Below are 54,814 nucleotides of genomic sequence, written 5' to 3'. Positions count from 1 at the left end.
GTTCAACGCCAACACCGCCGAGTTCGAGACTGCGATCGGCACGGTGATCGATGCCGTCGGTGCCGCCTCCAGCAACATGGGCGAGACCGCGACCAGCCTCAACCGCGGTGTGATCGCGACCCGCGATCGCACCCTGGCGGTGTCGGCAGCCAGCGAGCAGGCCTCGACCAACATGGAGACGGTGGCGGCGGCGACCGCCGAATTGACCGCCTCGGCCAATGAGATTCTCAGCAGCGTCAACCGCTCGGCCTCGATCGCTCAGGCTGCGGTGGCGGCCTCCGATCATGCCCGCGACACCGTCGGCAGCCTGTCGACCGCCACCGAACGGATCGGCGCGATCGTGCAGCTGATCGAAGAGATCGCATCCCAGACCAATCTGTTGGCGCTCAATGCCACGATCGAGGCCGCACGCGCCGGTGACGCCGGCCGCGGCTTCTCGGTGGTGGCGCAGGAGGTGAAGTCGCTCGCCGAGCAGACCGCGAATGCCACGCGCGATATCTCGCGCAGCATCGCCGAAGTGCAGGACACCACCCGCGCCGCCGTCGATGCGATCTCCGGCATCGGCCGTTCGATCGGCGAGGTCGACGACATCACCCATCAGGTCGCGCTCGCGGTCGAAGCGCAGACCGCCGCGACCGGCGAGGTCGCGCGCAATATCGAAGAGGCGTTCGCCGGCATCCGCGACATCTCGGGCAATATCCAGGGCGTCGGTAGCAACATCACAGAGACCGAGCAGCATGCCGAAGTGACGCTGTCGGCGTCGGGCACGCTGGCGCAGCAGGCCCACTCGCTCGGCGACGCGGTGCGTGATTTCCTGCGGACGCTTCATCGCGATGGTGCGGAGCCGCGCAAGGCTGCTTGAGCGAAGGTTGCCTTGAGGAGCGCGCAGCGCCATCAAGCGCTGCGTCGAACCAATTGTGCCGCACAGGTTAACACGAGTTCATCTAGATGAACTCGCTCGTCAGCGCCCGTTCAGCTGCAACTTCATAAGCTCGAGACAGTTCTGATGGTTCTCGATCGTAAGGAGGTTGTCCGATGAATTTGAAACTCGCCGTTGCTGCCGCAGCCGCTTTGAGCGCGGTCGCGCTCGCGCCGGGCATCGCGTCTGCGGCGATGCCGAACGGTCTTCCCGGCGCCGCGCAGGCTGCCGGCAGCCCATCCGCCCAGGTCGATCAGGTGCGTTATGTCTGTAACGCCTGGGGCCGCTGTTGGTGGCGCCCGAACTACTACGGCGCTTACGGCTACTACGGTCCGCGGTTCTACGGCCCGCGCTATTATGGCCCGCCGCGTCCGTACTGGCGCCACTACGGCTGGCGCCGTTGGTGATCGCCGCGCTCAGGCGCCGAGTCTTATGACTGATGCAAGCATTGACGGGGCCCGCGGGCCCCGTTGTCGTGTTCACGGCTGCGCCGGCTCGCTGCGGTCCTCGCAGACATCGACCCATTCGGCGCCGACCAGCTCGGCCATTCGCTGCGGGGCGATCCGCACCGCGCTGTGAGTCGATCCCGCCGCCGGCACGACCACATCGAACGCCTTCAGCGACACGTCACAATAGATCGGCAGCGGCGCCTTCAGGCCAAACGGACAGACGCCGCCGACCTCGTGGCCGGTGAGATCGGCGACCTCGTGAACGCCGAGCATCTTCGGCTTGCCGCCGAGCAGCGCCTTCGCCTTCTTATTGTCGAGCCGCATCGTCCCGCTGGTGACGATCAGCACCACACGCTCGCCGACGCGCAATGACAGTGTCTTGGCAATCTGCGCCGGTGGCACGCCATGGGCTTCGGCCGCGAGCGGCACGGTGGCCGAGCTCATCGTCGATTCTTCCACGGCGATATCGGGGGCGTGTTGGGCGAACCAGGCGCGGACGGATTCCAGACTCATGCGGCTCCTCGAGGCCGGCGCTTCGTGCCGGCAACTGAGCAGCCGATATGCCGCAAAGCCTGCGATGGCGCAAACTCAGCGGCCGGCCACGATCTCCGCCAGCGCCGTCAGCGATCCGATGCGATGGTCGGGCTCGAAGCCGAGCACGTCCATCTGGGTGCGCAGCGCCTTGAACAGCGTCTGCGGCGAGAGCGGCCCAGGCCGTCGCAGTTCGCGCGCCATCGCCTCGCGGCTGATGCGCTCGATCCAGGCGACGTTGAAGCCGAATGCCTTCGCGCCCGCCACGTCCCAGGGATTGGAAGACACGAACAACATCTCGCGCGGCGTCACGCCGAGCCGCGCTTCGGCCAGCGCGTAAGCGCGCGGATGCGGCTTGAACACCTTGGCGGCATCGACGCTGATCACGTCGTCGAGCACGCGGTGGAGGCCGGTGTTGCGGGTGAGGGCGCCAAGCATATCGGGGCTGCCGTTGGACAGGATCGCACGCTTGCAGGGTGCAAGCACCTCCAGTGCCGACAGGGCTTCGGGATAGAGCGCGAGATCGAGATATTTCGCGAAGATCCGCTCGAACGCGCCGCCGCCGGCCTCAATGCCGAGACAGTCGAGCGTGTAGGCGAGCGAATCGCGGGTGACGACGGCGAAGTCCTCGTAGGTCCCCATTTGCGAGCGCAGCCAGGTGTATTCGAGCTGCTTGATCCGCCAGATCTGCGTGATCACCTCACCATAGCCGGGAAACTCCCGCTCGGTGACGGCCGCAACCGACTGGATGTCGTACAGCGTGCCATAGGCATCGAACACGACGGCGGCGATCGGCATGGGGGACAACTCTCGGTTTGTTTCCGTGAGGAAGCCTTTCTTCGTCATTGCGAGGCGCGAAGCGACGAAGCAATCCAACGGCTCAGTGCACGGCACTCCTGGATTGCTTCGCTTCGCTCGCAATGACGAAGGTGGATGGTTCTAGATCCCCAGCAGCTTGCGGGCGTTCTGCTTCAGCACCTTCGGACGGATTTCGTCGCGGATCTCGAGCTTGGCGAAGTCCGACAGCCAACGGTCCGGGGTGATCACCGGCCAGTCGGAGCCGAACAGCATCTTGTCCTGCAGAATCGAGTTGATGTAGCGCACCAGGATCGGCGGGAAGTACTTCGGCGACCAGCCCGACAGGTCAATATAGACGTTGGGCTTGTGGGTCGCGACCGACAGTGCCTCCTCCTGCCAGGGGAAGGAGGGATGCGCCAGGATGATCTTCATATCCGGGAAGTCGGCGGCGACGTCGTCCATATACATCGGGTTGGAGTACTTCAGGCGCATACCCATGCCGCCCGGCATGCCGGAGCCGACACCGGTCTGGCCGGTGTGGAATAGCGCGATGGCGCCGCCTTCCTGGATCGCCTCGTACAGCGGATAAGCCAGCCGATCGTTCGGATAGAAGCCCTGCATGGTCGGGTGGAATTTGAAGCCCTTGATGCCGTAGTCGGCGATCAGCCGCCGGGCTTCGCGCACGCCGAGCTTGCCCTTGTGCGGATCGATCGAGGCGAACGGAATCAGCACGTCGGAATTCTGCCGCGCGATCTCGATCATCTCGTCGTTGTTGTAGCGGCGGAAACCCGTCTCACGTTCGGCGTCGACCGGGAAGATCACCGCGGCGATCTTCTTGGAGCGATAATACGCGGCGGTTTCCTGGACGGTCGGCGGATGCTTGTGCGGCGAGCCGAAATACTCCGCCATCCGCGCCTGGAAGTCGTCGTAGCCGTCGTCGGGGTGGGAGCCGCACGGTTCTTCGGCGTGGGTATGGATGTCGATAGCGACAAGATCGTCGGGATTCAGCATCGGGCGTTTCCTTCGGGCATTTCTCGCCGTCTTGGCGGCGGAGAATTGATTATGGTGTATAATTATTTTGAGGAGCTGTGAAGCGGCCCAAACCGTCGGCGTCCGGCGAATTTCGCGCCTTACCTTGGTGTGGCCGCCGGCTCGGCGCTGGTTTTCCGCAACGGCCTGCCGGTTCCGGCGGCGGATCGATTGACAGGCCAGGAGTCGCTGGATAGATACAGCACCGACCCGGGCGGGCTTCCGCCGGCGGGCTGTTATCGTTTTGTATTCGGCCAATTGTCACGGCCTTTCAAACAGTCAGGATAGACCCATGAAGGTCCGTAACTCGCTGAAGTCGCTGCTCACCCGCCATCGCGAAAACCGCCTGGTGCGCCGTAAGGGCCGGCTCTACGTCATCAACAAGACCCAGCGTCGGTTCAAGGCCCGCCAGGGCTGATTGCGCCGGGCCGCTCGCGGCCCGCGCCTCGATCTCACGCCGCTGTGACGCGCGCGCTGCTTTGCAGCGCGCTTTGTCGTGTCTAGACTACCGCAATGGCGTTCGCTCCTCGACATTTTCGGTTCGGCCTCTTCGCCTTGGCTCTTGCGGCGTTGGCGCTGGGTATGCCTGAGGGCGTGCGAGCCCAGGCCCCCGACGGACCGAAGCATCCGCTGGAGAAGCCCCTCGCGCAGCCGCCGGCACCGCCGGAGAAACTGCCGCGGGTGCCGACCGACCGCACCAAGGGCCTCGATTTCCTGTTCGGTGCCCTGAAGGCTGCGCCTGATGAGGCCAGCGCCAAACATGTCGAAGGGCGGATCTGGGCGCTGTGGAGCCAGACCACCAGCGACACCACAGCGCTGCTGATGGCGCGCTCGAAGGTGGCGATGGATGCCAAGCAGTTCGACGTCGCGTTGAAGCTGCTCGACGCCGTGGTCAAGCTGAAGCCGGATTACGTCGAAGGCTGGAACCGGCGCGCGACGATCTACTATTTGCAGAACGATTACATGCATTCGCTCGAAGACATCGAGCAGGTGCTGGCGCGCGAGCCGCGGCATTTCGGTGCGCTCGCCGGCCTCGGCATGATCATGCAGGAACTCGGCGACGACAAACGGGCGCTCGATGCGTTCCGCAGGGCGCTCGCGCTCAACCCGCATCTCGATAAGGTGCCCGACCTCGTCAAGACGCTGTCGGAGAAGGTCGAGGGCCGCGACATCTGACGCGCTTCTGCGTCGTCGCGCTTTGAATCCGGCCGAACCACCCCACATCCAAGGTCCACCTCAACCGTCGCCGCACGGACGATGTGCCGCGCGGTCGATTCGACATCAGCACGGGAGATCCCAATGAGCACGACATCCGGTTCGGCGAAGTGGCAGGGCGGCATCAAGGACGGCAAGGGCGCGATCTCGACCAAGAGCGGCGCGCTGTCCGACTATCCCTACGGCTTCGCCAGCCGGTTCGAAGGCAAGCCCGGCTCGAATCCTGAGGAACTGATCGGCGCCGCCCACGCCGCCTGCTTCACCATGGCGCTGTCGCTGATCCTCGGCGAAGCCAAGCTCACCGCCGAGCAGATGGAAACCAAGGCGGACGTTACGCTGGAGAAGCAGGACGACGGCTTCGCCATCACCGCGATCCATCTGACGCTGACCGCCAAAATCCCCGGCGCCGACGACGCCACCTTCCAGGACTGCGCCGCCAAAGCCAAAGCCGGGTGTCCGGTCTCGAAGCTGCTCAACACCAAGATCACGCTGGATGCGAAGCTGGTGAGCTGATGAGCTGACGCGCCGATTTCCCTGTCATTCCGGGGCGCTCGCGAAGCGAGCGAACCCGGCGACTGTCTCATGTGTCAAGGGTCTTACCTTGATATGGCGTGTCGGCTTTGACGAGTGCGTTGGCTGTGACGAGCAGTTTTCGGGCGATTGCGATGAGCGCGACCTTTCCGGGTTTTCCTTGCAGGCGAAGGGCGTTGTAGTCGTCGCGGAGCTTGGGGTGGTGGCGGGCGGCGACCAGGGCGGCCATGTAGAGGGCGGCGCGAACGCAAGGACGTCCGCCGGCGATGGCGGCGCGAGGCGGCGCTGCGCCGGATTGGCTGACGTGGGGCGCGAGCCCTGCGAGGCTGGCGATGGCCTTGCGATCGCGCTGGCCGAGTTCGGGTAGGTCGGTGATGAGGAGCGTAGCCACCCGTTCGCCGATGCCGGGGATCGATTTGAGGATGTGAAGGACGCGGCGGAGTTCGGCGTCGTCGCCGATGCGCCTGGCGAGTTCGGCCTCGATGGCTTGGCACTGCGCCGACAACGCGGCGATCGCGGCCCGATGACTATCGAGCAGGAGCGTGCCGCGGACCTGCTTCATCCGGGTCTTCTCCATCGCGATCATCTCGGTGAGCTGGCGGCGTCGGAGCGACAACGCCTTCAGCTCGAGTTGGGTGTCGGTCGGCAGGGGGCGCAGGGTCTCGGGCATAGTGAGAGCGAAGCGCGCAATCAGTCGCGCGTCCAGCCTGTCGGTCTTGGCGCGACCGCCTTCGGCCTCGCGGAACGCCTTGATCCGGCGCGGATTGACGATGCCGACTTCGAAGCCGGCGACCGAAAGCGCTTTGACCAGCGGTTCGGCATAGGGACCGATCGCCTCCAGAACCACCCGCCTGACGCCGGAGCGTTCGAGGCGGGCGATGATCTCGGCGATGCCATCGGCCAGATTAGGCATCCGGAAGGTCTGGCCCGACGGAGCCAGCGCGACATCGAGGAAACGTTGGCCGGCATCGACGCCGGCCGCAACCGCAAGCGGCACTGCAATCGTCATGGGCATCGGTCCTGTATGCGGGCGATCACCGCAACGGCAATGCCCGGGCGACTGTTCGATCAAGCAACACCGACAGAGGCGCCCGCACCGGGTTACGGCGAGATGATCGGCCGGGAATCTACCGAGCGGCCTCCGTCGTGCTGACTATGCACCAGCACCTCGCAGATACAGGAATCTACCGAGCGGCCTCCGTCGTGCTGACTATGCACCAGCACCTCGCAGATACAGGAATCCAGAGGTTGTTGCACCTCGGGGCCCACACCATCTTGAGGTTCCGGGTTTGCGCTTCGCGCTCCCCGGAACGACACGGCTACCCGCAATTTTGACAACCGGACAAAAATGTCCGACATTGGTCCTGTCGAGGTCTCGGCATGGACAAGCGTGATCGGTTCATCGCGGAGTTGCGGGAAGAGGCCCAGGCTCGCGGGCTGCGCTTTCGCGTCGACTACCGCAAGGGCAAAGGCGGTCACGCGATGGTGTTCGTCGGCGATCGCCTGACGACATTGCCGAGTCGAGAGATCGATCCCAAGACCGCGAGGAAGATTCGAAAGCATCTGGGTCTTGCAGACTAATCTGCCGACTATGGCCACCGAATGAGGATTTGCCGATGAAAACCTACGCCTACGCGGCAGAATTCGAGCCGGGCGATCGGCGCGGCGTCGTCGTGGTGAGTTTTCCCGATGTACCCGAGGCGATCACTCAGGGTGACGACATGGCTGACGCCCGCGCGCAGGCGGAGGAAGCTCTCGGTCTGGCGCTGCTGAGCTATCCACAACGCGGTCTCCCGCTGCCGAAAGCAAAGACCAGGACCAGGGGCCTTGTCATGATCGCAGTTGCCCCCGAGGTAGCTGCGAAACTAGCAGTCCTGGAGGCCTTCGCGGAGGCAGGGATCAACAAAAGCGAATTCGCGCGCCGGATGGGCAAAGACGAGAAGGAGGTTCGCCGAATCCTCGATCCACGGCACCCGACCAAGTTGCCGGCAATGGTCGAAGCGTTACGTGCGCTCGGCAAGCGGCTAGTCATCGGAGTCGAAGAGGCTGCCTGATCTGTGGCTCTCTGCTGAACACAGGCGACCAGCCCCGACGCAAGCCTCTCGCTTGTCCTTCCAGGGCGCTCACGACGTGAGCGGAATCCATATGCTCTGTGCAAGGTGTAAAGCACGAGGACGAGGGTGAATGGCGTAACAACTCATTCGGTGGTTATGGATTCCGGGCTCGCGCTACGCGCGCCCCGGAATGACGAACGTGAGGTTGAACGAGCGAGGGCTTTCCTTTCCGCGCCGTTTCACACGTCCGCGTCGCTCGGTCCGACATAGGCGATGCGGACCATGTTGGTGGCGCCGGGGGTGCCGAGCGGGACGCCGGCGACGATGATGACGCGCTGGCCGGACTTGGCGAAGCCGTCGCGGAAAGCGATGCGGCCGGCGCGCTCGACCATGTCGTCCTGATCCTTGGCGTCTTCGGCGACGACGCAATGCACGCCCCACACCGCCGACAGCTTCCGCCCGGTGCTGATGCTCGGCGTGATTGCCACCACCGGCACCTTCGGCCGCTCACGTGCGACCCGCAGTGCCGTCGAGCCCGACGAAGTCCAGCAGATGATCGCAGACAGGTCGAGCGTTTCAGCGATCTGCCGGGCGGCGCCGGCGATGGCGTCGCCGGCGGTCGCTTCCGGATCGGGGCGCTGCGCTGTCACCACGGTGCGATAGGTGACGTCGCGCTCAACTTCTTCGCCGATGCGGTTCATCGTCGACACCGCTTCGACCGGATATTTGCCGGCGGCGGATTCCGCCGACAGCATGATCGCGTCGGCGCCTTCATACACCGCGGTCGCGACGTCGGAGACTTCGGCGCGGGTCGGCACCGGGCTGGAGATCATCGATTCCAGCATCTGGGTTGCGACCACCACCGGCTTGCCGGCGCGCCGTGCCATGCGGGTCATTTGCTTTTGGAGCGACGGCACCCGCTCGAGCGGCATCTCGACGCCGAGGTCGCCGCGCGCCACCATCAGCGCGTCGGACACATCGAGAATGTCCTGCAGCCGGTCGATCGCCTGCGGCTTCTCGATCTTGGCCATCACGGCGGCGCGGCCGCGGATCATCCGCTTGGCTTCGACGACGTCCTCGGCGCGCTGCACGAAACTCAGCGCCACCCAGTCGATGCCGGTCTCGCACGCCGCTTCGAGGTCGGCGCGGTCCTTGTTGGTCATTGCCGACATCGGCAGATCGGTGTCGGGCAGGCTGACGCCCTTGCGGTCGCTCATCTTGCCGCCGATCACCACGCGGGTCACCGCGCGATCGCCCACGGTCTCTTCGCAGATCAAGCGCACCTTGCCATCGTCGAGCAGCAGTGCGTCACCGACCTTGAGGGCCGCCAGGATCTCCGGATGCGGCAGATACACCCGCGTCTCGTCGCCCGGCTCCTTGATCGAGTCGAGGACGAAGTTCGAGCCGTTGTTGAGCTGGATCGGCCCGTTGGCGAACGAGCCGAGGCGCAGCTTCGGCCCCTGCAGATCGACCAGGATGCCGATCGGGCGTCCGTAGCTGCTCTCGACGTTACGGATGGTCTTCACCAGCTCCCGCATCTTGTCGTGCGGGGTGTGGCTCATGTTGATCCGGAACACGTCGGCACCGGCCTCGAACAGCTTGCGGATCATCGCGCTGTCGGAAGAGGCGGGGCCGAGCGTGGCGAGGATCTTGATCCGGCGCAGGCGTCTCATGGCTTGGTCCCGGCCTCGCCTGGATTGCCAGGCGTGGCGGGGGCGGTGCGGCCCGGCGACGGAGGAATACCCGGCAAGCCGGTCCCCGGCGCCCCGGGCATTCCCGGCAGCTTCTGCATGTTCTGTTCGTTACTTTCAGTCAATTGCACGGTCCAGGCCCGCTGCTCGCCGGTGTCGACCTCGAAGAAGCCGGTGCGGTCGAAGCCGCGCGCCAAGCAGTTCTCGGTCCCCTTGATGGTGAATTCCTTGTCGCGCGAGCACATGAAGGCCTGACCCGACCACTCGCCGCCGCGGTCGTAATCGAGCGCGTAGATGTAGTAGTAGCGCGCCACCAGAGCGCCGCGCAGCAGCGTCTCGCAGCTTCGCGACGACACGTTCCACCAGCCCTCGGTGGTCCAGCCGTCGACGTCCTTGTAGCCCAGCGCGATTCCCACCCGGCTCGAGGTGTTGTTGCACAGCCGGAAGTCGGCGGCGGCCGGAGCGCTGCCGCACAGCAGCACGCCAAAGGCCAGCGCCGCCGTCGCGGCGGCAGCGGGCCGGGCCCAGATATGCCGGAAGGGGAGGGAATCTGTGATGATCATGCAGCCAAGCTATACCAATTTGCTGATGATTTCGCGTGACAGGGGCGGCCTGTCAACGGCGGCGCCGCCGCGGCGGGCTGGCCGCAGCGGGCTCGCCGCGCGGCGGAGTCGGCTGTACCCCCCAGATGTGGCAAAATCTCAGCCCGTCCCCATCTGGGGAAGACCGCAAGCCCGAGCAAAGGTGACCGCATGGACGACAGCACCCGGACCGAACTGGAAGCGGCGGCGTTTCGCCGTCTGGTGGCGCATCTGCGCGAACGCACCGACGTCCAGAACATCGACCTGATGAATCTCGCCGGGTTCTGTCGCAACTGTCTGTCGAACTGGCTGAAGGACGCTGCCGACGCGCAAGGCGTTGAACTGAGCCGGGACGAGAGCCGCGAGGCAGTGTACGGCATGCCGTACGAAACCTGGAAGGCGAAGTACCAGAGCGCTGCCACGCCGGACCAGGTCGAAGCGTTCAAGAAATCTCACCCGCACAGTCACTGACGCGGCGCCGGCACGCCGCGCATCAAGGCGCAATTTCGGCGCCGGCGATTTCCGCTGTGGGTCGCTGTGGATGGGCGTGATGCCCCTTGACGGGAGGCGCCGCGGCGAAGAGTGTCCGGCGCAGATGCGGCGCGCGAGGCGACCGCCCCGCCGCTTTTTCCAATCATTATCTGCCAGGAGTGCACGATGGCTACCTCCGCTGCCGCCGTCCAAGAGGATCCCGCGACCAATTTCGCAAAGGACCAGCTTCGGGCGATCATCGAGCGGATCGAACGTCTCGAGGAAGAGAAGAAGACGATCTCCGACGACATCCGCGACGTCTATGCGGAGGCCAAGGGCAACGGCTTCGACGTCAAGGCGCTGCGCACCATCGTCCGCATGCGCAAGCAGGACGCCAACGAACGCGCCGAGCAGGAGACCATCCTGGAAACCTACATGCAGGCGCTCGGGATGCTCTGAGACCGGGTTTGGTCTGTTGCCGCTGCCGGATCGGCCCGCAATGGCTGCCGATCTGGTGAGGCGCCAAAAACAAAAATGCCCGGGACCAGCACGGGCATTTCTTTTTCAAATCAGATCCTGCCGCAGAGGTCAGCGCGACGCGTCGCCCGGGAATGCCGTGGTGGTCAACGTCGCCACCGCCGATCCGCTGAAGGCGTCGGCATAGAGGCCCGGCTGCGGATCGTCGGCGAAGCTGGTGGCCAGTGTCGCCTCGGGCTTGGCCAGATAGCCGCTCAGCAACGTCATGTCGGGATCGCCGATCACGGTGGCGGCGGTGTGCATCGCCCGCGGCATCAGGATCATGGCGCGGATCCAGACGTCGTTGTCGCGGCTGCCGGCGGCGGCGAGACGCGCCGAGGTTGCGATCACCGTCTTGCCCTGACCGGACGACTTGCCGATCACACTGTCGACCTTGCCCGATACCGCGGCGTGCCGCTGCAGCGAGGCGCGCGTCGGCGGCAGCGGGGCGCTGGCGGTGACGACATGCGGATGGCGGGTCTGGGCGTGCTGGGAGGAATTGTCCTGCGCCATCGGCGCGTAGGCCAGCGCATTCATCGCGGCGGCCTGTTCGGATTTGTCGGCGGCGGCCAGTGCTTGGCGGGCGCTGATGGCGGCGACCTGGGCCGGGCTCGCCTGCTTCGGCGCCACCGGAATGTCGTCCCAGAACCCGCGGGCGTTGATGATGTCGGCCGGGCTCTGCGGCTTGGCGTCGGCGGTCTTCGAGTCTGACGTCTTCGGCTCCGCAGTCTTGGCCTCGGCCTTGGCGGCCTCTGCCTTGGCAGCTTGGGCCGGGCGCGGCGCCGGCAGTACGACGTCGCCGGCGGAGGCGAGCTGGATGGCGCCGGCGGGCTTGGCGCGCGGCATCGGAACCGGATCGCTGGAGCCGACGTCGGCCGGCTTGACCCCGGCCGCCGCCGCAACCGCATCGGCAGCCGCGACCTTGATGTCGGCCATCGGCTTGGCACCGGACGGTGCCGCCGTCGCGGCGGTTTCGTCCTCGTCGTCACGCGACTTGCCGCCGAACAGCGCGGCCAGGAAGTTGCTCTTGGCCGGGGCCACTGTGCTGCCGTCGCGGCGCTTCTCGATGTCCGCCAGCGCCAGCTCGTAGCCACGCAGCGGCTTGCCGTTGGACGGGATGTGGACGGTGCGGCCGTCCGGGAAGACGCGGGCAAGCTGGTCGGGGGTCATCCGCGGCCAGTGCCGGATACCGCCGGTATCGAGATGGACGAAGGGCGACCCGGAGGTCGGATAGAACCCGACGCCGCCGCGCTGCAGCCGCAGGCCGGCGAACCTGATCTGCTCCAGCGCCACGCCCGGGATGAAGAAGTCCATCGCGTGGCCCTGCATGTGCTGGCTGTGGCGCGCCACACCCGAGGAGCGGCGGCGCAGCATGGCGTTGGTGGCAGGGGAGCGGTAGGCGGAGATGATCTGGATCGGCTGTTTGGCGTCGACGTCCCGGTACACTTCCCACAGGATGTCGAACAGTTGGCGGTCCATCACGGTCTGTTCCTGGGACCGCCAGTCGCGCAGGAAATGATTGAGCTGCTTCAGCGCGTCTTCGTCGTAACGGCCGCTGCGCTTGAAGGTGACGGTGAGGCTTTCGCCCGAATGGGTGTGATGGAACGACAGGGTCCGGCTGTCGCCGACCGCGGATGCGTCGTGGACCGAGCCGGCGCCCGCCAGCAGCAATGCCGTCGTCAGTACGGCGCCGTAACCGGCCCTGGGCATCGACAGTGATTTGAGACGGCGCGAAAGTGCAGCCAGCACGAAAACAGCCCCACCAATGGTCGACCAACAAACCCTGCCCGCGAACCCCAAGTCAGCGTGGCAGGGCGACGTGCCGTTACCGAAGTTAGCGATCCGGAAACGGCGTCCGTGACCCCAAGTCGATCATCAACCTTAACCCTCTGACTATGGCGAAATCGAGCCCGGTGCCGCAATCTAGATGGAGGATGGTTAATGTGAGTTAACAAACAAGGGCCCGCCTCGCGGCGAGCCCTTGATAACATTCAACTACTTTTCGCGTCCGAAGGGGGCGCGGTTACTGATCAGCGGGCGTAAACCCGGCGCTGATTGCGCTGAGCCGGCTGCTGCTGACGCGGCTGCGGGCCGCCGAACAGGTTCTCCAGGAACGAGAACGGGCTTGAGGAAGCTCCCGACGAACCGGTGTAGTCGCCGGCAACGCTGACACCGTCGGGTAGCTTGGTCGGGCGGCTGTAGTTCGGCTGGGCGTGGGCCACCACCGCTTCGAGATTCTTGCCCTTGTCGTTCTTCAGCAGCGCCAGCATCGTCGCGTCGCGGCCGTACACGTCCTTGCGGAGCTGCAGCTTGCCGGCGTCGTCAACGAATGCGGTCTGATACGTGATGTTGACCGGAATCGGAGTCGGGAACTTCAGATCGACTTCGCTGCGGCCGTACATCGCCCGGACCTTGGCCGGGGTGTAGTCCTTCTCCGGCATCGCGATGTTCAGCAGCGTCGACGCGTACACGTCCGGGTTCTGCACCCGCATGCAGCCGTGGCTGAAAGCGCGCTCTTCGCGGGCGAACAGGTTCTTGTCCGGGGTGTCGTGCTGATACACCAGGAACTTGTTCGGGAAGTTGAAGCGGATGCGGCCGAGGGCGTTGGCTTCGCCCGGCGGCTGCGAAATATGGATCGAGCCGTCGCGATTGCGCTCGAGCTTCAGACCCATGCGATCGAGCACGGTCGGATCCTGCTGCAGCGCCGGCAGATACTCGTTGTAGATGATCGACGGCGGCACGTTCCAGGTCGGGTTGACGGTGATGTACTTCATCGTCTCCGTCAGCAGCGGGGTGGCGTGCTTGCCCGGCTTGCCGGTGACGACGCGGGTCGTCCAAACTTCGGCGCCGTGCTGCATCACTTTCAGCGTGTAGTCCGGAATGTTGAGGATCACATAGGCATCGCCGAGCGACGGCGCGCCGAGATCGCGCGGCAGCCAGCGCCAGCGCTCCATGTTGACGATGATGGTGTCGATGGTGCGGTCACGCTTCGGGGTGTTCAGCGCCTTCACGGTGCGCTCGTCGAGCACGCCGGTCGCCTTGAGGTCGGCGTGATCCTGGAATTTCCGCACCGCCGCGGCGACCGTCGCGTCGTAGGTGGTGCTCTCCGGATTTTCGCTGACACCGAGGCGGGCGCGCAGCTGCGGCACGCGCGGATCGTCCATCTTCACTTCGGCGCGCTTCTTGCGGGCCGGCTGATAGCGCAGCGTCTCGCCGTCGGCGATTTTGATCACCGGCTTGTCGCCTTCGCCGCGCAGCTCGGCGAGCTTCTTCTTCAGCTCGCGATACAGCTTGTGCGGCGGGTTGTAGCTGTCGAGCGCCGCGGACGCATCGGCCGCGGTGGTGACCTTCGCCAGCACCTGGGCTGGATCGATCGGGTGTTCCGGATACTGGATGTCGGCCGACACCTGCGACCAGTGCATCCGGCCACTCTGCGCCTGACGCGCATAGTCCATCATGCTCTCGGTCAGCCGCAGCTCGGCTTCGGCGAGCGCCTCGGGCGAGGTCGCGGCGCTGAAGCTCGGCACCGGATAGTCGTCCGGATCGAGGCCGTCGGCGGCGGCGTCCTTCAGCCGCGCGATCACACCCTTGGCCTGCGCAGTCAGCGCGCCGGCCTTGGTCCACACCGGCGCGTAATCGCGGGTCTCGTAGAACTTCTCGACCGCGCTGCGCTCGGCCTTGCGATCGAAGTAGCGCGCCGCGCTCTTGGCGAGCAGATCGCGAAGCTGGTCGGCCACCGGCTGGTCGGCCGACGCAACCGTGCTGGCGGGCTTCTGCGGTTCGGCCGGCTTGGTGGTCGTTGCCTGGTCGGTCGCCGGCGCGGCGGGGACGGCGGCAGGAGCGGTGGCGGTCGCCGCCGGAGCTTCCGTCTTCGGCTCGGCTGCGGGCGCAGTTGCCGCGGTGTCTTTGCTCGGCTCGGGTGCAGCCGGCGCCGGGGTCGCGGCAATGTCCTTGGCGGGTTCGGCAGGTGCCGGAGCGGCAGCAATGTCGGGCTTGGCGGGGGCGTCGGGTTTGGCGGCGGGGGGCTCGGGCTTGAAGTCACCGACCGAGGGCGGCGGCAGATCGACCGGGCTCGGCACCGGGACGGCGGCATCGATCGCGAGATCCGCGGGCGACCGCGTCGGCGACTGCGCCAGGACGGAGGTCGCTGACACGGTGAGGAAGGTCGCCGCGACGGCCATCAGCACGCCTTCAAAACCGCGGCGTCCAGTCGAGTGATCTCGCATTCGTCTACCCCTTGGGAAAGCTGCCCGGCCGGCAGTTCGTGACTTGCAGTTCGGTTCTTGAGTGTCAGGGCACCCGCCAGTGTGTCGGCACGCTGCCGATCTCACGTCTCAGTCGGAGGATACACAGGCCCGGTTCGAGCGGCCAGCATCGGCCGGGCAGACTCACGACAAACTGACCCCAGTTGCTATTGGCTAAGGCGGTCAGTGGCTTGTGCCACGGGCCGCCCTGGTTGTCTGTCACTATCGCGCCACGGTTCAAAAGGTTCCGCGAAACAGCGGTTCCGCCGCCATTTCGGAGCCACAATCAGTGGGGCCCCCCGCAAGCCTACCGGGTGCCGCTTAGCTCGTTATCGCGCCTCGGCCTGAGCGGCGCGCTCGGCTTCGATCTCGTCGAGTTTGCGATACAGGGTCGAGCGGCCGATCTTCAGCCGCCGCGCCACTTCGGACATCTGGCCGCGATAATGCGAGATCGCGAACCGGATGATCTCCCGTTCCATTTCGTCGAGCGGACGCACTTCGTCGTCCGCCGTCAGCATCGACAGATTGCCGACGCTGGGCAGCGGCGCGATCGGCACTTCGCTTGCGGCGACGAATTGCGGCTCGCTGCGTTCGATCACCAGCGGCTCACCGGTTGTATCTTCTGCCGGCACGACCGACGGCGCGATCGCCAGCGGGAAGTCGGCGAGGCCGAGCTGATCGCCGTCGCTCATCACCACCGCGCGATACACCGCGTTTTCGAGCTGCCGGATATTGCCGGGCCAGTCGAGCTGGGCGAGCCGCGCCATCGCTTCGCCGGTGATGCCGCCGATGCTGCGCTTCTCTTCGGCGCAGAAACGCATCAGGAAGTGCCGCAGCAGCGGCGGAATATCTTCTCGGCGGGTGCGCAGCGGCGGGATCGTCAGCGGCAGGACGTGCAGCCGGTAGAACAGATCCTCGCGGAACTGGCCCGCCTTCACCCGGTCGAGCAACCGGCGGTTGGTGGCCGAGATGATGCGGACATCGACCTTGACCGGCCGGCGCCCCCCGACCGCTTCGACCGCGCCTTCCTGCAGCGCGCGCAGCAGCTTGACCTGCGCCGTCAGCGGCAGCTCGCTGACTTCGTCGAGAAACAGCGTGCCGCCGGAGGCTTCGACGAACTTGCCGTCGTGGCGCTCGGTCGCGCCGGTGAACGCGCCTTTCTCGTGGCCGAACAGAATCGACTCGACGAGATTGTCGGGGATCGCGCCGCAGTTCACCGCGACGAACGGCTTGGCGCGGCGGTCGCTGGAGCCGTGGATGGCGCGCGCGAACAGCTCCTTGCCGACGCCGGATTCGCCTTCGATCAGCACCGGGATCGCAGATCCTGCAGCTTTTTCGGCTGCGCGCAGCACCGGCGCCATCGCCTCGCTGCGGGTGATGATATCTGAAAACGTCAGCCGGCCTTCGCGAGCATGGCGGATGCGCTGCAGCTCGCCCTTCATTGCGCTGGCGTTCAGCGCATTGCGCAGCGACACCTGCAGGCGCTCGATGCCGACCGGCTTGACGACGAAGTCGTGCGCGCCGGCACGCATCGCCGACACCACATTGTCGATGCCGCCATGTGCGGTCTGCACGATCACCGGCACGTCGAGTCCGCTGGCGCGAATCTTCGACAGCACGCCGAGTCCATCGAGTCCGGGCATCACCAGATCGAGCACCACGGCGTCGATTGCCGGTGCATCGGGCGCGGTCAGGGCTTCTACCGCAGCGTCGCCGCTATCGACCGAAATCGCCTCATAGCCGCACTTCTGCACCATGTTCTCGACCAGCCGACGCTGTACTGCATCGTCGTCGGCGATCAGAATACGCTCAACCATTACTCGCTACTGCCTCAACCCGAACTGTCCCGAATTGGTGCAGGATTGCGACGAATGCGTTAACGCTTGGTGAAAATGCAGATGGTTATCCGCTGTTATCCGAAGGCGTGCGGCCAGATCTCGAGCGCGCCGCGATAGATCATGTCGCCTGCCACATAGAGAATGATGGCGAGGCCGATATAGGCGATCCAGCGGTGCTTATGCAGGAGCCGTGCGATGAAGCTGGCAGCGAGACCCATCAGCGCGATCGACAGGGCGAGGCCGAACACCAGAATCACCGGATGCTCGCGTGCCGCGCCGGCCACCGCCAGGACGTTGTCGAGCGACATCGACACGTCGGCCAGCGTGATCTGCCACACCGCCTGCGCCATGGTCTTGGTTGGAGCGCCGCTTGCCGCACCGCCGTCGCCTTCGAGCGCATCGACGTCTTCGGGCGGGTTGCGCAGCTCGCGCCACATTTTCCAGCACACCCACAACAGCAGCACGCCGCCGGCGAGCAGCAGTCCGATGATCTGCAGAAGCTGCACGGTTACGCTGGCGAAGGCGATGCGGAGCGCGGTGGCGACCACGATGCCGATCAGGATCGCCTTACCGCGCTGCTCTTTCGGCAGCCCGGCTGCGGCGAGGCCGATGACGACGGCGTTGTCGCCGGCGAGCACCAGGTCGATCATCACGACCTGGGCGAATGCGGTGAGGCCTTCGGGTGTAAAGATTGCGAGAAAGTCGGTCATCGGGCGCTCCGTGAGCGTCCAGTCCGACATCACAGTTCAGACGAACTGCCAGAGGGGCCCGGTCCAGGACGTGGTGGTAGGTGGCGCCGTCGAAGACCGCGCCAGATCGCTTGCGTCAGCGCCGATACCAGCACCGGACCGCACGATGGTCAATCGCCGCACGGTCAGAGCCGAACTGTTCGGGAACGAACGCTTTGCAGCGGTGTCGTAATCCTGCCGCCAAGCTCGATCAAGGCGGCGAGGGGCTGTTCGAGCCGCGCTGCCTTGTCGCAGGGCGGCTTCCCTTGAAGGAAACTGTGACTTGCGAAGCCGGTGACGGAGCTAGTAGCGTTTCGCAAGGCAAATCGCACGCGATCTGAAAGCACCATGGCGAAATCTGCGACCTCTCGTACCGCAAAGTCCTCTTCCCGCAAGTCCACTCCCGCCAAGCCAGCACCGCGCAAGGCCGCGCCCAGCAAGGCGAAAGCGGCGAAGACCGCGGCTGCGGGACGGAAGACCGCAAGCAAGCCGGCGAAGCTGCCCGAGTGGAATTTGACGGATCTGTATCCGGCGATCGACTCGCCGGAGGTCGCGGCCGATCTCGATCGTCTCGATGCCGAATGCGCGTCGTTCGAAGCCGACTTCAAGGGCCAGCTGGCCGAAGAGACCGCGAAGGACGGCGGCGCGCTGTGGCTCGCCGGCGCGGTCAAGCGCTACGAGGCGATCGAGGATTTGGCCGGCCGGCTAGGTTCCTATGCGGGCCTGGTCCACGCCGGCGACAGCGTCGATCCGGTGAAGTCAAAATTCTATGGCGACGTCTCTGAGCGCCTGACCGCCGCCTCGGTGCATCTGCTGTTCTTCACCCTCGAACTCAACCGCGTCGACGACGCGGTGCTCGAGACCGCAATGCAAACGCCGGAGCTCGGCCACTACCGGCCGTGGATCGAGGATCTGCGCAAGGACAAGCCGTATCAGCTCGAAGACCGCATCGAGCAGCTGTTCCATGAGAAGTCACAGACCGGCTACGGCGCGTTCAACCGGCTGTTCGACCAGACCATCTCGTCGCTGCGCTTCAAGGTTGGCGGCAAGGAACTGGCGATCGAGCCGACGTTGAACCTGATGCAGGACCGTGCGCCCGAAAAGCGCAAGGCGGCGGCCGAGGCCTTGGCCAAGACCTTCAAGGCGAATGAGCGCACCTTCGCGCTGATCACCAACACGCTCGCCAAGGACAAGGAAATCTCCGACCGCTGGCGCGGCTTTGAAGACGTGGCCGACAGCCGCCACCTCGCCAACCGGGTCGAACGCGAAGTGGTCGATGCGCTGGTCGCCTCGGTACGCGCGGCGTATCCGAAGCTGTCGCACCGCTACTACAAGCTGAAGGCCGGTTGGTTCAAAAAGAAGAAGCTGCCCTATTGGGACCGCAACGCGCCGCTGCCGTTCGCCGCGACCGGCACGATCGCTTGGCCGGAAGCCCGCAACATGGTGCTGACCGCCTACAAGGCGTTCTCGCCGGAGATGGCGCAGATCGCCGAGCGGTTCTTCACCGATCGTTGGATCGACGCCCCGGTGCGGCCGGGCAAGGCGCCGGGCGCGTTTTCGCATCCGACCACGCCGTCGGCGCATCCCTATGTGCTGATGAACTATCAGGGCAAGCCGCGCGACGTGATGACGCTCGCCCACGAACTCGGCCACGGCGTGCACCAGGTGCTGGCCGCCAAGAACGGCGCGCTGATGGCGCCGACGCCGCTGACACTGGCCGAGACCGCCAGCGTGTTCGGCGAAATGCTCACCTTCCGCCGTCTGCTGACTCAGACCAAGGACCGCAAGCAGCGTCAGGCGCTGCTCGCCGGCAAGGTCGAGGACATGATCAACACGGTGGTCCGGCAGATCGCGTTCTATTCGTTCGAGCGGGCGGTCCACACCGAGCGCCGCAGCGGCGAGCTGACCGCGCAGCGGATCGGGGAGATCTGGCTGTCGGTGCAGGGCGAGAGCCTCGGCCCGGCGATCGAGATCAAGCCGGGCTACGAGAGCTTCTGGATGTACATCCCCCACTTCATCCATTCGCCGTTCTACGTTTACGCCTACGCGTTCGGCGACTGTCTGGTGAACTCGCTGTATGCGGTCTACGAGCACGCCCAGGAAGGCTTCGCCGAGCGCTATCTGGCGATGCTGGCGGCGGGCGGAACCAAGCATTATTCCGAACTGCTGGCCCCGTTCGGCCTCGACGCCAAGAACCCCAGCTTCTGGGACGGCGGCCTGTCGGTGATCGCCGGCATGATCGACGAGCTGGAGGCGATGGGCTAAGGCGGCCCAGCGGCGTAAAACGTTTGTTGAACGGAGCGTGGCCGGCGGTCAGCGAGGCCGCCTGACGCGCTGGATCAGGGACAACTGGCCCGCCTGACGTGCGGTCGATGGGCGCGTCGTCACTTCGAGCGTGCGATCACCTCGTCACCAGCCACGATTGGTTCGCTGGGCGGAATAATCAGTCGTCGCTTGTTGCAATCGCTTCGTAACAGCTTGTTCTAATCGTTTGTTGCGATCACACTGCGCGAGCGATCGGTGACGGCGGCCTAGACTTTGGAATGAACCCAAACTGGCTAGGCTAACAATTGCTGCAGTGCCGTTGCCCTCGCAATAAGATTGCGCTAATTGCATCCCCCACTTCTCGAAGATGTCGGAGAGACGAATGGCAGAGCACCACGAGTTTGCCTACACGACTGCCGATGGCAACGACTACGCCGCGCATGAGCAGACCTATGAAGGGTTTATCAAGCTGGTGAAGTACGGCACCGCCGCCGTCATCGTGATCGTCGCCCTCATGGGCATTTTCCTGACTTGATCTGTGCTGGAGTGCGCCGTTACACGCGGCGCTCTCTCGGAGAACGCCCCGGCAAAGTGGAGTCCGGTTTGCCGCCTGGACGTTCTCCAAACAAATAAGTAAGCGCGCATCCCGGTCCCAAAACCGGTCCCACTTTTGCGGGGTGCGCGCATATCTCGCTCGCTCACGCGCGTGCTTCGCGCCGCCGGAGGCTCCATGAAGATTGCTGTTGCCAAAGAACAAGATCCCGCCGAGCCGCGCGTCGCGGCGACGCCCGACACGGTCAAGAAGCTGAAAGCTCTCGGCGCCGAAGTCGCGGTCGAGCCGGGCGCGGGCCTCAAGTCCGGCCTGCCGGATTCCGATTTCACTGCCGCCGGGGCCACCGTATCCGCCGACGCTCTGAAGGACGCCGATGTCGTCTTCAAGGTGAAGCGTCCGGAGGCGTCTGAACTCGCCAGCTATAAGCGCGGTGCGCTGGTGCTGGCGATCATGGACCCGTACGGCAATGACGCTGCGCTGAAGAGCATGGCGGATGCCGGCATTGCCGCCTTCGCGATGGAGCTGATGCCCCGCATCACCCGCGCCCAGGTCATGGACGTGCTGTCGAGCCAGGCCAACCTCGCCGGCTATCGCGCCGTGATCGACGGCGCCGAAACGTTCGGCCGGGCCATGCCGATGATGATGACCGCGGCCGGCACCGTGCCGGCGGCGAAGGTGTTCATCATGGGCGTCGGCGTTGCCGGTCTGCAGGCGATCGCCACCGCGCGCCGTCTCGGCGCCATCGTCACCGCGACCGACGTGCGCCCCGCCACCAAGGAGCAGGTCGAATCGCTGGGTGCCAAGTTCCTCGCCGTCGAAGACGAGGAGTTCAAGAACGCCCAGACCGCCGGCGGCTACGCCAAGGAAATGTCGAAAGAGTATCAGGCCAAGCAGGCCGCTCTGACTGCCGAACACATCAAGAAGCAGGACATCGTCATCACCACCGCGCTGATTCCGGGCCGGCCCGCGCCGCGTCTGGTCACGGCCGAGATGGTGAAGTCGATGAAGCCCGGCTCGGTGCTGGTCGACCTCGCGGTCGAACGCGGCGGCAACGTCGAGGGCGCGGTCCCCGGCCAGATCGTCGAGACCAACGGCGTCAAGATCGTCGGCTACACCAACGTCGCCGGCCGTGTCGCGGCGTCGGCTTCGGCCCTTTATGCGCGCAATCTGCTGAGCTTCTTCGAGACCATGGTCAACAAGGAGAAGGCGCTGGCGGTGAATTGGGACGACGAACTGGTGAAGGCCACCGCGCTGACGCGCGACGGCGCCGTCGTTCATCCGAACTTCCAGCCCAAGTCGGCGTGAGCGCGACCGCTTAAGGAGAGTTGCTATGGAGCATATGGTTCAAGCGGTCGATCCGTTCGTGTTTCGGCTGTCGATTTTCGTCCTTGCCGTGTTCGTCGGCTACTTCGTGGTGTGGTCGGTGACCCCCGCGCTGCATACGCCGCTGATGTCGGTGACCAACGCGATCTCGTCGGTGATCGTGGTCGGTGCGCTGCTCGCGGTCGGCGTGTCGCTGGTCGGCAGCGACAACGGTCCGCTGTGGGCGCGCGGCTTCGGCTTCGTCGCGCTGATCTTCGCATGTATCAACATCTTCGGCGGCTTCCTTGTCACCCAGCGCATGCTGGCGATGTACAAGAAGAAGCAGAAGTGAGTAGGGGCCGTCGATGAGCGCCAATCTTTCCGCATTTCTGTATCTGATCGCAGGCGTCCTATTCATTCTGGCGCTGCGCGGTCTGTCGTCTCCGGCCACCAGCCGTCAGGGCAACCTGATGGGCATGAGCGGCATGGCGATCGCCATTGCCACCACGCTCGCCGGCCATCCGCCGGCCGATCTGCTCGGCTGGGTGCTGGTGATCGCCGGCATCGCGATCGGCGGCGCCATTGGCGCGGTCATCGCCAAGAAGGTGCCGATGACCTCGATGCCCGAGTTGGTCGCCGCCTTCCACTCGCTGGTCGGTATGGCCGCGGTGCTGGTTGCTGCCGGTGCGTTCTATGCGCCGGGTGCGTTCGACATCGGCGAGCCGGGCAACATCCACGCCCAGAGCCTCGTTGAAATGTCGCTCGGCGTTGCCATCGGTGCGCTGACCTTCACCGGTTCGGTGATCGCGTTCCTCAAGCTGTCGGGCCGCATGAGCGGCGCGCCGATCCTGCTGCCGGCACGGCACGTGGTGAACATCGCGCTCGGCGTCATCATGTTCGCGGCGATCATCTACATGGTGATCACGCAGAGCGAGGTCGCCTTCTGGGTGATCACCGGCGTCGCGCTGCTGCTCGGCATCCTGATCATCGTCCCGATCGGCGGCGCCGACATGCCGGTGGTGATCTCGATGCTCAACTCCTACTCGGGGTGGGCCGCGGCCGGCATCGGCTTCACGCTCGGCAACTCGGCGCTGATCATCACCGGCGCGCTGGTCGGCTCCTCGGGTGCGATTCTGTCCTACATCATGTGTAAGGGCATGAACCGCTCGTTCATCTCGGTCATCCTCGGCGGCTTCGGCGGTGAAACCGCGGCGGCCGGCGGTGGCGGCGGTGAACAGCGCCCGGCCAAGCTCGGCTCGGCCGACGACGCGGCCTTCATCATGAAGAACGCCTCGAAGGTCATCATTGTGCCGGGCTACGGCATGGCGGTGGCTCAGGCTCAGCACGCGCTGCGTGAAATGGCCGACTCGCTGAAGAAGGAAGGCGTTGAGGTGAAGTACGCGATTCACCCGGTCGCCGGCCGTATGCCGGGCCACATGAACGTGCTGCTCGCCGAAGCCAACGTGCCGTACGACGAAGTGTTCGAACTCGAGGACATCAACTCGGAGTTCGCGCAGGCCGACGTCGCGTTCGTGATCGGCGCCAACGACGTCACCAACCCGGCGGCCGAAGAGGATCCTTCCTCGCCGATCTACGGCATGCCGGTGCTGCAGGTGTGGAAGGCCGGCACCGTGATGTTCATCAAGCGGTCGCTCGCCTCCGGTTACGCCGGCATCGACAACCCGCTGTTCTATCGCGACAACACCATGATGCTGCTCGGCGACGCCAAGAAGATGACCGAGAACATCGTCAAGGCGATGGCGCACTAACCGCCGACGCCCGCCTAAAACGAAACGCCCGGCCGAAGGCCGGGCGTTTTTGTTTGGGTCCAGACCCACTATCCACGTCATGGCCGGGCTCGCCCCCGGCCATCCACGGCTTGCTGCGCGTCGATGCCGAAAGACGTGGATGCCCGGCACAAGGCCGGGCATGACGGAGGTTGGTGTAAGCCTCACATCCGGTGCATGACGCAGAGCTTGTTGCCGTCCGGATCGCGCAAATAGGCGAGGTACATCTTCATGTCGCCCATTGCGCGGATACCGGGCGGATCCTCGCAAGTGGTGCCGCCATTGGCGACGCCGGTCGCGTGCCAGGCGTCGGCCTCTTCCTGGGACTTCGCCACGAAGCCGATCGTGCCGCCATTGGCGGCAGTCGCCGGTTCGCCATTGATCGGTTTGCTGACCGCGAAGGTGCCGGTCTTGGTGCGGTAGAAGATGCGATGACGATCGACCATCGCCGGCGGCACGCCGAGGGTGCCGAGCAGTTTGTCGTAGAAGTCCTTCGCCGCTTCGAGATTGTTGGTGCCGATCATGACGTGTGAAAACATGGCGTTTCCCGTGTGCTCCTTGGTGTTGTTCACCCTGAGGGTGCCCGCCAACTATACCGATCGGATGCCACCTGGCGATACCGCCCGAGCATCAGGTGCGCCGATTGTACGCATGGCGCTGGGCCTGGATCGCCGGATGTCGGGCAGAGTGTTTGGTGGTATCCGTGTCTTAGTTGGCAGCGTTCTGCCCGGAGAAGGGACGTCATGACGGTTGCGGCAAAATCCGAGATTCAGATCGACAACGACGAGGTGCGGGTCACCGAGTGGCGGCTGCCGCCGGGCTCGGCGACCGGTCACCACACCCACGGCATGGACTACGTCGTGGTGCCGATGGCCGACGGCGAGATGACCATCGTGGCGCCGGACGGCACGCGCTCGCTGGCCCAGCTCAAGACCGGCCGCTCCTACGCCCGCAAGGCCGGTGTCCAACACGATGTCCGCAACGAATCCACAGCCGAAATCGTGTTTCTCGAGATTGAATTGAAAGCTTAACCTCTCGTTAAGCGGCAGGGCCCAGCTTCGCCTCGCGGTCCGCTCGGTGGCGCTCCGAACACCTCGTTCCGATGCCACCGATCGGTCGCAGTTGATCCCTCAATCAGCCTCAAACTTCCAGCATCACACGTGCGGGGAAGAGGCCGGCCATGCTGAAATTCATCACCGAAAAACTGCTCGGGCAGATTCTGCCGTCGGTGGTCGCGACCGTGATCGCCGCCTACGTCGTGAATCAGTACATCGTCGCCAGGCCCGACGCGCCGCCCCCGGCTGCCCCCGCGACACAGCAACTCGATACCACCAAGGCCGTTAAGCCGGCCGAGCCGGTTGCGGTCGCGCTGCCGGCTGAGGCTGCGCGGTCCGAGCCGACCCGGAGCGAGCCGCTCAAGGTTAAGCTCGGCGCCGACAAGATCTCCACCGAGAAGGCCGCGGCCGACAAGCCCGCCGACCGCCCAGTGGGACGGCACCAGATCACCGTGCATGACAACAAGCCGGCCGCCCCGTCCAAGCCGGTCAGCACCGCGTCCGCCACCCCGGAGCCGGTCAAGGTGCCGGAGGAGCGCAGCGAGCCCGCGCGCGATCCCAACGAGCTCGTCAGGGCCGCTGTCGAGCGCCTCCGCGCATCAGCGCCCGCGGAGGCTCCTCGGGCCACCGAAACGCTGGGACGTGCCCCAGAGCCGCTGAAGATGCCTGAGCCGCCGCGCGCCCAGGAGCCGCCGCGTCAGCAGGAAGCCGCGCGCGTCATCGCTCCGGCCTTGCCGCCGGCCGTCAACGTCGCACCGTCCAATGTGTCGATTGCGCCCTACGCGAATCCGCCGGCAACCACTGCCTCGGTGCCGGCCAGCAACCGCCCAGCCGATTCGATCGACCTGCGCGACAGCGATCAGCACCCGCCGACCCCGCCGGCTGATATTCCGGGCGCGCGGGCGGACGCGTCCAGCGACGGCAATGCCGCCCGCAAGCCGTCGGTCGCGGAGGATGTGTTGTTCACCGCCAAGTCGGTGATCCACTCGGTCCTGCCGCGGTAGTAGCGACCGCGATATCCACAGTCATCAATGCCCGGGCGTCGTCCCGGGCATTCTGTTGTGTGGGGAAGGTCGCCGATCGAGCGCCAAGCAGCACCGAAATAAGCAACAACGAAAAACGCGGGCCCGTGGCCCGCGTTCTTCAAACTCAGTTCGCTTCGTCGCCGAAAGGCGCGATTAGCGCGCCGCTGCGGCCGGACGGCGATCCGCGCCGAAAGCCGGCTTCGGCTTGCTCGGCAGCAGGCCTTCGCGCTGCAGCTTCTTGCGGGCGAGCTTGCGGGCGCGGCGTACGGCTTCCGCCTTCTCGCGCGCCTTCTTCTCGGACGGCTTCTCGTAATGTCCGCGCAGCTTCATCTCGCGGAAAATCCCCTCGCGCTGCATCTTCTTCTTCAGCGCCTTGAGGGCTTGATCGACGTTGTTATCGCGAACGAGAACCTGCACGCGGCATCCTCTTCAGAGTGATCGGATCGGAATTTATTGGATTAGGCGGGGCCGACAACGGCCAGGCCCTCCACCTAGAGGGCGCCCATGTACCAGATCGGGCCGGCAATGTCCACCTGACGCGACAATTAAGTTTTGCGACGTTGGTCGGTTCCGTCAGCGTTTCTCCGGCTCGACCACCGTGACATGGCCCATCTTGCGGCCGGGTAGGGCATGGCGCTTGCCGTAGAGGTGCACGGTCGCCCCGGGAACGGTCAGCCAGCGGGTATAGTCGTGAACGTCGGCGCCGATCAGGTTGGTCATGGTCACTGCGCCGTGCCGCACCGGCTCGGCGAGCGGCCAGCCGGCGATCGCGCGGATGTGCTGCTCGAACTGCGAGACCGAAGCGCCGTCCAGCGTCCAGTGCCCGGAATTATGCACCCGGGGGGCGATCTCGTTGACCAGCACCTTCGTTCCGTCCGCACCGGGCACCACGAACATCTCGACCCCGAGCACACCGACATAACCCAGCGCATCGGCGATCGTCTTGGCGATCCGGCGAGCCTCGCTCGCCACCGCGTCGGGGATTGCCGCCGGAGCCTTGGAAACTTTGAGAATGTGGTCGCGGTGCTCGTTTTCGGTGACGTCGTAGCTCACCACCTGACCATCGGCGCCGCGCGCGGCGATCACCGAGATCTCGCGCTCGAACGGCACGAAGGTCTCCAGAATCGCGGCCCGTGTCTCCAGGCTGGCCCAGGCCGCTTCCGGATCGTCGCCCGGACGCAGCATCACCTGTCCCTTGCCGTCGTAACCGAACCGCCGGGTCTTCAGTACCGCGGGCAGACCGAGCCGGGTGACCGCATCGCGCAGCGTCTGCGGCGAGGTGACGTCCGCATAGCCGGCGGTGCCGATGCCGAGCTTGGACACGAAGTCCTTCTCGGCCAAGCGGTCCTGGGTGGTTTCCAGGATGGTCTGGTTCGGCAGCACCGGTTTGCGCGCCGCCAGGACCAGCGCGGCGGAAGCCGGCACGTTCTCGAACTCGTAGGTGATGACGTCGACGTCCGAGGCAAACGATTCCAGCGCCTCGACATCGGCGTATTCGGCGCAGGTGCCGTTCTGCACCACGTCGAACGCCGGCGAATCCGGGTCGGGCGAGAATATCTGGCATTTCAGCCCAAGCCGGGCTGCGGCGAGCGCCAGCATCCGGCCGAGCTGGCCGCCGCCGAGAATGCCGATGGTATCACCGGGCTTCAGCGGTTCACGGCGGGATGCGCTCACGCTGCGCCCTCCGGCCGGGCCGCGACCGAATCGGTCTGCGCCTTGCGCCATGCCGCCAGCCGCGTCGCCAGATCGGAATCGGTCAGCGCCAGCACGCTCGCGGCGAGCAGCGCCGCGTTGATCGCGCCCGCCTTGCCGATCGCCAGCGTCCCGACCGGGATGCCGGCCGGCATCTGCACGATCGAATACAGCGAATCCAGGCCCGACATCGTCTTGGATTCCACCGGCACGCCGAACACCGGCAGCTCCGTCAGCGCTGCGGTCATCCCCGGCAGATGCGCAGCCCCCCCGGCGCCGGCAATGACAATGCGGTACCCCGATGCCTTTGCGCCTTTGGCGAAGGAATAGAGACGGTCGGGAGTGCGGTGCGCGGAAACGATCTGGGCGTCATGGGCGACGCCAAGGGCGGTCAGGGTGTCGGCGGCATGCCGCATCGTCTCCCAGTCCGACTGGCTGCCCATGATGATCGCGACGGGAGCTGTCATTCAAACGATTCTTTCGAGCGATTCTGTCGTGAATCCAGAAACATAGGTGGGGATTATAGGAACGCCAGCCGCTCCGGCCAAGGCGTCCGGAATGCACTATCCTTTCTTGGTGAAGAGCGGCAAGTGTTGTGGCGGTTCTCCGGCTGATTCTGATGAAAAAGAAGCCCATCCGCCCCTCGTCCGCCCGCCGGTCCGTCGACCGCGGGACCCCGAAACCTGCCGCCAAGAAGCGAAAACTGCCGCCTGCCGGGCCGCGCCCGGCCCCGGCGACGCCGCGGGCGCGGGTTGCCGGGGGGCGGCTGCCGGCCGATCCGCAGCTCAAGATCCGCCGGCTGAAGGCCCAACTGGCCGCGGCGCTGGCCGAGATCGACGTGCTGCGCGCGTCCGCCGAGACCGACTTCCTGCTCGGCATCGCCAACCGCCGCGGCTTCGAGCGCGAGCTCGGCCGGGCGCTGGCCTACATCAAGCGCTACGGCGCGGGCGGCGCGCTGATCATGCTGGATGTCGATCGTCTCAAGCCGGTCAATGACACGCTCGGCCATGCCGCCGGCGACGTGGTGCTGAAGGCGGTGACCGAAGCGCTGCTGCGCCACGTCCGGGCGTCCGATCTGATCGGCCGGCTCGGCGGCGACGAGTTTGCCTTGCTGTTGTGGAATCTCGACGAAACCGATGCGCGCGCCAAAGCGTTCGGCTTGGAGACGGCGGTCGACGAGCTTGCGATCCGCTACGGCGATCAAACGATCGAGGTCGGAATCTCCGCTGGCGTTGCGATGCTGACGCCGCAGATGGACGCGGCCGAAGCGTTCGCCGTTGCCGATCAGGCGATGTATGTCCGCAAGGGCGAGCGCCGCGCGGCGTCGGGTGCGCCTATCAAGCGATGATGTCGGGCGTGATCTGATCTTCGATGAAGGCGATGCGATCACGCAGCGCCAGCTTGCGCTTCTTCAGCCGCTGCAGACGCAACAGATCGGGCGCAGGCGAATGGTGCAGCGCATCGATCGCGGCGTCGAGATCGCGGTGCTCTTGTTGCAGCTTGGCCAGCTCGGCACCGAGGTCGCCCTCGTCTTCGTCGGTCATGATCAGTGTCGGCTTGAACCGGTTCGCGAAGCGCGGCCCGGTTGCGGAGGAATGTCGATCAGTTCGCCGTCATTATCGCCTTTGCGGCGTTGCGAGCAAGCGGTGCGTCTGCGCATCGTGCGGCGTACGACCTTCGTCAGGTGAATAATTCGAGAACCCGCATTCCGGCATTCGATGGTCTCGAGGAAAGCCCGCATCCTCGGGCGTTTGCGGGGATGAACTGATCGTGCTCTCGAATCGTTTCGTGGGGCGCGAAATTATGACGCGGATATTTCAAGACCTATCGACAGACGCCACCAGAGATGTACACTTCCTCGTCCGGATGGAAATCAGTCTCACCAAAAGAGGAGGTTTCGTATGGCAATTCAGGCGCATCTGGTCGAACTGGAACGCAAGCACAAAGTTCTGGAGACCGAATTGCACGACGCTCTCGCCCATCCTTCTACGGACGACACGCGTATTGCCGATCTGAAACGTCGCAAGCTCATGGTCCGGGATCAAATCGCGAAACTGAAGCAAACCAGCAGCCTCCACTGACAATCTTCATTGCACTGCAGCAGAGCTGAGCCTCTCGTACGTCCGCATCGATGATGCCGACGATGTGATGGCAACAGCTGCGGGACAACGTCCACCCCTGACGCCGAAGAGCCTTCCGGGCGGCGCCAGAGGGGATCTGAAGTCCCGATCTCCAGGTGATTGAGGCCGGTCACAGCGCCGTAAGACGGCGACGTGATCGGCAGTCGCCAACGACCCCAGTCGTCAATCCCACAGCAACCACAAATCTATCAGTCTCAGCCAACTGCGCGGGGGACAGCGTTGTGCGCCGCCGCAGGCATTGTGCTTGCGTCAAGCTCGACGCGAGGTCACGGCTGCTGCTGCGGACGCCGGATGCCCTGTTACTTGATCGCCCGACCTTGCATTTGAAACGGGTGCCTGGGCTGTTTCGAGTGCTCGCGTCCAATCAGTCGGTGAGCGTGGCGACGTAGTCGGCAATCGCCAGCGAGGCTGTCAAGCCGGGGGACTCGATTCCGAACAGGTTGATCAGTCCCGGCACGCCATGCTCACGCGAAGTCTGCAAAACGAAATCCTGCACAGCGACCGACGGCGGCACGATCTTCGGACGGATGCCGGAGTAACCGGGTGACAGCGCGCCGTCGGGCAGGCCCGGCCAGTACTTGCGGATCGCCGGATAGAACCGCGCCGCGCGCGCCGGGTCGACCACGTAGTCGAGCTCGTCGATCCATTCGACGTCGGGACCGAACTTGGCCTGGCCGCCGAGATCCAGCGTCAGATGCACGCCGAGCCCGCCGGGCTCCGGCACCGGATAGATCAGGTGGGAGAACGGCGCCCGCGCGCTGCAGGTGAAGTAATTGCCCTTGGCGAGATAGGGCGTCGGCACCAGCTCCGGCGGCATTGCCGCGATCGAACGCGCCACCGCAGTCGCACCGAGGCCGGCGGCATTGATCAGCAAGCGGCAGCCGAGCGTCATCGGCATCTCGCCGCCGATCTCGAGCGCGAGCAGCTCGCCTTCGCGGCGTGCCGACAGCAGCGGTGCATGAAACGCAAAGGCTGCGCCAGCGGCTTCGGCGTCACCGCGCAGCGCCAGCATGTAAGAGTGGCTGTCGACGATGCCGGTCGACGGCGACACCAGTGCGGCGACGCAGGACAGCGCCGGCTCCATCTGCTGCGCTTCAGCGCCGTCGATCGCGCGCAGATCATCGACGCCGTTGGCGGCGGCGTGGGCCCGGATCGACTCCAGCTTGGCGGCTTCCGCCGCGGTGGTGGCGACGATCAGCTTGCCGCATTTCCGATGCGGAATGCCGTGATCGGCGCAATACGCATACAGCGCCTGCCGGCCCGCGACGCAGAGCTGCGCCATCAGGCTGCCGGCCCGATAATAGATGCCGGCGTGGATCACTTCACTGTTGCGCGACGAGGTGCCGGTTCCGATCGCTTCGGCCTGCTCGACCACGATCACTTCGCGGCCCTGCTGAGCCAATTTCCGCGCGATCGCCAGCCCGACCACCCCTGCGCCGACGACGACGCACTCAACTTCTTCCATCGATCCGCGCTCTTGTTGCGATTGACTCGTCCCGAGGCGTTTATGATCGGGTTAACCATCTCGGGTCAATTGATGAAAATTCGCGCAATCACGGCCTGCCGGGCCAGCGGTGTTTACATGTTCCAAACATCTCTTGCACCAGACTCGGATTGCAATCTCTGGGTGTTTTATGACGGCGCGGATGAGGAAAGCGGGCAGGGGGGCAGCATGTGCTGCATTGGGCACCTGTCTGTTTTCGACGGCGGCTGACGCCGCGTCCGGCTTCGTGCCCACCAGCTACATCGGCAATGTCGAGCCCGAAATTCTCTGGGAATTGCTGATCGGCGGCTTCGTCGTTGCGGCCTTCATGTGCGCGACAGCACTGTGGGCGACCTCGATGCTGCGCAAGCAGCGCCGCGCCCATCGCCGCAAGAACATGCTGGTCGACTCCGTGCTGAACAAGCTGCAGCAGGGCGTCGTGATCGCCGATGCTTCGGGCCGGATCGTATTCTGCAACGATCGCTATCTCGCGATGTACGACCTGACCCGCGCCGAGGTCACGCCGGGAATGCCCGGGCGCGATCTGTTGGCGCTGCGCCGCGCGCGCGGCATGCTCGATCTCACCAATGACGAGTTCTACCGCAATGCCGGTCTGCCGCAGGGTTACGTTTCCGAATTGCCGGACGGCCGCTGCATCCAGGTCAAGTTCTCGCGGCTCGCCAATGGCGGCACCATCGCGACCCATGACGATTGCAGCGAACTGCGCCGGGTGTCGAAGGAACTATCGACCACCAAGCAGTTCCTGGAATCGGTGATCGACAACATCCCGGTCTGCGTCGCTGCCAAGAGCATCGAAGACGGCCGCTACATCCTGGCCAACCGGGCGTTCGAGACGCTGTCCGGGCTGAGCCGTGACAAGATCATCGGCGCCACCGCCGATCAATTGTATCCGGCGCGCTCCGCGGCGAGCATCCGTGAGGCGGACCAAAGCGCGCTGCAATCGACCACCGGTGCCTATCAATCCGAGCTGACGGTCGAGATGGGCCGGAGCGATCGCATTCTTGCCAGCAACCGCGTCGTCGCTCGCAACGAACGCGGCGAGCCTGAATTCCTGATCGCACTGTTCGAGGACATTACCAATCGCCGCGCGCTGTCGGCCGAATTGGAAAAGACCAAGCGCTTCCTCGAACTGGTGATCGACAACATTCCGGTGGCGCTGACGGTGCAGAACACCGCGGACGGCCGCTACGTGCTCGCCAACCGCGGCGCCGAGATCATTCTCAACCGCCGCCGCGAGGATGCCACCGGGCTGACCACCGGCGAGATCTTCAACGCCAAGGAAGCCCGGCTGATCGCCGAGCGCGACGAACTCGCGATCCGCAAGGGCGGCCTCGTCGTCGAAGAACATCCGATCTCGACGGCCGGCGGCCTGCGTCTGTTCGTGACCCGGCGGATGACCGTCACCGATCAGGCCGACCAGGCAAACTATCTGATCAAAACCCATGTGGACGTCACCGACCGCCGCCAGACCGAGGCGCGGATGGCTCACATGGCGTATCACGACGGCCTGACCGACCTGCCGAACCGTGATGCGTTCCTGAAGTCGCTGACCCAGATGATCGAAGCGTGCGACAACGCTGTCGATGAGTTCGCCGTGCTCTCCGTCGATCTCGACGGGCTGAAGGAGATCAACGACGTGTTCGGCCATGCGATCGGCGACAAGCTGCTGATCGAGGTGGCGCGCCGGATCGAATGGGCCTCGCGCGGCGGCGTCGTTGCACGGCTGTCCGGCGACGAATTCGGCCTGATCATCGATGGCCCGCAGCCGGCTGCGGCGCGCGACCTCGCCAGCATGGTGGCCAAGGCGTTGGCGCCGGGCTTCGTGATCGACGGCAAGACGGTGCGGATCGGCGTCACCACCGGCATCGCGTTGTTCCCAGCCAACGGCACCGACGCTGCCTCGCTGCTCGCCAACGCTGGCGCCGCCTTGTTCCGTGCCAAGGCCAAGGCGCGTGGCTCGGTCACCGTGTTCGAGCCGGAGATGGACATGCAGATCCGCGACCGGCGGGTGCTGCATCAGGATCTGTCGAACGCGATCCGCAACGGCGAGATGTCGCTGTACTACCAGCCGCAGGCGTCGAGCACCAAGCGGGTCGGCAACAACGATATCGTCGGCTTCGAGGCGTTGACGCGCTGGCGTCATCCGACCCGCGGCTTCGTGCCGCCGAGCGAGTTCATTCCGCTCGCCGAAGAGAGCGGGCTGATCGTCGAGCTTGGCGAATGGATCTTGCGCGAAGCCTGCCGTCAGGCCGCCTCGTGGGCGCGGCCGTTGCAGGTCGCCGTCAACCTGTCGCCGGCGCAATTCCTCAACACCGATCTGGTCGCCTTCGTGCACGAGGTGCTGCTGCAGACCGGGCTCGAACCGGGCCGGCTGGAATTGGAAATCACCGAAGGCGTGTTGATCGAAGATTTCGACCGCGGCCTGTCGCTGCTGCGCCGGCTGAAGGCGCTCGGCGTCCGGGTGTCGATGGACGATTTCGGCAGCGGCTATTCTTCGCTGACCTATCTGCAGGCGTTCCCGTTCGACAAGATCAAGATCGACCGCGCCTTCATCATGAATCTCGGCCGCAATCCGCAATCGGCGGCGATCGTTCGCGCCGTGATCGGCCTCGGCCACGGCCTCGGCGTGACGCTGGTGGCCGAAGGCGTCGAGACCCAGGATCAGCTCGACTTCCTGGTCGACGAGTCCTGCGATGCGGTGCAGGGCTATCTGATCGGCAAGCCGGCGCCGATCGATCAGTATCGCTGGCTGGTCGGGCTCGATGCGCTCGACGACAGCACCCCGCTCCGCGCTCGCGAAGCAGGCTGATCGCCCGCTTCGCCCAGTGCGCAAAAGTTCGTCGAGAGCTTAGGCGCCGGTGTTGTCCGGCTTGCCGCCGAACGCCACCGGGGTCTGCGGCCGCTCATCGACATGCAGCGTGAACAGGTCCGGCCGCGAATAGTGGCCGACCGCATCGAAGTCGAGTTTCGAACCGAGGATGTCGTCGGTGTCGATGTCCGCGGTGAGGATGCCTTCTTCGTCGAGCAGCGGGCCGGCGAGGATTTCGCCGAGCGGGCCGACGATCACCGAGCGGCCATGCATCATCCACTCGTCCGGGCCGGCCTCGATCCGGCTGGCATAGTCCGCCGGGAAGTCGGAGCGCCGCATCACCTGGCAGGCGCCGATCACAAAGCAGCGGCCTTCCAGCGCGATGTGGCGCATCGTGGCGATCCAAGTTTCACGGTCGTCGGCGGTCGGCGCGGCCCAGATCTGCACGCCCTTGGCGTAGTAGGCCGCGCGCATCAGCGGCATGTAGTGCTCCCAGCAGATCGCACCGCCCAGCTTGCCGTAGGGCGTGTCGACCACGGTGAGCGTCGAAGCATCGCCGAAGCCCCACACCAGCCGTTCCGAACCGGTCGGCATGAGCTTGCGATGGATGCCGAGCAGACCAGTCGGGGCCAGATACAGCGCCGTGCAATATAGCGTGCCGCCGTCGCGCTCGATCACGCCGACCACGGCGTGGAGGTCGTGTTCGGCGCAGGCGGCGACGAGCTGATCCACTTCCGGCCCCGGAATAGTGATGGCGCCGCGGACGTAGCGGGCGAAATCCTCGCGGCCTTCCGGCGTGCGCCGTCCGATCGCGCAGCCGAAGTCGAGACCCTTCGGATAGCCGCCGATGAAGGCTTCCGGAAACACCGCGACCTTAGCGCCCTTGGCGGCGGCTTCGCCGATCAAGGCGACGGTGCGCGCGGTCGCACCCGCGGCGTCGAACGGAATGGTCGTCGCCTGAACTGCTGCGACTTTCAACTTGGCCATCTGATGAGTCCTTATGATGCGGTGGTGAGGGTGACCTGCGCGTCCTGCCAAAGCGGACGGTCGAGATCGAACAGATCGCGGGTGCGGGTGTAGGCGGAGGCGCCGTGCATCCGGCCGACGAGATCGAGCGCGGCATGGTCGACGCGCGGGCGCTCCGGATCGCCGGTCAGGACGTGCTGAGCGTAGTGCGCGTGCAGCACTTCGCCGACCACCATCACCTGGCCGGGGCCGGTGTCGAGCCAGTGGGTGCGGCGGCATTCGAACGCGACCGGCGAGGCGGCGATGCGCGGCGGAGCGACGGCAACGCTCGGCAGCGTCTGAAGCCCGGCGAGATCGAGTTCGTCGACCTCCGGCGGGGCTTCGACGCAGGTCGCGTTCATCGCCTCGACCAGGCTGAACGGCACAAGGTTGACGACGAATTCGCCGGTCGCGCGGATGTTCGCGGCGGTGTCTTTCGGCGCGTCGGGCCGCGCCAGAATGCCGAGCGCGACGACCGGGCGGTCGGAGCCGAACATGTTGAAGAACGAGTAGGGCGCGGCGTTGACGCAGCCGTCGGGCGAGCGCGTGACGACCCAGGCAATCGGGCGCGGCATGATGGTGGAGGCGAGCAGGCGATAGCGATCAGCGCTGGACATCTTGGCGAAATCGAAGTGGCGCTGCGGCTGTGATACCAAGTCGTGCAAGTCTCTCACTCGCGGCTTTCGTCATGGTCGGGCCGCCTGCGCGGCCGAAGCCGCTTCGGCGTGGCGGAGGCCCGCCATCTACGTTCTTACTTGGGTAGTCACTGAGAGGCGTGGATGGCCGGCACAAGGCCGGCCATGACGAGTTCATGTGTGCAGCTCGAGCCGTTTAGGCCCGGGTGATCTTCACGCTCTTCGGGTCGAAGCCCTTTGCCACGGCTTCCTTGTCGGCCGCGCTGGCGACCGTGGTGTCGACGAACTTGCTGACGTCGGGCACGCGCGGCAGCAGCTTGTTCTCGACGCCCCATTTGGCGAGCGTGTCCATCTTGGCGATCTGCGCCGGCGTCAGGGTCGCCTTGATGTCGCTGAACGACTTGGCGCTCCAAGCCGGATCGTAGCTCGACGCCTTCTCCAGCACCTCGACCGGGATGTTCTTGGCGGGCTCCAGCGTGCGGAACCAGCCATTGACCAGATCGTGGTTCTGGCTGGCGAAGAACAGCGCTTCGGAATTCGCCATCAGCATCCGTTTCAGCACGTCGGGACGGTCCTTGAAGAAGCGGTTATTGGCGGCGAGCACGATCACCGGCGTGACGTTCTGCGATACCACCTGGGCGAAGCCGGCGTTCTCGAAGAACGATACGAACGGATCGTAGGTGAAGAACGCATCGATGCGCTGCGAACCGACCGCGTCGGCGAGTTCGGCGGGGCCGACATTGACGAAGGTGACGTCCTTGCCCGGTGTCAGCCCGGCCTTCGCCACGGCTTCCTGCGCGTTCTGGAACGCGGTGATGCCGAAGGTGCCGTAGATCTGCTTGCCCTTGAGGCCGGCCACATCGGTGATGCCGGACTTCTTGGTCGTCAGCACGGCCGAGCGGAAGATTGCCTGCGACGACACGGTGGTGACCGGCGCGCCGATCGCCATCGTGGTGACGGCGGCAAAGTCGGACAGCGTGCCGATGTCGGCCGCGCCGGAGACCAGCGCCTCGGTGATCGCCGGCGACGCGGCGAGCTGGATCATCTCCATCTTCAGGCCGTGACGCTCCGCGATATCGGTGCGCATCAGCACGTGGGCGATCTGGGCCGACACCGTGGTGGTATTGAACCAGCCCATTTTGACGACGTCGGCTCCCTGCGCGCGCAGGATCGACGGGGCCGCGAGCGGCATGGTGGCGGCAAAGCCGGCGGCGAGCTGACCGAAGCGGCGGCGCGATAGCGTAATTGTCACGGCTTATTCCCCTTTTTGCCATTCAGGCTTCAGCGTCTCCCAGAGGTCGTTGACCGTGGAGACGAACCATGGATCGGAACGCATTTCGGCGGTGCGCGGCCGCGGCAGCGGCACCAGCACTTCGTCGCGCACGCGGCCGGGCCGCGGGCTCATCACCACGACGCGGTCGGCGAGGAACACCGCCTCTTCGATGCCGTGGGTGACGAAGATCACCGTCTTGCCGGCCTCCGAGGAGATGCGGGCGATTTCTTCTTGCAGCAGTACGCGGGTCTGGGCGTCCAGCGCGCCGAATGGCTCGTCCATCAGGAGGATGTCGGGATCGGGCGCCAGCGCGCGGGCGATCGCGGCGCGCTGCTTCATGCCGCCGGACATCTGGTGCGGGTACTTGTCTTCGAAGCCGGTGAGGTGAACCGTCTTGATCAGCGCCCGCGCGATCTCGGCGCGTTCGGCCTTCGGCATGCCCTTCGCCTTCAGGCCGAACTCGACGTTCTGCTGCACCGTCATCCAGCCGAACAGCGCATAGTCTTGAAACACCACGGTGCGCGACGCGTCAGGCTTGGAGATTGGCCGGCCGTCCTGCAGGATCTGGCCGCTCGAGGCCGACTGGAAGCCGGCGATGATGCTGAGCAGCGTCGACTTTCCGCAGCCCGACGGGCCGAGCAGCGAGATGAACTCGCCTTTCTTGATGCGCAGTGACACGCCGTCGAGCGCAATCACCGCCTGGTGGGTGGTCTTGGAGTCGTACACCTTGCCGACATTGCGGATGTCGATCTGGACCTCGGCGGTGGTCGCCTGCGGCACGGTAAGCTCGGCGGCGGCCAAGGTGGCGGGTGCGAATTGTGCGTTCATGGTGAGGGCCCTCAGCTGCGCTCGGAAGGAGCCCACGCGTTCACGCGCCGCTCGATACGTTCAAGGATGGCGGACATCGCGAAGCCGATCAGACCGATCGTCACCATGCCGGCGACGACGTTGTTGATCTGGAACAGCATGCGCGACTGCTGGATCAGGTAGCCGAGGCCCGTTTGGGCGGCGATCAGTTCGGCGGTGACGACGCACATCCAGCCGACGCCGAGCGCGATGCGCAGGCCGGGCAGGATGATCGGCAGCGAGGCGGGGATCAGCACGTCGGTGAACAGCTGCCAGGGCTTGGCGCCGAGGCAGAGTGCGGCGTTCATCTGGTTGCGGTCGAGGCCGCGGATCGCCGTGTAGGTGGCGATGAACACCGGGAAGACGGCGCCGAGGAACACCAGGAAGTAGGAGGCGGCGTCGCCGAGCCCGAACCACAGGATGGTGATCGGGATCCAGGCCAGCGGCGGGATCGGCCGCAACGCTTCGATCACCGGCCGGACGTAGTCCGACACTGTGCGCCACCAGCCGCAAAGCAAGCCGAGCGCCAGGCCGACCACGCAGGCGAGCAGGAAGCCGACCGCGACGCGCTGCAGGCTGGCGCCGAGATGCACCCACAGCGAGCCGTCGAGCGCGAGTTGCCACAGCGCTTCGGCGATCGCGACCGGCGAGGGCAGCAGGAAGCCGTCGACCAGATTGAGTTGGGTGATCGCCTGCCAGATCGCGAAGAACGCGGTGAGACCGACCGCGGCCCGCATCGGCCGCCCCGCAAAGGCATTCTGAATCATCGCGAACCGCGGCCTCATGGTTTCAACCGGCAGGCGGCCCGCATCGGCTTCCGCTTCCATCTGCAATCCTCCTTTGGTCGCGCTGTGTCCTCGCGTGACGTTTCAACTTTGGAATATGTCGGATAAATCCGTCAATCCAGAATCGAGGGGGTGGTGGAATATAAATCGAGCAAAACCGCAAAATAACCGCTTAACTTGACGCCATTTGCCGGCGCATTGTGCATTGCGGTCAATTCCGGTCGGAAATTGTCGGAAAAATCCGACAATAGACGTTAGAGCCAAGATCGGACATGGTCGGCGCGCTTCGGCGGTGGGGGATGACGTTGGATATCGAAGGAAAATTGGCCCGGATCGGCATCACCGGGTCGCTCTACAAGCTGTATCTGACCGCCGTCGGGCTCGGTGGCGCGTCGGTGACGGCGGTGGCGGCCAAGGCCGGCCTGCCGCGCACCACCGCGCATGATGCGCTCGCCAAGCTGGAGGCCGAGGGGCTGGTCCGGTTCGTCGACCACGGCAAGCGGCGCTTCGTCGTCGCGCAGGAGCCCGGCATCCTGCTGGAGCGGCTGGAAGCGCGCCGGCAGATGCTGGAAGACGTGATGCCGGTGCTGCGCTCGATGTATCACCACGAGAGCGGCCAGCCGAACGTGCGCTTCCATCCCGGTCCCGAAGGTATCCGCACCACGCTGTGGGACACGCTGTCCGGCGGTGACAAGGTGCTGCGCGCCACGCTGTCGATGCGCGAACTGATGGCCGAGCCGGGGCTGGAGGAGATGGAGCGCTATCTGCAGGAGCGCGCCCGCCGCGGCATTTGGCTGCGGGTGATCCGTTCCGTCGAGCGCGACATTGCGCCGATCTGGCCGTCCAGCCAGGAATTGTGCCGCGAGCTGCGCTACGCGCCGCACGAGCACACGCTATCGATGACCTGTTTCATCTACGGCAACAAAGTCTGCCTGATTTCGTCCGCGCGGGAGAGCTACGGGCTGATCATCGACAGTGCCGAATTCGCCGCGTTCCAGGCTTCGATGTTCGACGCGATGTGGAGTCTCAGTACGCCGGATACCGAGCCGGCGATCCTGACGCCCGACGGCGAGGGATGAGCGAAGTACCGGCGTTCGCAATGGTTGAGTAGCGTGCGATAGGCCGCTACAGCTTGCGGTTCTGATCGAACGGGCCTGGAGCTGTAGAGACGCTGAGGAAATGACGGAGCACGCTGGATATTCCGCGCCGGCCGAGGTTGCCGGTGAGCCGCTGTTGCGTATCGAAGCCGTGGAGAAACGGTTCGGCGGCTTCGTCGCCGTCGACCGGCTGTCGCTGGACATCAAGGCCGGCGAGTTCTTCGCGCTGCTGGGGCCCAGCGGTTGCGGCAAGACGACGCTGCTGCGGATGCTGGCGGGCTTCGAGACGCCGGATGCCGGGCGCATCCTGCTGAACGGCGTGGATATTGCTGCGGTGCTGCCGCACGAGCGCCCGGTCAACATGATGTTCCAGAACTACGCGCTGTTTCCGCACCTCACCGTCGCGGCCAACATCGCGTTCGGGCTGAAGCGGGCGCGGCTGCCGCGCAAGGAGATCAAGGCGCGGGTCGCCGAGATGCTGGCGCTGGTCAGGCTCGAAGGCCTCGGCAAGCGCAAGCCGGATCAGCTCTCCGGCGGCCAGCAGCAGCGCGTCGCGCTGGCGCGGGCGCTTGCGCTGCGGCCGAAGCTGCTGTTGCTCGACGAACCGATGGCTGCGCTGGACAAGAAGCTGCGCGAAAGCACGCAGCTCGAACTGATGGCGCTGCAGAAGCGGCTCGGCATGACCTTCGTGATCGTCACCCACGATCAGCAGGAGGCGATGACGGTGGCTGATCGGATCGGCGTGATGCGCGCCGGCAAGCTCGACCAGGTCGCGGCGCCGCGGCAGCTCTACGAAGCGCCGGCGTCGCGCTGGGTCGCGGAGTTCGTCGGCGATGTCAACATGCTGGAGGGCAGCGTCGCCGGCCGCGACAACGGCCGCATCACCGTTGCGACCGGCGGGGCCGGCGAGGTGGTGGTGGCCGAGCCGCGTGCCGCGCTGGAGGCCGAGGCGATCTGCGTCGCGATCCGGCCGGAGAAGATCAAGCTGTCGCTGCGCGGCCCTGCCGCCGACGCCGGCCATGCCGATGCGATCAACCGGCTCGACGGCACCATCACCGACATCGGCTATGCCGGCGGCATGACCAGCTACAAGGTTCGGCTCGATCACGGCGCTACCTTGCTGGCCGCGATGGCCAATACGACGCGGCTCGACGTCGACGCGTATCATGCCGGCCAGCATGTGGTGGCGTGGTTCTCGCCCGACGATTGCGTGGTGCTGACCCGATGAGCGGCCGCCGGATTTTCACCAAGCCGGCGCGGCTCGCTGCCGTCGCGCCTTATGTCTGGATGCTGCTGTTCTTCCTGGTGCCGTTCGGCTTCGTGGTGAAGATCAGCCTGTCGCACACCGCGATCGCGCAGCCGCCTTATACGCCGGTGTTCGATCTCGCCGCCGGCTGGACCGCGCTGCGCGCGGCGTTCGACGCGCTGTCGGTCGACAACTTCAAGCTGATCCTCGGCGACCACCTCTATTTCGTTTCCTATTTGCGCAGCCTGACCGTCGCGGCGGTGTCGACGGCGATCCTGCTCGGAATCGGGTATCCGATCGCCTATGCGATGGCGCGGCTGCCGCGGCGCTGGCAGCCGCTGGCGATGATGCTGGTGATCGTGCCGTTCTGGACCTCGTTCCTGATCCGGATCTACGCCTGGATCAACATCCTGCAGCACGACGGCCTGCTCAATCAGCTGCTGCTCGCGCTGCACATCGTCTCGAAGCCGGTAGTGTGGCTGTCGACCGACACCGCGATGTATGTCGGCATCGTGTATTCGTATCTGCCGTTCATGGTGCTGCCGCTGTACGCGACGCTGGCGAAGCTGCCGCATTCCCTGTCGGAAGCCGCGGCCGATCTCGGCGCCTCGCCGCGGCAGGCGTTCTGGCTGGTGACGTTCCCGCTGTCGCTGCCCGGCATCGGCGCCGGCGTGCTGCTGTGCTTCATCCCGATCGTCGGCGAATTCGTGATCCCCGATCTGCTCGGCGGATCGACCTCGCCGATGATCGGCCAGACGCTGTGGCTGGAGTTCTTCACCAACCGCGACTGGCCGGTCGCCTCGGCGCTCGCGGTGCTGCTGCTCGGCGTGTTGCTGCTGCCGCTCCTGATCTACGAGCGGGCACAGCGAAGGCAGCTGGAGGGAGGGCGGTGATGGGCGGGATAGCCTTTGTCGCGAGCGTAGTCTCAGGTTGCTGCGAAGAATACCCTCCCCTGGAGGGGGAGGGTCGCTCGCGCAGCGAGCGGGGTGGGGTGGCGAAGAGTTCATCCGCTGTGCCCGCGGCTCACCCCACCCCGGCGAGGACCGCGCTTCGCGCGCTACTCGCCGACCCTCCCCCTCCAGGGGAGGGTACAAAAACATGAAGCTGTCCCGTTTCAACCTCGTCTCGCTGACGCTGGGGCTGGCGTTTCTGTATCTGCCGATCGTGATCCTGGTGGTGTATTCGTTCAACGACTCCCGCCTGGTCACGGTGTGGGGTGGCTGGTCGCTGCGCTGGTATCGCGAGTTCTTCCAGGATCAGCCGATGCTCGATGCCGCCTGGATGAGCCTGCGCGTCGCGCTGACCTCGGCCACCGCAGCGGCGGTGCTCGGCACTCTGGCGGCGGTGGCGCTGTCGCGCGCTGGCCATTTCAAGGGCCGCACGCTGTTCTCCGGGATGCTGTATGCGCCGCTGGTGATGCCGGAAGTGATCACCGGCCTGTCGCTGCTGCTGTTGTTCGTCGCGATCAACGCCGAGCGTGGATTCTGGACGGTGGTGATTGCCCATACCACGCTGACGATGTGCTTCGTCGCGGTGGTGGTGCAGTCGCGGCTGCATGCGCTCGACCGCAGCATCGAGGAGGCGGCGATGGATCTCGGCTGCGCCCCGGTGGAAGCGTTCCTGCGCGCCACCGTGCCGTTGATCTGGCCGGCGATCGCCGCGGGCTGGATGCTGGCGTTCGCGCTGTCGCTCGACGATCTGGTGATCGCCAGCTTCACCACCGGCCCTGGGTCAACCACGCTGCCGATCCGGATCTATTCGGAAGTGCGGCTCGGGGTGAAGCCGGAGATCAACGCCATCTGCACCCTGATCATCGCGGCCGTGACGGTGCTGATCGTCATTGCCTCACTGGCGTCGAAGCTGTCGAAGACACAGGCTGATAACGCGGCGCCGATGTGAGGTGTCACAAGTCCTCGTCATTGCGAGGAGCGAAGCGACGAAGCAATCCAGCAGCTTGATAGGCGAGCTGGATTGCTTCGCTGCGCTCGCAATCACGGAGAGGGGCATGCCGGTGCGTAGCCAGCGGCTACGCAGATGACGCTGAGCTGATCAGTTCGCCTTCGGCTCGGGCTGCGCGGCGGCAGGTGCGTCGGCCGGGGGCTCCGCGTCCTGTTTCTTGCCGGTGATGCGTTCGAGCACCGAGCGGACGGTGTCGCGGGTCTTGCGATCTTTGACGGCGTCGAGCAGCGGCGCGGAGGCAGGCGAGCGGCGGATCAGGCTTTCCGGGTCCGGGAAGATCAGCGGATCGTCCCACGGGCCCTGCACGATGAACGGCAGGTCGAAGCCGGGCTTGGCGGCTGAGCCGCCGGCAAGGCTGGCGACGCCCTTCAGGTCGTACTCGCGCGCCGGCACCGAGGCGGTGCCGCTCAGCGAAATCCGCGCGGTGGGGCCGTCGATCCGCACCTCGTCGGCGGTGGCGATGCCGTCCGCAAACCGCACCGAAACGGTGAGCTTGTCGAACGGGGTGTTGCCGCTGCGGAAGTTGCCGCCGCCGGACAGCGGCCGCCGCTCCAGCCGCTTCAGCAGTTGTTCGACGTTGAAGCCGCTGATCGCGCCGTCGTGGCCGGTGAGCAGCGCGGAGCCGTCGAGCGATTGCGCCAATCCGAACGGGCTCGCGCCCTCGGCTTCCAGCGACACGCTGAGGTTGCCGCGTCCCGACAGGTTGCGCACGCCGAGCAGGTCGGCCGCGCAGGTCTGCAGCTCGACGTCGTTGAACTGGAACTGCGCCTTGATGCTCGCGGCCTTGTCGGAGCGCGAAATGCCGAACGTGCCTTGCGCGATGCCGCCATACACCTGAGCCTCGCCGACGCTGAGCGCCAGCGCACCGCTACGCAGATTGGCGCTGATCGCAGTGCGGCCAAGCGTGGTGCCGCCGATCGAAACTTTCGCGGCCGACAGCCGCATGTCGAGATCGACCGGATCGGCCGACGACAGATCGAACAACTGCCGGTTCCAGTCGCGGGCACCGCTGGCGAGCAGGCGGATCGTCGACAGATACGGCGTGACGTCGATACTGCCGGCGGCGAGCGTCGCCTGCAGTCCCTGATGGCCGCCGGCGATGCTGTAAGTCATCACGCCTTCGGCGACGTTCTTGTCGAGTTCGACGTTGACGTTGGTGAGCGCGATCGAGGAGCCGATCAGATTGGCGCGGGCCTTCAGTGCGAAGCGACCGAAGCCGCCGGTGCCCGGAGGCTCCTGTCCGGCCCAGCGCAGCGCGTTGCGCAGTGAGGCGCTGTCGGCGCTCACCGTGCCGATCAGCGACAGGCTGGTTTTGTTGGTGATGGTGCCGTCGAACGCGATCTTCATCGGCGCGCCGGCGAGCCGCAGCTTGATGCCCGAGGTGTCGCCGCGTAGCGCCGCGATGAAGTCGGCGACGGTGATCGAGCCGTCGAGGCGTTCGCCGCGGAAGTCGAACTGGCCGGTCGCCGCGAAGGTGCGCGAGATCGACGGCCATGCCAGCGACAGGTCGATATCGTCGATGTGTTCGTGAACGCCGGCGGTTTCGTCGCGATAGCTGAGTTCGCCGTCCTGCAGCCGGATCTCGGAGAACGACACTTGATCGTCGAGACCGGGCTTCATCGTCCGGGTCAGGCTGTCGATGAACGGCGTCCAGTTGCTGCGGCCGTCGGCGTCGCGCACCACGTGGATCGACGGCTGGTTGAGCATCACGTCGGCGATCTCGAACCTGCGCAGCAGCAGCGGCAGCAGCCGCAAATTGGTGATCAGCGTCTTGACGTTGAGCGCCGCGTCGGTGCCGCCATCCTCGTCGCTCTTCAAGCGTACGTTGCTGAACGTCACGGTGCTGCGCGGGAAGATAGTGACGTCGATATCGCCGTCGACCACCAGCTTCAGGCCGGTGGCGGCGCGAAGCTGCTGCTCCACCGCCTGGCGCAGGGCGCCGCGGTCGATCGTCAGCGACAGCGCGAACGCCCCCGTCACGGCGACGGCGATCAGCACCGCGACCGAGATCCCGAGGCGCTTAATTCCTTGGGCCATCGCCAACCAGTTTCCGGAACGTGAGCGTGAATGAAGTGTGTGAGAGGCGGCTCCCAACAGGGCCGGACCCGGGGCGCAACTTGCTCGGTTTTCTTGGCGCTTTCAAGGCTTTCCGGGCGTTACGGGGCCTGGTGCAATTGACGGGTTGCGGGGATTTTGCCTAATAGACCTAATCGCAGCAAAGCCCGCTCAAAGGTCCCTGCATCATGAACAAGGTCTACCCCGACGCCAAGGCGGCACTCGACGGCATCTTGCGGGACGGCATGATGATCATGTCCGGCGGCTTCGGCCTTTGCGGCATTCCCGAGACCCTGTCCGACGCGATCCGCGACGCGGGCGTCAAGGATCTCACCTTCGTTTCCAACAATGCAGGCGTCGACGGCATCGGCCTCAGCCGGCTGCTCGAAACCCGCCAGATCAAGAAAATGATCTCGTCCTATGTGGGCGAGAACAAGCTGTTCGCGCAGCAGTTTCTGGCCGGCGAGCTGGAATTGGAGTTTGCCCCGCAGGGTACGCTGGCCGAGCGCATCCGCGCCGGTGGCGCCGGCATTCCGGCGTTCTTCACCAAGACCGGCGTCGGCACGCTGGTGGCGGAAGGCAAGGAAATCCGCGAGTTCGACGGCGAGAAATACGTGATGGAACGCGGCCTGTTCGGCGACATCGCGATCGTCCACGCCTGGAAGGGCGATACCGCCGGCAACCTCGTGTACCGAAAGACCGCGCGCAACTTCAATCCGATGATGGCGACCGCGGCGAAGATCACCATCGCCGAGGTCGAGCATCTGGTGCCGGCGGGCGAGATCGATCCGGATCATATCCACACCCCGGGCATCTTCGTGCAGCGCATCGTCCACGTGCCGAACGCGAAGAAACACATCGAGCAGCGTACCACCCGCAAGCGTGCCGAATCGGCGGCGAGCTGAGGAGATCCCTGATGGCTTGGACCCGCGAACAGATGGCGGCGCGCGCCGCCAAGGAATTGCGCGACGGCTTCTACGTCAACCTCGGCATCGGCATTCCGACGCTGGTCTCGAACTACATCCCGGACGGCGTCGACGTGGTGCTGCAGAGCGAGAACGGCATGCTCGGCATGGGTCCGTTCCCCTATGAGGGTGAAGAAGACCCGGACCTGATCAATGCCGGCAAGCAGACCGTCACCGAGCTGCCGTCGACCAGTTACTTCTCGTCGGCCGATTCCTTCGCGATGGTTCGCGGCGGCCATATCGATCTCTCCATTCTCGGCGCCATGCAGGTCGCGCAGAACGGCGACCTCGCCAACTGGATGATTCCGGGCAAGATGGTGAAGGGCATGGGCGGCGCGATGGATCTCGTCGCCGGCGTCAAACGCGTCGTCGTGGTGATGGAGCATTCCGCCAAGGACGGCCCGAAGCTGTTGAAGACCTGCAACCTGCCGCTGACCGGCGAGCGCGTCGTCGACATGGTGGTCACCGATCTTGCGGTGTTTACCATCGACAAGCACGGCAATGACGGCATGGCGCTGATCGAGCTTGCCGATGGCGTGACCCTCGACGAGGTCAAGGCCAAGACCGAAGCCGAATTCCGCGTCGCGTTGAAGAACGCCTGATTTCGCGGCGCCGCGCACCGCCGCCGCGAAGCTGCGGCGGCACGCCGCGCTGTGCCCGGTGATCTTGAAACCCGTTACTGTTCCCCTAGATCGAGCGGTGCCGGCCTTGTGATGCGGGGCCGGCACGCCGCTTGAGTGTGTCGCCCGGCAGGTGCTCACTGCCGTAAGCCTTTGCACGCGGCCGCGCACTCTCAAGGCCTGATCTCATAGCGCCGCTCGCGATGCGGCCTGCCGCTCCTCGCGCGCACTGCTGCGGGTTGGCTGCGGGAACTCGACCGTGAGCTGCGGCGTCTTTGTCGGACGAAGGAGCAATGCTCCCGTCGAGGAGCGCAGCGGGGGAGTCACCGTCGTGGAGCTCAACAAGAAGACCCAGTTCAACATCTGGTACTGGCTGGTCGCACTCTTCGTCTTGCTCGGCTTCCAATACCTGTTCACCACCGCGACGCTCGTCGCGCAGCTTCCTTACAGTCAGTTCGAGACCTATCTGGCCGAAGGCAAGATCGCCGAGGTCGCGGTGTCGGATCGCTTCATCCAGGGCCGTTTCAAGGAAGCGATCGACGGCAAGCCGATGTTTATTACCACCCGGGTGGAGCCCGATCTGGCGCGCCAGCTTCAGGACAAGGGTGTCGTCGTCACCGGGCGGATCGAGAGCACGTTCTTCCGCGATCTGTTGTCCTGGGTGGTCCCGGTCCTGCTGTTCGTCGGCGTCTGGATGTTCATCATCCGCCGGATGGGCGGCGGGGTCGGCGGCGGCCTGATGCAGATCGGCAAGTCGAAGGCCAAGGTCTATGTCGAATCCAACACCGGCGTGTCGTTCGCCGATGTCGCCGGCGTCGATGAGGCCAAGGACGAACTGAAAGAGATCGTCGATTTCCTCAAAGATCCGGACGGCTATAGCCGGCTCGGCGGCCGGATGCCGAAGGGTATCCTGCTGGTCGGTCCGCCCGGCACCGGCAAGACGCTGCTGGCGAAAGCGGTGGCGGGCGAAGCCGGCGTGCCGTTCTTCTCGATCTCCGGCTCGGAGTTCGTCGAGATGTTCGTTGGCGTCGGTGCCGCGCGGGTGCGCGATCTGTTCGAGCAGGCCCGCGCCAAGGCTCCGGCGATCATCTTCATCGACGAACTCGATGCACTCGGCCGTGCCCGCGGCATCGGGCCTTACGCCGGCGGTCATGACGAGAAGGAGCAGACACTAAATCAGCTCTTGGTCGAGCTCGACGGTTTCGATTCCTCGACCGGCCTGGTGCTGCTCGCCGCCACCAACCGCCCCGAAATCCTCGATCCGGCGCTGCTGCGCGCCGGCCGGTTCGATCGCCAGGTGCTGGTCGATCGTCCGGACAAGGCCGGCCGTATCCAGATCCTCGGCGTGCATATGACCAAGGCGAAGCTCGCCCCCGATGTGTCGCCCGAGCAGATTGCGGCGCTGACGCCCGGCTTCACCGGTGCCGATCTGGCGAACCTCGTCAACGAGGCGACGCTGCTGGCGACCCGCCGCAGGGCCGATGCGGTGACGATGCAGGACTTCAACAACGCGATCGAGCGCATCGTCGCGGGGCTCGAGAAGCGCAACCGCCTGCTCAATCCGAAGGAGCGCGAGATCGTCGCCTATCACGAGATGGGACATGCGCTGGTGGCGATGGCGCTGCCCGGCGTCGACCCGGTGCACAAGGTGTCGATCATTCCGCGCGGTGTCGGCGCGCTCGGCTACACCATCCAGCGTCCGACCGAGGACCGCTTCCTGATGACCCGCGACGAGCTGGAGAACAAGATGGCGGTGCTGCTCGGCGGCCGCGCCGCGGAGAAGATCGTGTTCGGCCATCTGTCGACCGGTGCGGCCGACGACCTGATGAAGGTCACCGATATCGCCCGGGCCATGGTGACACGTTACGGCATGAGCGAACGGCTCGGCCACGTCGCGCTGGAGAAGGATCGCCGCTCGTTCCTGGCGAGCGACCAGCCGTATTACGGACCGCAGGAGCGCAGTTACTCCGATGAGACCGCGGCGGCCGTTGACGACGAGGTCAAACGCATCGTCGATGCCACCTTCGATCGCACCGTCAAGCTGCTCGGCGAGCGCCGCGACCAGCTCGAACGCTCGGCGCGCCGGCTGATGGAGAAGGAGACACTTGACGAGCAGGACCTGCGGGCGTTCGCTGGCGCGCCCACGACCGCGACGCCGGCGCGGTTGGCCGAGGAGGCGGCTTCATGAGCAGCCGTCGATCCCGGGACCGGTCGTTCGACGCTCTCGACGCACTGAGCGAGCTGCGCCGGAGCTGGCCGGCGCTCAGTCTGTACGAGAAATTCGAACAGCTCGTCATCGTGGTGCTGACCACGCTGATCAGCTTGGTGGTCCTGGCCGCACTCGCCGGGCTGGCGATCCACGTCGTCAAGCTGCTCGCTCATGGCGTGCTCGATCCTGCCGACCACAGTCTGTTTCAGAACGTGTTCGGCATGATCCTGACCCTGCTGATCGCGATGGAGTTCAACCATTCGATCCTCGGCGTCCTGAAGCGGCGCAACAGCATCGTGCAGGCGCGCACGGTTGTGCTGATCGCGCTGCTGGCGCTGTCGCGAAAATTCATCATTCTCGACGCCACGACGATCGAGCCATTGACGCTGATCGGTCTGGCTTTCGCGGTGTTGGCACTCGGTGCGGTGTATTGGTTCGTGCGCGATCAGGATCGGAAGGACGAAGCCGCCACGGAATCGGCCGACTCGTCCTGGGAGCCGAGCGTGCAAACCAAGTGATCGGACTAATTCGATCCGAGCCGGAAAACGATCAGCGCCGGCCGCCCGAGAACATCGGCGACTCGCCGGGCAGCAGATTGGAGCGGATGTCGCTGTCGGTGGTGCCGTTGTACTGGGTGTAGCCGGCCGACAGTGACAGGCTGACATTCGAGGTCGGCTTGATCTCGATGCCGGCGTTGACGGTGGTTGCCGCGGTGTTGCTGCTGGCGAAGCCCGGCGAGGTCAGCGAGGTGAAAACGTCCGGCTTGTACTTAAGGCTGTCGACGCCGCCGAACAGGGTCACCGGCATGTCGCCGACGCCCTTGAAGCGGTAGCCGTATTGCGAGCCTTCGGACGCGAGCGAGCCGAAATTGCCGAATGCGCCGGCGCCGCCCGGGCTGTTCCAGCCCAAGCCGCCGGCCAGCGGTGTCACCGGAGCGCTGTAGCTCCGTGCCACGAAGCCGCTGCGCAGCTCGCCATTCTCGTCGGTCTCAGTAGTGAAGCCGGGGACGTCGCTCCAGCTCAGCGCCTGCCAGCTCTCGGTCGCGCCGCCGCCGAAGCCGAACGGCCCGCCGGGCACCCAATAGCGGATCGGTGCCACCTGCGCCTGGGCGGACGCTCCGGCGAGGAGCATCGCGGCGAGGGCGAGGCCGCATCGGGCGGCGACAGGAGAAATCCGGATCTGCGTCATCGGGCGGATTATACGGTCGTGGACGGGTCGGGGCCAGCCGGTGCTGCGGATCGCCGCAGCGCCGGAGTTCCGAACCTATCAGCCACGGGATGAGGGCGGCAGCGTGGCGGCCGGCTCATTCCGGCAGGTCGGAGAACCGGGTCAGCCAGATCACCGGCGGAATGCTGGCGGCGACGATGATCAGGGCCGCCAGGGCGCCATCCTCGAAGCTGCCGCGGCTGGCGTATTGGTAGATCGAGGTCGACAGGGTCTCGACGTTCAGCGGCCGCAGCAGCAGCGTCGCCGGCAGCTCCTTCAGGCAATCGACGAACACCAGGATCGCCGCGCCGACCAGCGCCGGGCGCAGCAGCGGCAGGTCGATCTTCCAGAGCGTGACGAGGCGGCCGGCACCGGCGGCGCGGGCCGAGTCGTCGTAATCGCGCGGGATGCGGTCGAACCCGGCCTTCAACAGCCCGGTCGGCACCGCCAGGAAGCGGATCACATAGGCGGCCACCACCGCGCCGCCGGTGCTCATCAGGATCAGGCCGGGCGACGGATAACCGAAGGCACGGAACAGATTGGCGACCGTGCCGTCGATCACCAGCACCGGCGTCAGCAGCCCGAGCGCCAGCACCAGGCCGGGCAGCGTGTAGCCGAGCTGGGCGACCGCCATGGCGGCGCGGGTGGTGCGGATCTCGTGCCAGCGCGCGGCCAGCACCACGATGAGCCCGAGCCCGAGCGCGATCAGGGTGGCGAGCGCCGCGAGCGTCACGGTGTGCAGGGCGTCGCGCCACAGCGCCGGGTCGATCCCGATCGACAGGCTGCGGCGCAGGCTTTCGCCGAGCAGATAGGCGGCCGGCAGCACGAAGCCGACCAGCGGCGGCAGCAAACAGGCCATGACGGCGAGGCCGCCCTTGAGGCCGCGCAGCCGCGTCCGCGATCGCAGCCGCGGGCTTTCCGCCGACAGCTCGACGCTGGCGCTGCGCCGGCCGATGCGCTCGATCGCGATCAGCAGCGCGGCGAAGCCGAGCAGCACCAGCGATAGCTGCGCCGCGCCGGCGAGGCTGCCGCGATTGAGCCAGGTGTTGAACACCGAGACGGTGAGGGTGCGGACGCCGAGATATTCGGAGGCGCCGATGTCGTTCAGCGTCTCCAGCGCGGCGAGCGCGACGCCGACTGCGAGCGCAGGCCGGGCCATCGGCAGCACCACCCGGCGCAGGATGGTGAAGCGGCCGGCGCCGAGCGTCCGCGCGGCCTCGATCGCATCCGTCCCCTGCGCCTGAAACACCGCACGGGCCGACAGATACACGTAAGGATACAGCACCGCGGCGAGCAGCAGCATCGCCCCGGGCAGCGAGCGCATCGGCGGCAGCCATTGCACCGCCTGCGTGGCCGGCATCATCAGGCTGAGGGCGCGATGCACCAGCCCGAGCGGCTCGAACAGATCGACATAGACGTAGGCCGACAGATAGGTCGGGACCGACAGCGGCAGAGGTAGCAGCCAGATCAGCGCGGAGCGGCCGGGAAAGTCGTGCGATGACACCAGCCAGGCCGTAGCGGTACCGATCAGCAGCGTCAGCGTGCCGACGCCGGCGATCAGCAGGGCGGTGTCACTCACCGCGCGCGGCAGCACATAGGCGATCAGATGCGACCACACCTCCGGCGCCGGCTGCAGCGCGATCAGCATCAGGCTGATCACCGGCGCAGCGACGAGCAGGGCGGTGAGGAGGGCGAGGACGAGGACTGTCTGGTCGGAGGGCGGTGACGGCCTCATTGCAGACGTCGCTCTGTCTTGCAACCAGACGGCAAGACGTCGCCGTCCTGAAGGTCGTCATGCCCGGGCTCGTCCCGGGCATCCACGCCTTCAGGCTCAGCTTCGCACGTGGCCGTGGATGGCCGGGTCAAGCCCGGCCATGACGGAAAGTCAGTCCCGTTTGTCAGTTGTCGAATCCGACCTTGTCGACCAGCGTCGAGGCGGCCTTGCGGTTGGCGGCGATCTTGGCGATCGGCAGCGGATCCGGCTTCAGCTTGCCGTAACCGGCGATGATCGGGTTGAGCGGCACGCCGGCGCGGATCGGATATTCGTAGTTGGCGTCGGCGTAAATCTGCTGCGCCTTCTCGCCGGCGAGCCATTCGATCAGCTTCACCGCGTTGGCCTTGTTGGGCGCGTGCTTGGCTAGCACCACGCCCGACAGATTGACGTGGGTGCCGCCGCCTTCGAACGTCGGCAGCACCACGCGGGTCGCGTCCGCCCAGGCCTTCTTGTCGGGATCGTTCAGCATCAGCGCCCAGTAGTAAGTGTTGCCGATGCCGAGATCGCATTTGCCGGCCGCGACGTCGCGCGCGGTCTCGCGGTCGCCGCCGGACGGCTTCTGCGCCAGATTGGCCTTCAGGCCGCGCAGCCATTCCTCGGCCTTGGCTTCGCCGTGCTTAGCGACGTAAGCGGCGAACAGCGCATTGTTGTAGATGTGCTGGCCGGAGCGGATGCAGATCTTGCCCTTCCACTTCGGGTCGGCCAGCTCCTCATAGGTGATCGCTTCCTGTTTGACGCGATCCTTCGAGGCGTAGATCACCCGCGCCCGCATCGAGATGCCGGCCCATTGGCCGTTCGGATCGCGGAACTGCGCCGGCACGATTTCGTCGATCACGGTCGAATTGATCGGCTGGCTGATACCCGCCGCCACCGCATCGTCGATCCGGCCGATGTCGACCGTCAGCAGCACGTCGGCCGGGCTGTCGGCGCCCTCGGCCTTGATCCGCTGCTCCAGGCCCGAGCTCGCCGAAATCACGTTGACGGCGATCCCGGTGTCCTTGGTGAAAGCATCGAACAGCGGCTGCACCAGCTTGGTCTCGCGGTAGGTGTAGACGTTGACCTGCTCGGCGGCCCCGGCGGCGAACGGCACGAAAACGGCGGCGAGTGCGAGGGCAGCGGCACGGAAACGGCTCATACGGCGGGCTCCTGACGAAAATCGAGAACGCTTGTCAGTAGCTCAGGCCATCAGGGCAGTGCAGCGGCGCAATGTCGCGATTAGAACTATTCCAGCCGCGGGCGGCGGGCGGCTCGGGTCAGCGCAGCTGCTCGGCCAGCATGTCGCGCACCTTGCCGACCAGCGCTGGCTCGTCGTGGCGCGGCGGAACCAGGCTGAATTCGACTTCGGGCAGCGGCGGCAGCCGGTTGCCCGCGGCCAACACCACGGCGTCCGCCGGCACGGCCGACGCGTTCAGGCAGGTCAGCCCGAGGCCGGCGGCCAGCGCCAGGTGCAGCCCGCCGACGCCGGAGGCCGAGTGCATCACCGTGTGCGGCAGCCGGTGCGCCGTCAGTGTGCGCGCGATGAAGCGCTGGAGCGAGCAGGTGTCGGGCAGCACGACGAGTGGCAGGACGCCGTCGTCCGGCATCACGAACGAGCGGTCGGCGACCCACAACAGCGGCTCGCGCCGCAGCTTGATCCGCTTCGCCGCGGTCCGCCGCGATGGACGGTCGAGAATCGCCATCGACAGGCCGATGTCGAACTCATCGGAATCGGCGGTCTCTTCGATCAGCGCGCTCTTGCGGATCGAGACGTGCAGCCGCAGATGCGGAAACTGGTCGCGCACGCGGCGCAGGATGCCGGGCAGCGCACCAGGCCGAAAGTAATCGGTGATCGCCAGCCGCAGTTCACCCGTGAGCTGGGCGGCGTGCATGTCCCGATAGGCGGCGTCGCTCAGCGCCAGCAGTTGGCGGGCATGTCCGATCAGGCGTTCGCCGGCGGGGGTGAGGCTGGCGCCGCTCTTGCCGCGCCGGAACAGCGGTTGCCCGCACATCTCCTCCAGCTTGCGGATCTGCTCGCTGACCGCCGATTGCGACCGGCACAGGCGGGGCGCTGCCGCCGACAGGCTGCCGGTCTCGGCCACCACCACCAGCGCGTTGAGGAGATCGAGGTCGAACAGCCGGCTCATCATCCACCCGAAAATCAGATGGATGATATCGTATCTTCCCGTTTTTCAGGAGGAAAGAGCCGCGGCATGATCGGCATCGACATCCACCACCAGAAAGCAGCGGACATGCCCGGCATCACCCTGACGGTTTCCCTCTCCCTCGACCCGGCGCAGACCGGACGGCTCGCTGCCGCGGTCGCCGAACTCACCTGCCGGGTGCTGCGCAAGGAACTCGATCGCACGGCGGTGTTCATCCGCCATCATCCGGCCGATCAGTGGTTCATCGCCGGCCGTGCGCTCAGCGACTGGCGCAAGAACGCGTTCAAGCTCGAGGTCACGATCACCGACGAGACCAATACCAAGGCTGAAAAGGCAGCGTATCACCGCGAGGCGTTTGCGCTGCTGTCAGAGCTGATTGGTAACCTGCATCCGCATTCGAACATCCACATCATCGACTGCCGGGCGGCGGCCTATGGCTATGGCGGGGTCACGCAGGAGGCGTATGCGTATCGCGCGCCGGGCTGACAACGTCCGGCGCGGCAACGGCTTCAGAGCAGCAGGTTGCCGGCACCGTTCTGGCAGGCCGGGCATTTGCACGCATGGAAATTGACTTCGGCGGCGACATATTCGGCGCCACAATGAATGCAGGCGATCTTCAGATGCGGACGTCGATCAGCGCTGCAGCTGGCCGCCCGGGCGACCAGATACTGACCGAGTGCATTCTGGTCGCCTTCGGCGACATGATAGTTCGCACTCACGAGCATCCCCCGGATTGTGCATGTGCGAGATAGTCTAGCACACAGCCCTCGGGGGAATGCAATTCGAATAGCTGCAATCGAATCGCGCAATTCGGCGGCGCAGCGGTGTTGTAATGCCGAGAGTGAATCAAACCTTGCACGAATGGTATTCAGGCCATGAGGTCCGATCCATAACGGGGCTAACGCCGTCCCGCCTGCGCGCCGTTGCCATTGCCATTGCCATTGCCGTTGTCGTCGAGCGCGCGGCGCAGGCGGCGAATGATCACGCTGCGCGCGCGCTCGTCAGCGGCGGCTTCGACGCTGGCGTTGATATCGAGAAGCAGCTTGGACATCTCGTTGTGCCAGTCGAGCTTGACCACTGATTCGGGCTCGAGCCGTCGGCGATGCTTGCCGTCCTGCGCGGTCGGAACCGGCGTGGTGAGTTCGTAGACGTCATCGAGCACAGGCTGAAAGATTTTCGCGGCCGGCAGAACGCCGCCGCCGAGTCGCTCCGCCAACGCGGCGATCGCGCTTTCCTCGCCATGGGCGAGAAACAGCCCGCGATCGATCGG

Annotated in this window: 56 protein-coding genes (2 of these 56 only partly in view); 28 read left to right on the top strand and 28 right to left on the bottom strand. The window is 65.7% G+C overall.

The window, feature by feature from the left end; genetic code table 11:
• Together LRC39_RS21220 and LRC39_RS21215 are read left to right on the top strand one after the other, a co-directional pair.
• Window positions 1-862 carry the 3' portion of a methyl-accepting chemotaxis protein gene (locus LRC39_RS21220; protein WP_346295552.1) on the top strand. Its footprint begins 464 nt before the window's first position, so the window shows 862 of its 1,326 coding nt (coding positions 465-1,326); the start codon falls outside the window, past its left edge; its stop codon occupies window positions 860-862.
• Between the two features lie 173 nt (window positions 863-1,035).
• Window positions 1,036-1,326, top strand: a complete 291-nt coding sequence (locus LRC39_RS21215) for a hypothetical protein (RefSeq protein ID WP_107356790.1) — start codon at window positions 1,036-1,038, stop codon at window positions 1,324-1,326.
• Between the two features lie 72 nt (window positions 1,327-1,398).
• Here LRC39_RS21215 and LRC39_RS21210 read toward each other — a convergent pair whose 3' ends face one another.
• The 3 genes from LRC39_RS21210 to LRC39_RS21200 all read right to left on the bottom strand — a co-directional run bounded on the left by LRC39_RS21210 (window position 1,399) and on the right by LRC39_RS21200 (window position 3,708).
• Window positions 1,399-1,881, bottom strand: a complete 483-nt coding sequence (locus tag LRC39_RS21210) for a YbaK/EbsC family protein (protein ID WP_346295551.1) — start codon at window positions 1,879-1,881, stop codon at window positions 1,399-1,401.
• A 75-nt stretch (window positions 1,882-1,956) separates the two neighbouring features.
• The gene (locus LRC39_RS21205) at window positions 1,957-2,697 is read right to left on the bottom strand and encodes a haloacid dehalogenase type II (protein ID WP_346295550.1); all 741 of its coding nucleotides are present in this window, start codon (window positions 2,695-2,697) and stop codon (window positions 1,957-1,959) included.
• Window positions 2,698-2,838: 141 nt separating this feature from the next.
• On the bottom strand, window positions 2,839-3,708 hold the full coding sequence (locus LRC39_RS21200; RefSeq protein ID WP_346295549.1) for an amidohydrolase family protein: 870 nt from the start codon (window positions 3,706-3,708) through the stop codon (window positions 2,839-2,841).
• A 310-nt stretch (window positions 3,709-4,018) separates the two neighbouring features.
• On the opposite strand from LRC39_RS21200, the gene ykgO reads away from it, so the two are divergent.
• The 3 genes from ykgO to LRC39_RS21185 all read left to right on the top strand — a co-directional run bounded on the left by ykgO (window position 4,019) and on the right by LRC39_RS21185 (window position 5,454).
• Window positions 4,019-4,144 (top strand): type B 50S ribosomal protein L36, encoded by a 126-nt coding sequence (gene ykgO, locus LRC39_RS21195; RefSeq protein ID WP_011159732.1) that lies wholly within the window; start codon window positions 4,019-4,021, stop codon window positions 4,142-4,144.
• A gap of 95 nt (window positions 4,145-4,239) precedes the next feature.
• Complete coding sequence (locus LRC39_RS21190) at window positions 4,240-4,902, top strand: tetratricopeptide repeat protein (RefSeq protein ID WP_346295548.1); 663 nt, start codon at window positions 4,240-4,242, stop codon at window positions 4,900-4,902.
• Window positions 4,903-5,025: 123 nt separating this feature from the next.
• Window positions 5,026-5,454, top strand: coding sequence for an OsmC family protein (locus tag LRC39_RS21185; protein WP_346295547.1), 429 nt, complete (start codon window positions 5,026-5,028; stop codon window positions 5,452-5,454).
• Window positions 5,455-5,521: 67 nt separating this feature from the next.
• On the opposite strand, the gene LRC39_RS21180 is transcribed toward LRC39_RS21185, so the two are convergent.
• Entirely contained in the window at window positions 5,522-6,481 is a 960-nt protein-coding gene (locus tag LRC39_RS21180; RefSeq protein ID WP_346295168.1) for an IS110 family transposase, read from the bottom strand.
• Window positions 6,482-6,852: 371 nt separating this feature from the next.
• On the opposite strand from LRC39_RS21180, the gene LRC39_RS21175 reads away from it, so the two are divergent.
• Window positions 6,853-7,053, top strand: a complete 201-nt coding sequence (locus tag LRC39_RS21175) for a hypothetical protein (RefSeq protein WP_164604519.1) — start codon at window positions 6,853-6,855, stop codon at window positions 7,051-7,053.
• Between the two features lie 35 nt (window positions 7,054-7,088).
• The gene (locus tag LRC39_RS21170) at window positions 7,089-7,526 is read left to right on the top strand and encodes a type II toxin-antitoxin system HicB family antitoxin (protein ID WP_346295546.1); all 438 of its coding nucleotides are present in this window, start codon (window positions 7,089-7,091) and stop codon (window positions 7,524-7,526) included.
• 239 nt (window positions 7,527-7,765) lie between these two features.
• Here LRC39_RS21170 and pyk read toward each other — a convergent pair whose 3' ends face one another.
• Both pyk and LRC39_RS21160 read right to left on the bottom strand, forming a co-directional pair.
• Complete coding sequence (gene pyk, locus LRC39_RS21165) at window positions 7,766-9,199, bottom strand: pyruvate kinase (protein WP_107356784.1); 1,434 nt, start codon at window positions 9,197-9,199, stop codon at window positions 7,766-7,768.
• Window positions 9,196-9,780: a DUF1036 domain-containing protein gene (locus LRC39_RS21160; protein ID WP_107356783.1), complete on the bottom strand. Its 585-nt coding sequence runs from the start codon at window positions 9,778-9,780 to the stop codon at window positions 9,196-9,198. The genes pyk and LRC39_RS21160 overlap by 4 nt, the downstream gene beginning before the upstream one ends.
• 189 nt (window positions 9,781-9,969) lie before the next feature.
• Here LRC39_RS21160 and LRC39_RS21155 point away from each other — a divergent pair, with 189 nt between their 5' ends.
• Window positions 9,970-10,269, top strand: a complete 300-nt coding sequence (locus tag LRC39_RS21155; protein ID WP_263989531.1) for a DUF1244 domain-containing protein — start codon at window positions 9,970-9,972, stop codon at window positions 10,267-10,269.
• 186 nt (window positions 10,270-10,455) lie between these two features.
• Window positions 10,456-10,728 (top strand): DUF2312 domain-containing protein, encoded by a 273-nt coding sequence (locus LRC39_RS21150; protein ID WP_012497443.1) that lies wholly within the window; start codon window positions 10,456-10,458, stop codon window positions 10,726-10,728.
• A gap of 129 nt (window positions 10,729-10,857) precedes the next feature.
• Here the strand turns inward: LRC39_RS21150 and LRC39_RS21145 are convergent, their stop codons facing one another.
• From LRC39_RS21145 to LRC39_RS21130, 4 genes are all read right to left on the bottom strand, one after another.
• Window positions 10,858-12,495, bottom strand: coding sequence for a DUF882 domain-containing protein (locus tag LRC39_RS21145; protein ID WP_346295545.1), 1,638 nt, complete (start codon window positions 12,493-12,495; stop codon window positions 10,858-10,860).
• A 320-nt stretch (window positions 12,496-12,815) separates the two neighbouring features.
• Entirely contained in the window at window positions 12,816-15,011 is a 2,196-nt protein-coding gene (locus LRC39_RS21140; protein ID WP_346295544.1) for a L,D-transpeptidase family protein, read from the bottom strand.
• A gap of 347 nt (window positions 15,012-15,358) precedes the next feature.
• On the bottom strand, window positions 15,359-16,846 hold the full coding sequence (locus LRC39_RS21135; protein WP_107345793.1) for a sigma-54-dependent transcriptional regulator: 1,488 nt from the start codon (window positions 16,844-16,846) through the stop codon (window positions 15,359-15,361).
• A 95-nt stretch (window positions 16,847-16,941) separates the two neighbouring features.
• Window positions 16,942-17,577, bottom strand: a complete 636-nt coding sequence (locus LRC39_RS21130) for a TerC family protein (protein ID WP_346295543.1) — start codon at window positions 17,575-17,577, stop codon at window positions 16,942-16,944.
• Window positions 17,578-17,943: 366 nt separating this feature from the next.
• On the opposite strand from LRC39_RS21130, the gene LRC39_RS21125 reads away from it, so the two are divergent.
• From LRC39_RS21125 to LRC39_RS21105, 5 genes are all read left to right on the top strand, one after another.
• Complete coding sequence (locus LRC39_RS21125) at window positions 17,944-19,860, top strand: M3 family oligoendopeptidase (protein WP_263989528.1); 1,917 nt, start codon at window positions 17,944-17,946, stop codon at window positions 19,858-19,860.
• A gap of 382 nt (window positions 19,861-20,242) precedes the next feature.
• On the top strand, window positions 20,243-20,395 hold the full coding sequence (locus LRC39_RS21120) for an aa3-type cytochrome c oxidase subunit IV (RefSeq protein WP_011159718.1): 153 nt from the start codon (window positions 20,243-20,245) through the stop codon (window positions 20,393-20,395).
• 195 nt (window positions 20,396-20,590) lie between these two features.
• Window positions 20,591-21,718, top strand: coding sequence for a Re/Si-specific NAD(P)(+) transhydrogenase subunit alpha (locus tag LRC39_RS21115; protein WP_107356777.1), 1,128 nt, complete (start codon window positions 20,591-20,593; stop codon window positions 21,716-21,718).
• Window positions 21,719-21,743: 25 nt separating this feature from the next.
• Window positions 21,744-22,067 (top strand): proton-translocating transhydrogenase family protein, encoded by a 324-nt coding sequence (locus LRC39_RS21110; protein WP_022722381.1) that lies wholly within the window; start codon window positions 21,744-21,746, stop codon window positions 22,065-22,067.
• A 13-nt stretch (window positions 22,068-22,080) separates the two neighbouring features.
• Window positions 22,081-23,484, top strand: a complete 1,404-nt coding sequence (locus LRC39_RS21105) for an NAD(P)(+) transhydrogenase (Re/Si-specific) subunit beta (RefSeq protein WP_107356776.1) — start codon at window positions 22,081-22,083, stop codon at window positions 23,482-23,484.
• 182 nt (window positions 23,485-23,666) lie between these two features.
• Here LRC39_RS21105 and LRC39_RS21100 read toward each other — a convergent pair whose 3' ends face one another.
• Window positions 23,667-24,041: a VOC family protein gene (locus LRC39_RS21100; protein WP_107356775.1), complete on the bottom strand. Its 375-nt coding sequence runs from the start codon at window positions 24,039-24,041 to the stop codon at window positions 23,667-23,669.
• 204 nt (window positions 24,042-24,245) lie between these two features.
• On the opposite strand from LRC39_RS21100, the gene LRC39_RS21095 reads away from it, so the two are divergent.
• Both LRC39_RS21095 and LRC39_RS21090 read left to right on the top strand, forming a co-directional pair.
• A complete protein-coding gene (locus LRC39_RS21095) occupies window positions 24,246-24,533 on the top strand; it encodes a cupin domain-containing protein (protein ID WP_011159713.1) in 288 nt (95 codons plus the stop codon).
• Window positions 24,534-24,682: 149 nt separating this feature from the next.
• Window positions 24,683-25,561, top strand: a complete 879-nt coding sequence (locus LRC39_RS21090; protein WP_346295542.1) for a hypothetical protein — start codon at window positions 24,683-24,685, stop codon at window positions 25,559-25,561.
• A 174-nt stretch (window positions 25,562-25,735) separates the two neighbouring features.
• Here the strand turns inward: LRC39_RS21090 and rpsU are convergent, their stop codons facing one another.
• The 3 genes from rpsU to purE form a co-directional block, all read right to left on the bottom strand.
• Window positions 25,736-25,999: a 30S ribosomal protein S21 gene (gene rpsU, locus LRC39_RS21085; RefSeq protein WP_013504042.1), complete on the bottom strand. Its 264-nt coding sequence runs from the start codon at window positions 25,997-25,999 to the stop codon at window positions 25,736-25,738.
• 156 nt (window positions 26,000-26,155) lie between these two features.
• Window positions 26,156-27,256 (bottom strand): 5-(carboxyamino)imidazole ribonucleotide synthase, encoded by a 1,101-nt coding sequence (locus LRC39_RS21080; protein WP_346295541.1) that lies wholly within the window; start codon window positions 27,254-27,256, stop codon window positions 26,156-26,158.
• Window positions 27,253-27,741, bottom strand: a complete 489-nt coding sequence (purE, locus tag LRC39_RS21075) for a 5-(carboxyamino)imidazole ribonucleotide mutase (protein ID WP_346295540.1) — start codon at window positions 27,739-27,741, stop codon at window positions 27,253-27,255. The genes LRC39_RS21080 and purE overlap by 4 nt, the downstream gene beginning before the upstream one ends.
• A 152-nt stretch (window positions 27,742-27,893) precedes the next feature.
• On the opposite strand from purE, the gene LRC39_RS21070 reads away from it, so the two are divergent.
• Complete coding sequence (locus LRC39_RS21070) at window positions 27,894-28,622, top strand: GGDEF domain-containing protein (protein ID WP_346295539.1); 729 nt, start codon at window positions 27,894-27,896, stop codon at window positions 28,620-28,622.
• Here the strand turns inward: LRC39_RS21070 and LRC39_RS21065 are convergent.
• Window positions 28,612-28,818, bottom strand: coding sequence for a YdcH family protein (locus tag LRC39_RS21065; RefSeq protein ID WP_012497433.1), 207 nt, complete (start codon window positions 28,816-28,818; stop codon window positions 28,612-28,614). The genes LRC39_RS21070 and LRC39_RS21065 overlap by 11 nt on opposite strands.
• Before the next feature lie 357 nt (window positions 28,819-29,175).
• Between LRC39_RS21065 and LRC39_RS21060 the strand changes: the two genes are divergently transcribed.
• Window positions 29,176-29,355: a YdcH family protein gene (locus tag LRC39_RS21060; protein WP_107356771.1), complete on the top strand. Its 180-nt coding sequence runs from the start codon at window positions 29,176-29,178 to the stop codon at window positions 29,353-29,355.
• 424 nt (window positions 29,356-29,779) lie between these two features.
• On the opposite strand, the gene LRC39_RS21055 is transcribed toward LRC39_RS21060, so the two are convergent.
• Window positions 29,780-30,880: an NAD(P)/FAD-dependent oxidoreductase gene (locus LRC39_RS21055; RefSeq protein ID WP_346295538.1), complete on the bottom strand. Its 1,101-nt coding sequence runs from the start codon at window positions 30,878-30,880 to the stop codon at window positions 29,780-29,782.
• A 169-nt stretch (window positions 30,881-31,049) separates the two neighbouring features.
• Here LRC39_RS21055 and LRC39_RS21050 point away from each other — a divergent pair, with 169 nt between their 5' ends.
• Complete coding sequence (locus LRC39_RS21050; RefSeq protein ID WP_346295537.1) at window positions 31,050-33,728, top strand: sensor domain-containing protein; 2,679 nt, start codon at window positions 31,050-31,052, stop codon at window positions 33,726-33,728.
• A 39-nt stretch (window positions 33,729-33,767) separates the two neighbouring features.
• Here the strand turns inward: LRC39_RS21050 and LRC39_RS21045 are convergent, their stop codons facing one another.
• From LRC39_RS21045 to LRC39_RS21025, 5 genes are all read right to left on the bottom strand, one after another.
• Window positions 33,768-34,715 carry a carbon-nitrogen hydrolase family protein gene (locus tag LRC39_RS21045; RefSeq protein ID WP_264074486.1) on the bottom strand — a complete coding sequence of 316 codons (948 nt, stop codon included), beginning with the start codon at window positions 34,713-34,715 and terminating at the stop codon, window positions 33,768-33,770.
• 11 nt (window positions 34,716-34,726) lie between these two features.
• A complete protein-coding gene (locus LRC39_RS21040; protein WP_346295536.1) occupies window positions 34,727-35,350 on the bottom strand; it encodes a flavin reductase family protein in 624 nt (207 codons plus the stop codon).
• A gap of 214 nt (window positions 35,351-35,564) precedes the next feature.
• On the bottom strand, window positions 35,565-36,620 hold the full coding sequence (locus LRC39_RS21035; RefSeq protein ID WP_107356766.1) for an ABC transporter substrate-binding protein: 1,056 nt from the start codon (window positions 36,618-36,620) through the stop codon (window positions 35,565-35,567).
• Window positions 36,621-36,623: 3 nt separating this feature from the next.
• A complete protein-coding gene (locus tag LRC39_RS21030; protein ID WP_264053285.1) occupies window positions 36,624-37,469 on the bottom strand; it encodes an ABC transporter ATP-binding protein in 846 nt (281 codons plus the stop codon).
• An 11-nt stretch (window positions 37,470-37,480) separates the two neighbouring features.
• On the bottom strand, window positions 37,481-38,314 hold the full coding sequence (locus LRC39_RS21025) for an ABC transporter permease (RefSeq protein WP_107345777.1): 834 nt from the start codon (window positions 38,312-38,314) through the stop codon (window positions 37,481-37,483).
• Window positions 38,315-38,571: 257 nt separating this feature from the next.
• Between LRC39_RS21025 and LRC39_RS21020 the strand changes: the two genes are divergently transcribed.
• The 4 genes from LRC39_RS21020 to LRC39_RS21005 all read left to right on the top strand — a co-directional run bounded on the left by LRC39_RS21020 (window position 38,572) and on the right by LRC39_RS21005 (window position 42,514).
• Window positions 38,572-39,351 (top strand): TrmB family transcriptional regulator, encoded by a 780-nt coding sequence (locus tag LRC39_RS21020; RefSeq protein WP_264053284.1) that lies wholly within the window; start codon window positions 38,572-38,574, stop codon window positions 39,349-39,351.
• A 100-nt stretch (window positions 39,352-39,451) separates the two neighbouring features.
• Complete coding sequence (locus LRC39_RS21015; RefSeq protein ID WP_107345775.1) at window positions 39,452-40,597, top strand: ABC transporter ATP-binding protein; 1,146 nt, start codon at window positions 39,452-39,454, stop codon at window positions 40,595-40,597.
• The gene (locus LRC39_RS21010; protein WP_346295535.1) at window positions 40,594-41,508 is read left to right on the top strand and encodes an ABC transporter permease; all 915 of its coding nucleotides are present in this window, start codon (window positions 40,594-40,596) and stop codon (window positions 41,506-41,508) included. Before LRC39_RS21015 ends, LRC39_RS21010 begins: the two co-directional genes overlap by 4 nt.
• A 205-nt stretch (window positions 41,509-41,713) precedes the next feature.
• Window positions 41,714-42,514: an ABC transporter permease gene (locus LRC39_RS21005; RefSeq protein WP_107345773.1), complete on the top strand. Its 801-nt coding sequence runs from the start codon at window positions 41,714-41,716 to the stop codon at window positions 42,512-42,514.
• A gap of 150 nt (window positions 42,515-42,664) precedes the next feature.
• Here the strand turns inward: LRC39_RS21005 and LRC39_RS21000 are convergent, their stop codons facing one another.
• Window positions 42,665-44,611 carry an AsmA family protein gene (locus tag LRC39_RS21000; protein WP_346295534.1) on the bottom strand — a complete coding sequence of 649 codons (1,947 nt, stop codon included), beginning with the start codon at window positions 44,609-44,611 and terminating at the stop codon, window positions 42,665-42,667.
• A gap of 206 nt (window positions 44,612-44,817) precedes the next feature.
• Here LRC39_RS21000 and LRC39_RS20995 point away from each other — a divergent pair, with 206 nt between their 5' ends.
• The 4 genes from LRC39_RS20995 to LRC39_RS20980 all read left to right on the top strand — a co-directional run bounded on the left by LRC39_RS20995 (window position 44,818) and on the right by LRC39_RS20980 (window position 48,941).
• On the top strand, window positions 44,818-45,534 hold the full coding sequence (locus tag LRC39_RS20995) for a CoA transferase subunit A (protein WP_011159691.1): 717 nt from the start codon (window positions 44,818-44,820) through the stop codon (window positions 45,532-45,534).
• 11 nt (window positions 45,535-45,545) lie between these two features.
• Entirely contained in the window at window positions 45,546-46,196 is a 651-nt protein-coding gene (locus LRC39_RS20990) for a 3-oxoacid CoA-transferase subunit B (RefSeq protein ID WP_011159690.1), read from the top strand.
• A 349-nt stretch (window positions 46,197-46,545) separates the two neighbouring features.
• On the top strand, window positions 46,546-48,402 hold the full coding sequence (gene ftsH, locus LRC39_RS20985) for an ATP-dependent zinc metalloprotease FtsH (protein ID WP_346295533.1): 1,857 nt from the start codon (window positions 46,546-46,548) through the stop codon (window positions 48,400-48,402).
• Window positions 48,399-48,941 (top strand): phosphate-starvation-inducible PsiE family protein, encoded by a 543-nt coding sequence (locus LRC39_RS20980; RefSeq protein WP_346295532.1) that lies wholly within the window; start codon window positions 48,399-48,401, stop codon window positions 48,939-48,941. The genes ftsH and LRC39_RS20980 overlap by 4 nt, the downstream gene beginning before the upstream one ends.
• Before the next feature lie 31 nt (window positions 48,942-48,972).
• Here the strand turns inward: LRC39_RS20980 and LRC39_RS20975 are convergent, their stop codons facing one another.
• The 4 genes from LRC39_RS20975 to LRC39_RS20960 all read right to left on the bottom strand — a co-directional run bounded on the left by LRC39_RS20975 (window position 48,973) and on the right by LRC39_RS20960 (window position 53,526).
• Window positions 48,973-49,611: a hypothetical protein gene (locus LRC39_RS20975; RefSeq protein WP_346295531.1), complete on the bottom strand. Its 639-nt coding sequence runs from the start codon at window positions 49,609-49,611 to the stop codon at window positions 48,973-48,975.
• 115 nt (window positions 49,612-49,726) lie between these two features.
• Window positions 49,727-51,364: an ABC transporter permease gene (locus tag LRC39_RS20970; RefSeq protein WP_346295530.1), complete on the bottom strand. Its 1,638-nt coding sequence runs from the start codon at window positions 51,362-51,364 to the stop codon at window positions 49,727-49,729.
• 163 nt (window positions 51,365-51,527) lie between these two features.
• A complete protein-coding gene (locus LRC39_RS20965; RefSeq protein WP_164634138.1) occupies window positions 51,528-52,538 on the bottom strand; it encodes a Fe(3+) ABC transporter substrate-binding protein in 1,011 nt (336 codons plus the stop codon).
• Between the two features lie 118 nt (window positions 52,539-52,656).
• Window positions 52,657-53,526 (bottom strand): LysR family transcriptional regulator, encoded by an 870-nt coding sequence (locus tag LRC39_RS20960; RefSeq protein WP_346295529.1) that lies wholly within the window; start codon window positions 53,524-53,526, stop codon window positions 52,657-52,659.
• Window positions 53,527-53,592: 66 nt separating this feature from the next.
• Here LRC39_RS20960 and LRC39_RS20955 point away from each other — a divergent pair, with 66 nt between their 5' ends.
• Window positions 53,593-54,030 carry a tautomerase family protein gene (locus LRC39_RS20955; protein WP_346295528.1) on the top strand — a complete coding sequence of 146 codons (438 nt, stop codon included), beginning with the start codon at window positions 53,593-53,595 and terminating at the stop codon, window positions 54,028-54,030.
• Window positions 54,031-54,053: 23 nt separating this feature from the next.
• Here LRC39_RS20955 and LRC39_RS20950 read toward each other — a convergent pair whose 3' ends face one another.
• Both LRC39_RS20950 and LRC39_RS20945 read right to left on the bottom strand, forming a co-directional pair.
• Complete coding sequence (locus tag LRC39_RS20950; protein WP_107345766.1) at window positions 54,054-54,269, bottom strand: hypothetical protein; 216 nt, start codon at window positions 54,267-54,269, stop codon at window positions 54,054-54,056.
• A 173-nt stretch (window positions 54,270-54,442) separates the two neighbouring features.
• A protein-coding gene (locus LRC39_RS20945; protein WP_346295527.1) for an MBL fold metallo-hydrolase crosses the window boundary here: on the bottom strand, window positions 54,443-54,814 show its 3' end. 1,269 nt of this gene lie beyond the right edge of the window; 372 of the gene's 1,641 nt are visible here — the last part of the coding sequence; the start codon falls outside the window, past its right edge; it ends in the stop codon at window positions 54,443-54,445.

Source organism: Rhodopseudomonas sp. P1 (assembly GCF_039642825.1).
GTDB lineage: Bacteria > Pseudomonadota > Alphaproteobacteria > Rhizobiales > Xanthobacteraceae > Rhodopseudomonas > Rhodopseudomonas palustris_H.
The sequence above is the reverse complement of the archived record's forward strand: the minus strand, read 5'-3'. Positions and strand labels throughout refer to the sequence as shown.

Excerpts from the sequence above, each read along its gene's own strand:
- LRC39_RS21215 (WP_107356790.1), top strand. The coding sequence starts at position 1,036 with ATGAATTTGAAACTCGCCGTTGCTGCCGCAGCCGCTTTGAGCGCGGTC.
- LRC39_RS21210 (WP_346295551.1), bottom strand. The coding sequence starts at position 1,881 with ATGAGTCTGGAATCCGTCCGCGCCTGGTTCGCCCAACACGCCCCCGAT.
- LRC39_RS21205 (WP_346295550.1), bottom strand. The coding sequence starts at position 2,697 with ATGCCGATCGCCGCCGTCGTGTTCGATGCCTATGGCACGCTGTACGAC.
- LRC39_RS21200 (WP_346295549.1), bottom strand. The coding sequence starts at position 3,708 with ATGCTGAATCCCGACGATCTTGTCGCTATCGACATCCATACCCACGCC.
- ykgO (WP_011159732.1), top strand. The coding sequence starts at position 4,019 with ATGAAGGTCCGTAACTCGCTGAAGTCGCTGCTCACCCGCCATCGCGAA.
- LRC39_RS21190 (WP_346295548.1), top strand. The coding sequence starts at position 4,240 with ATGGCGTTCGCTCCTCGACATTTTCGGTTCGGCCTCTTCGCCTTGGCT.
- LRC39_RS21185 (WP_346295547.1), top strand. The coding sequence starts at position 5,026 with ATGAGCACGACATCCGGTTCGGCGAAGTGGCAGGGCGGCATCAAGGAC.
- LRC39_RS21180 (WP_346295168.1), bottom strand. The coding sequence starts at position 6,481 with ATGACGATTGCAGTGCCGCTTGCGGTTGCGGCCGGCGTCGATGCCGGC.
- LRC39_RS21175 (WP_164604519.1), top strand. The coding sequence starts at position 6,853 with ATGGACAAGCGTGATCGGTTCATCGCGGAGTTGCGGGAAGAGGCCCAG.
- LRC39_RS21170 (WP_346295546.1), top strand. The coding sequence starts at position 7,089 with ATGAAAACCTACGCCTACGCGGCAGAATTCGAGCCGGGCGATCGGCGC.
- pyk (WP_107356784.1), bottom strand. The coding sequence starts at position 9,199 with ATGAGACGCCTGCGCCGGATCAAGATCCTCGCCACGCTCGGCCCCGCC.
- LRC39_RS21160 (WP_107356783.1), bottom strand. The coding sequence starts at position 9,780 with ATGATCATCACAGATTCCCTCCCCTTCCGGCATATCTGGGCCCGGCCC.
- LRC39_RS21155 (WP_263989531.1), top strand. The coding sequence starts at position 9,970 with ATGGACGACAGCACCCGGACCGAACTGGAAGCGGCGGCGTTTCGCCGT.
- LRC39_RS21150 (WP_012497443.1), top strand. The coding sequence starts at position 10,456 with ATGGCTACCTCCGCTGCCGCCGTCCAAGAGGATCCCGCGACCAATTTC.
- LRC39_RS21145 (WP_346295545.1), bottom strand. The coding sequence starts at position 12,495 with ATGCCCAGGGCCGGTTACGGCGCCGTACTGACGACGGCATTGCTGCTG.
- LRC39_RS21140 (WP_346295544.1), bottom strand. The coding sequence starts at position 15,011 with ATGCGAGATCACTCGACTGGACGCCGCGGTTTTGAAGGCGTGCTGATG.
- LRC39_RS21135 (WP_107345793.1), bottom strand. The coding sequence starts at position 16,846 with ATGGTTGAGCGTATTCTGATCGCCGACGACGATGCAGTACAGCGTCGG.
- LRC39_RS21130 (WP_346295543.1), bottom strand. The coding sequence starts at position 17,577 with ATGACCGACTTTCTCGCAATCTTTACACCCGAAGGCCTCACCGCATTC.
- LRC39_RS21125 (WP_263989528.1), top strand. The coding sequence starts at position 17,944 with ATGGCGAAATCTGCGACCTCTCGTACCGCAAAGTCCTCTTCCCGCAAG.
- LRC39_RS21120 (WP_011159718.1), top strand. The coding sequence starts at position 20,243 with ATGGCAGAGCACCACGAGTTTGCCTACACGACTGCCGATGGCAACGAC.
- LRC39_RS21115 (WP_107356777.1), top strand. The coding sequence starts at position 20,591 with ATGAAGATTGCTGTTGCCAAAGAACAAGATCCCGCCGAGCCGCGCGTC.
- LRC39_RS21110 (WP_022722381.1), top strand. The coding sequence starts at position 21,744 with ATGGAGCATATGGTTCAAGCGGTCGATCCGTTCGTGTTTCGGCTGTCG.
- LRC39_RS21105 (WP_107356776.1), top strand. The coding sequence starts at position 22,081 with ATGAGCGCCAATCTTTCCGCATTTCTGTATCTGATCGCAGGCGTCCTA.
- LRC39_RS21100 (WP_107356775.1), bottom strand. The coding sequence starts at position 24,041 with ATGTTTTCACACGTCATGATCGGCACCAACAATCTCGAAGCGGCGAAG.
- LRC39_RS21095 (WP_011159713.1), top strand. The coding sequence starts at position 24,246 with ATGACGGTTGCGGCAAAATCCGAGATTCAGATCGACAACGACGAGGTG.
- LRC39_RS21090 (WP_346295542.1), top strand. The coding sequence starts at position 24,683 with ATGCTGAAATTCATCACCGAAAAACTGCTCGGGCAGATTCTGCCGTCG.
- purE (WP_346295540.1), bottom strand. The coding sequence starts at position 27,741 with ATGACAGCTCCCGTCGCGATCATCATGGGCAGCCAGTCGGACTGGGAG.
- LRC39_RS21070 (WP_346295539.1), top strand. The coding sequence starts at position 27,894 with ATGAAAAAGAAGCCCATCCGCCCCTCGTCCGCCCGCCGGTCCGTCGAC.
- LRC39_RS21065 (WP_012497433.1), bottom strand. The coding sequence starts at position 28,818 with ATGACCGACGAAGACGAGGGCGACCTCGGTGCCGAGCTGGCCAAGCTG.
- LRC39_RS21060 (WP_107356771.1), top strand. The coding sequence starts at position 29,176 with ATGGCAATTCAGGCGCATCTGGTCGAACTGGAACGCAAGCACAAAGTT.
- LRC39_RS21055 (WP_346295538.1), bottom strand. The coding sequence starts at position 30,880 with ATGGAAGAAGTTGAGTGCGTCGTCGTCGGCGCAGGGGTGGTCGGGCTG.
- LRC39_RS21050 (WP_346295537.1), top strand. The coding sequence starts at position 31,050 with ATGACGGCGCGGATGAGGAAAGCGGGCAGGGGGGCAGCATGTGCTGCA.
- LRC39_RS21045 (WP_264074486.1), bottom strand. The coding sequence starts at position 34,715 with ATGGCCAAGTTGAAAGTCGCAGCAGTTCAGGCGACGACCATTCCGTTC.
- LRC39_RS21040 (WP_346295536.1), bottom strand. The coding sequence starts at position 35,350 with ATGTCCAGCGCTGATCGCTATCGCCTGCTCGCCTCCACCATCATGCCG.
- LRC39_RS21030 (WP_264053285.1), bottom strand. The coding sequence starts at position 37,469 with ATGAACGCACAATTCGCACCCGCCACCTTGGCCGCCGCCGAGCTTACC.
- LRC39_RS21025 (WP_107345777.1), bottom strand. The coding sequence starts at position 38,314 with ATGGAAGCGGAAGCCGATGCGGGCCGCCTGCCGGTTGAAACCATGAGG.
- LRC39_RS21020 (WP_264053284.1), top strand. The coding sequence starts at position 38,572 with ATGACGTTGGATATCGAAGGAAAATTGGCCCGGATCGGCATCACCGGG.
- LRC39_RS21015 (WP_107345775.1), top strand. The coding sequence starts at position 39,452 with ATGACGGAGCACGCTGGATATTCCGCGCCGGCCGAGGTTGCCGGTGAG.
- LRC39_RS21010 (WP_346295535.1), top strand. The coding sequence starts at position 40,594 with ATGAGCGGCCGCCGGATTTTCACCAAGCCGGCGCGGCTCGCTGCCGTC.
- LRC39_RS21005 (WP_107345773.1), top strand. The coding sequence starts at position 41,714 with ATGAAGCTGTCCCGTTTCAACCTCGTCTCGCTGACGCTGGGGCTGGCG.
- LRC39_RS21000 (WP_346295534.1), bottom strand. The coding sequence starts at position 44,611 with ATGGCCCAAGGAATTAAGCGCCTCGGGATCTCGGTCGCGGTGCTGATC.
- LRC39_RS20995 (WP_011159691.1), top strand. The coding sequence starts at position 44,818 with ATGAACAAGGTCTACCCCGACGCCAAGGCGGCACTCGACGGCATCTTG.
- LRC39_RS20990 (WP_011159690.1), top strand. The coding sequence starts at position 45,546 with ATGGCTTGGACCCGCGAACAGATGGCGGCGCGCGCCGCCAAGGAATTG.
- LRC39_RS20980 (WP_346295532.1), top strand. The coding sequence starts at position 48,399 with ATGAGCAGCCGTCGATCCCGGGACCGGTCGTTCGACGCTCTCGACGCA.
- LRC39_RS20975 (WP_346295531.1), bottom strand. The coding sequence starts at position 49,611 with ATGACGCAGATCCGGATTTCTCCTGTCGCCGCCCGATGCGGCCTCGCC.
- LRC39_RS20970 (WP_346295530.1), bottom strand. The coding sequence starts at position 51,364 with ATGAGGCCGTCACCGCCCTCCGACCAGACAGTCCTCGTCCTCGCCCTC.
- LRC39_RS20965 (WP_164634138.1), bottom strand. The coding sequence starts at position 52,538 with ATGAGCCGTTTCCGTGCCGCTGCCCTCGCACTCGCCGCCGTTTTCGTG.
- LRC39_RS20960 (WP_346295529.1), bottom strand. The coding sequence starts at position 53,526 with ATGAGCCGGCTGTTCGACCTCGATCTCCTCAACGCGCTGGTGGTGGTG.
- LRC39_RS20955 (WP_346295528.1), top strand. The coding sequence starts at position 53,593 with ATGATCGGCATCGACATCCACCACCAGAAAGCAGCGGACATGCCCGGC.
- LRC39_RS20950 (WP_107345766.1), bottom strand. The coding sequence starts at position 54,269 with ATGCTCGTGAGTGCGAACTATCATGTCGCCGAAGGCGACCAGAATGCA.